Raw genomic sequence first — 57,671 nt, 5'->3', positions numbered from 1 at the left:
CCCGCCAGTAACCGCACCAGCCAGCACAGTGAGGTGAAATCGGTCTAGGCTAATAGCGGTCTAACTAAATCTTACCTTTCCGCGAGCTGAGCCAATGATGTCGCCAAGCTTGTTTGCCCCGGCCCTGCCGCCGATCGAAACCGTCCGTACTGGGCCGTTAATTCGGCGGTTAGACTGTGGTGCACTCGCGATTGTGGAGCAGATGCCCGTTGAGGCGGTCAATCTCAGTTTGTGGGTCAACGCTGGTTCAGCGATCGAACCTGAATCCATTAATGGCATGGCCCACTTTTTGGAGCACATGGTGTTTAAAGGGAGCGATCGGCTCGCCCTCGGGGAATTTGAACAGCGAATTGAAGCTTGCGGAGCAGTTACCAACGCCGCCACCAGCCAAGACTACACCCAGTTTTATTTGACCGCCGCCCCCCAGGATTTTGCGGCCCTGGCTCCTTTGCAATTCGACGTGGCATTGCGGCCCCAGTTGCCGGCGGCGGAATTTGACCGGGAGCGCCACGTGGTGCTCGAAGAAATTCGCCGCAGCCAAGACAATCCTCGCCGTCGCACCTTCCAAGCGGTGATGAATTTGGCCTTTGAGACCTTGCCCTATCACCGGCCGGTGTTGGGTCCCACGGAAGTGATTGCTCACTTGGATGTGCAGCAGATGCGGGACTTCCATGATCGCTACTATCGCCCGCAGTCAGTGACGGCCGTGGCGGTGGGCAATTTGCCGCCGGAGCAGTTATTCGAGATTTTGGAAACCGGCTTCAACGAGGCCTGGCGCGATCGGGACTGGTCGGGTTTGCCGGTGGCCGCGCCATCGTTGATTCCGGAGTTGCCGTTCGATCGCGTTGAACGCCGGGAAATCATTGATCCATCGCTGCAACAGGCCCGCCTGATCATGCTCTGGCGCGTTCCGGGGCTACAGGACTTGCGGGAAACCTATCCGCTGGATGTGTTGGCGGCGGTGTTGGGCCATGGCCGCACCTCGCGCCTGGTACGGGACTTGCGGGAAGAGCGGCGATTGGTGTCCAAGGTTTCGGCCACCAATTTGACCTACCGTGCCCAAGGAACATTTTATTTGGCCGCCCATTGTGAGCCGGAGCATTTGCCGGAGCTGGAAGCCCGCTTGCAAGATCACATGGCGCGTATCGGTTCGGAACCGGTGAGCATGGCGGAGGTCGATCGGGTGCGGGCGCGGGTGGCTAACGGGTTTGTGTTTGGCAATGAAACCCCTGCGAATCGATCGAATCTCTATGGCTACTACCAAACGTTGGTTGGCAATCTGGACGCAGCCCTGCGATATCCCGATGCCGTTCGTTGCCTGACCCCAGAAGACTTGCAGCGGGCAGCCCAGCAATATCTGAATCCCCAGGCCTATGGGTTGGTCATCCTGCGCCCCGCTGCTGCTCAGGACTAGAGCTGAAGATGGGCAAGAATTTGTTCAGGATTGGGCGATTGCTGGGCGATCGCTAACCCGGATGGGCCCCTCGATCGCAGTGGATTCCAGAGCTGCCTCAGCGGCAGAGTTACCCGATCGCCTCCTGACCAAAATTCAGGGGGATGTCTTGAATCCGGCCTGGGCCCACCGCCTGGATGGCCTCTTTGAGATCCACGTTGCCGGTGTAGAGGGCACGACCCACAATCGCCCCCGTGACTCCCACTGGCTCTAGGGCCAGCAGCCCCAATAAATCGGTGACGGAACTGATCCCCCCGGAGGCAATCACGGGAATGGAAACCCCTTCCGCCAGCTCGCGCAGGGCTTCCTTGTTGGGGCCCGCTAAAGTGCCATCCCGGTGAATATCCGTGTAAACAATGGCCGCTGCACCCCAGTCCTGAACGCGCTGAGCCAATTCCACCGCCCGCACTTCGGAGGTTTCCAGCCAACCCCGGGTTGCAACCCAGCCATTGCGGGCATCAATGCCAATTACGATCCGCCCAGGAAATTCCGCGCACCAGGCGGCCACTTCGTCCGGCTGCTCCACGGCCACGGTTCCCACAATCGCTCTGGTGATTCCCAACTCGAACAGACGGGCCGCGCGATCGCGGGTTCGGATGCCGCCTCCCACTTGAATTTGAATCGGGCGATCGCCCAGTTGTTGGGTAATGGCCGCGATCGCCTGGAGATTCACGGGTTCTCCCGTTTTAGCCCCATCCAAATCAACCAGATGCAACCAACTGGCCCCCGCCGTTATCCACCGCTGGGCAACCATCACCGGATCATCACCAAAGGTTTCCGCGCGATCATAGTCACCTTGAAAGAGCCGGACACAACGTCCACCCAACAGATCGATCGCCGGAAAAATATCCATGGCTAATCCTCATCCTTCAGAAAATACAAAATCAGAAACCCCAATCAATCTACCTGAAGGCCGTAATTCACAACATAGGGCATCAGCCAGGTTTTGGGTGGCCCCCTGCACCAAAATGGGTTTCAGGGGGTCTGGATCGCATCCAATTGCACTCAATCGCGCCCGATCGCCCCAAATGACAATTCCGAAAAACCAGCGAAAATCAACGATCGACCGTGAATATCCCCGTTGGGTTTCTCGGTCGATCGTCAGTCACCCTTGAGTTTTAGGACAACGTTTAGGGATTCCGTCCTTGAAGGAGCAATGGCCAGAAGCCGCCTTCCGAACGAACTCGCTCCCTGCACCATGCATCAGTGAGCCTAACTCGCCCAAATCAGCTAGCTTGGCCGGCGCATCCTTGAATCACTGATATTAATCATTGATGAACATGCTGCTAACTGACGTGTCTTCGTGGATGCGCCAGATGGTTTCGCCCAGCACATTAGCCACCGACAAAACCGTTAGTTGGTCAAAATGGTGGCGATCCATCATGGGAATCGTGTTGGTGACAATCACCTCTTCAAATAACCCACTGGACAAGCGCTCGATCGCCGGGGGGGAGAACACCGCATGGGTGGCACAGGCATAAACCTGGCGTGCCCCTTCCCGACGCAGCATCCGGGCCCCTTCCGTGAGCGTGCCGCCTGTGTCGATGATGTCATCCACCAAAACGGCTGTTTTGCCCTTTACATCACCAATGACATTCAGCACTTCCGCCACATTGTGCATCTGGCGGCGTTTGTCAATGATCGCCAGGGGCGCATCGTTCAGGCGCTTAGCAAAGGCCCGGGCCCGAGCCACCCCGCCCACATCGGGTGACACCACGACAATGTCCGACAGATTCTTGCTTTCGAGGTAGTCAATCAGGACTGGCGCACCAAAAACATGATCGAGCGGAATATCGAAATAGCCTTGGATTTGCGCTGAATGCAAGTCCATGGCCAACACCCGATCGGCTCCGGATTTCACAACCAGGTTCGCCACCAGTTTAGCCGTAATTGATTCCCGGCCGGCCGTCTTGCGATCGGCCCTGGCATAGCCGTAGTAGGGAATCACAGCGGTAACTTGGCGCGCCGAAGCTCGGCGGCAAGCATCCACCATGATCAACAATTCCATTAAATGGTCATTCACAGGGCGACAAACCGGTTGGATCAGATAAACATCACAACCCCGGATTGACTCCTGGATTTGAACATAAAGCTCACCGTCGGCGAACCGTTTGCGAACCATTGGTCCCAACGGTAACCCCAGGTATGCAGCAACTTCTTCGGCCAAGGCGACATTTGCCGATCCTGAGAAGATGCGAAGTCGGCTCTTTTCCGTCACTTCGCGATGCGAAGTCGGCAGCGGAGAAGTCGCAGAGCAAATCACGGCAGACCCTCGAAGCGCGTTCATGGCAATCTTAGCATTTCCTTCCAATTTTCTTTGGATTTGCGTCCCCGCATTCAATGACATGGGTGGTGGTTGTGAGCCGATCGCCAATGGTGGTCATCAAGGCTTGACCAGATGGCTGATCAGGCCCCGTGACGAAAGGAATCAGATAACATCCGTGAGCAATTGCTGTTACAGGAATCTGGTCAGGAACAGTCAGAAACCTTTGCACGATCGGGCGGCAATTGTGACAGAAAACGGGGGCAGTTTAACGAGTTCAATGGGGCGATCGACCATCCCCTAGCCCGATCGGCTAGGATGAGTCCCGAGGGTTGCCCAAACGGGCAATTCAACACCCAGCCCAACCCCAGATAGGGGCAAGACCCTAACTGGTGGTGCGAGCCACAGCGAGTTCCGGCAAGTTCCTGAGTCGATCGCAACGGGACAAGCCCAAGCTACACCTGTCGGCAGATGCGGCTCAACTTGCTACCCCCAAGGAGGCGGCTAGGGACTCTACGGAATCGCTAGCCAGTGAAGACCCAATCAAACGGATCTTCAACCAACAACCGCCGCCCAGTTTCTTGGGCGGTTGTGCCGGGCGATTGATCGCAGACCTGGGATAATCAGGGGAAATGGTGGTTGGGTGACGACGATGCCGCTAATCGCCCCAAGTCTGATCGGTTCATTCAGCCCTATGAATTGGTTTTAGCGCCGGTTGCGTCTGAACAATCAAAATCACCCGACTCCTTTAATGGTTCGATCAAACAATTGATCAATCCAATGGGGCGATGCAAGTCACGGAATAAATTGGTTTTTTCTGAATTTCGCCTGAGTTTCGCCTGAGTTTCGCTTGAGTTTTTGCTCGACCATCGCCTGACTATTGCCTGACTGAATTGCCCTCTCAACTGTTCTTCGATCGCCCCGAGTCCCATGCAACCGTCCCTGCCCCCCGGAACTGTTCTCCAAAATCGCTATCGCCTTGTGGAAGTGTTGGGACAGGGTGGCTTTGGGCGCACCTACCTGGCGGAGGATTTGGGGCGATTTGGCGAGCGCTGTGCCCTCAAGGAATTCACGCCGCCCGTGGGCGATGCCTACGCCCTCGAAAAATCCAATGAACTGTTCCGGCGCGAGGCAGCGGTTCTTTACCAAATCAATCACCCGCAAATTCCCAAGTTTCAAGCCACCTTTGAGGCGGAAGGTCGCTTATTTTTGGTGCAGGACTACGTGCAGGGCAATACCTATCGATCGCTCCTGGATAGCCGCTTGCACCATGGTCAGCTCTTTGCGGAAGGGGAAGTGTTCTACCTCTTGCAACAGTTGCTCCCTGTGTTGAGCTACCTGCACAATTTGGGGATCATTCACCGGGATATCTCGCCGGAAAACATTATTCTGCGGGAACACGACCGACTTCCCGTGTTGATTGACTTTGGGGCCATCAAAGAAATGGCCACCCGCTTTCAACAACCGGGAGCCACGGCCGTGCAGGCCACCACCGTCGGTAAAAGCGGCTATGCCCCCAGCGAACAAATTCAAACCGGCCGTGCTTACCCCAGCAGCGATCTCTATGCCTTGGCAGCCACGGTGTTGGTGTTGCTGACGGGGCGAGAACCCCAGGACTTGCTAGACGATCGCACCCTTACCTGGCATTGGGATCAGTATGTGCCCCTCACGCCGGCCTTGGGAGATCTGCTGCGGCGGATGTTGGCCTATCAACCGACGGAGCGCTATCCTTCTGCCTCCTTGGTGCTTCAGGCGTTGCAGGAGGTGACGTTGGATGCGACGGCCCGCCCCGTGACCCATCCGCCCTCCACTTCACCCCCAACCCCGGCAGCGCCGGCCCCAGCCGCTAATCCCACGGGAACTGTCCCTTCAACCATGGCGACGGTGGTGGTGGGTCGGGCTGCGCCGCCCCCGATCGCCCCTCGATCGCCCGCACCGGCCCCGGCTCCCGGCCCCGATTGGAGCGTGGAACCCCGAGGATCCTTGATGGATAACCCTTGGGCGGTGACGGTGTTGGGCGTGCTGTTGGTGTTGGGGACGGGAGTTGGCTCTTGGTCCCTGGTAAATCAGTTCCTGAGCCGATCGCCCAACAACAGCAACCCCACACCAACCGAGACGGCTTCCGAAAGTCCGCCGCTGCCTAGCCCTTCCCCCACGCCATCTCCTACCCCGTCCCCTAGCCCGATCGCCTCACCTGTGGTCTCCACCCAGCGGTTGAACCTTCAGCCCGCTGGAGACTTTGAAGATTCCCGCACCCTGGGCGAAAACGAAACCCTGATCTATCGTTTCCAGGCCGGTGCTGAGCAGCCCCTTAGCATTTCCGTGGCAGGCAATAACGTAATTGCAAGTCTCCTGGCTCCCGATGGCGATCCGGCGGATCGATCGAGCCGGGATCTGCGCCAGTGGGATGGCGTGATTGCCGTGGCTGGTGAATATGCCCTGCAAGTGCGCGTGGCCCCCGGCGCTCCCAGGGGAGACTACCGCCTGCGTTTACGGCTGGCGGCCGCCGCCGCCACGCCCAGCCCGGAGCCAAGCCCCCTGCCAACGCCCACCCCGACTCCGGAGCCAACCCCTAGCCCCAGCCCAGAGCCAACCCGCCAACCCACTTCGCGCAACTTCCAAGGCGTGACCCAACCCCAGGTTCCCCAAACTTTTGGGTTTGAAGCCCAGGCGGGTCAGCGGATTTCAATTAATATCCCTTCCGGTTTGCGAGCCACGGTGTTTGGTCCCAATGGCCCGATTCCGGATATGGAAGGTCTGGAAGGATCCGTCAGCTTTGAAGCGCCTGTGGGCGGGAACTACGGCATTGAAGTGTCTTCGGATTTGGAAATGCCCTTTGAGATTGCCGTGCGGGTTCGGTAGAAACCGTGATTGAACCCTCGAAGCAAGGGGCAGAACGGCGATCGGCCTGAGAGTGCTGAAGCCGATGGAAGCGTGCTAAATCAACAGGAGAATGGGGATGAGCGAAAGACGACCGCAGCAACTGGCGATCGCGGGGAGCGATACGGAAGTGGGCAAAACGGTCTTTGTGCTGGCACTGGCGGCCTATTGGCAGCAGCATTGTCAAAAACAAGGGGCCTTGGGCCTGCTGAAACCGGTGCAGTCCGGGGAGGGCGATCAGGAAATTTATGGGGAATTGTTTGCGGATTTGAATCAAAGCCCCGAGTCCTTTAATCCCATTCGGTTGCAGGCTCCCTTGGCTCCCCCGATCGCGGCGGAACGCGAAGGCAAAATGATCGACCTGGCCTTAGCCTGGCAAGCTCTGCAAACCCTCCAGAGCGATCGCTCCTTCATTTTGATTGAAGGGGCCGGAGGCTTGGGGTCGCCGGTCACTTGGGAGTTGACCTTTGCGGATGTGGTTGCCGCTTGGCGGTTGCCGTTGGTGTTGGTGGTGCCGGTCAAGTTGGGGGCGATCGCCCAAGCGGTGGCGAATGTGGCCCTGGCTCGTCAATTCCCAATTCCGCTGCGGGGCATTGTGCTGAATGAAGTGACGGCCGTGAGCGCGGCCGATCGAGAAGCCTTGGCCCCCATCGGCCTGATTGAAAGCCTGACCCATGTGCCCGTGCTGGGCTATTTACCCCATGTGGGCAATTGGCGCGATCGCGCGGCCCTGGCCGCAGCGGCGGCACACCTGAACCTGGAGCCATTGGGCATCAGCCCCTGTTGAAGTGGCCCATCAATTAGGCAGAAGTGGCGGCGCTGGCGATATCTCTGGTGATCGGCAGCTTAATTTCAAAGGTTGTGCCGTGGTGGGGAATCGATCGACAGTCGATCGAACCGTAGTGACGCTCCACAATAATTTGATAGGCGATCGCCATGCCCAATCCTGTGCCTTTGCCAACGGGCTTGGTGGTATAGAACGGGTCAAATAATTTGGCGCGGGTCACCTCATTCATCCCAATGCCATTGTCGGCAATTTCAATTTTGATCCAAGACAGATTGAGGGTTTGGGTCGTGATGGTAATAGTGGGTAATTCTTGGGCCGGTGGAGCCGTTTGCCAGCGTTCTTCGATTGCATCAATGGCATTAACTAATAGGTTAATTAAAACCTGATCAATTTGCCCGATCGTGCAATCAATGGCAGGTAAAGAGCCACTTTGACGAATGATATTGAGATCGGGTTTTAGCTCCTGAATTCGATGATTCAAGATCATCAAAACCCGATCAATGGACTCATGGAGGCTGGCCGGTTCCTTGGCTTCGGTGGTGACGTGGGAATAGATTCTGAGGGATTTCACAATTTCCCGAATTCGATTGGTTCCCACGCGCATGGAGGTGAGCAGCTTGGGAAAATCATCGGCAATATAATCTAAATCAAGGGTCTCGGGATGGGCGATCGGGACGAAATGAGGGGTTTTGGAATATTGCTGGTTGTAGCGATCGATCATCTTTTGGTAAGCGGTCACGGCTTCTAGGAGTTCCGTGGCATATTCTGAAGCGTGATGCAAATTGCCATGCACAAAGCTCACGGGATTATTAATTTCGTGAGCAATTCCGGCCACCAATTGCCCTAAGCTGGATAGCTTTTCACTTTGGATGAGGTGCGCTTGGGCTTCTTGAAGTTCTTGAAGGGCCGTTTCTAAATCTTCAGTGCGATCTTGCAAGGCCAAGCGAGATTCTTGAAGCTGTTGGTTGGTATAAATCACCTGGTTGAGGAGCGATTCTTGCACCACGACTCGCCGAATATTGTTGAAAAGATAGGCGGCAATGCTGGCGGTGAGGCTTAATCCTACGAGAAAGGCCGCGATGCTGTTGGGAAACAGGAAGGGCGAAAAACTTTGATGGGGCAACACGAGCAGGGACATTTCCCGATCGCCCACGTTAATGGATTGGGTGCAAATATCCCAAGGGCCTTTCCAAGGACAACGCAGGGCCTGCTGGGCCCCAACAGTCCAAGGGGCTGTGCTAGCGGTCGGGAGGATGCGATCGAAGCTACTGGGGTTGGCTAACTGGGATTGCAAATAATCCACCGGGCGATCGAACAGGAAAATATCCAAATTCAACACGCCCGTTTGTCCACGGGTGAGGTGGAGCGATCGGGTAATTTCCGTTTGGGTCACAAACCAGCCCTGGTCGGTTCCCTGCACCGTCAGCAGCCGAGGATCTGGATTGGACACAATCATCGTTAGGGGCCGCTGAAAGGACTGGGCCCGCTTCAGCCAACTGTTGAGGGCTGGGGGGATGATTGCTCGTTGACCGGATTGCTGACCGCCAAGGGACTGGATGCCTTGCCCCAGTTGAAATTGAATATAGGGCCCCGTTTGGGGATCGGCCTGAATCCAGGCCGTATCGGCCGTGTTGGCCACGTCGGACAGAAGGTTTTGGCTAATGGATTGAAATTCGGTGGCCGAGGCGGGGCGACGGCGATCGAACATCAAGCCCCCGGCGCGGGTGGTGCGGGTAATTTGTTCTAAATCATCACGGAGATTGTTGCCCAATTGTTGGGCTTGCTGTTGCAGTTGGGCGCGGGCTTGGGCCAAGTCCCGATCGGCCGCCCAGTTGGCCGCCCAAGCCGATAGCCCCACTCCCACCAACAAGGCAATGGCAACGGGCCCGTAACGACGATAGGGAACAGGCGTTAGCGATGGGGCGGGGGGTGGGGGTGGCGCAGATCCCGGCCCATCGGTTCGACGAGCAGCGGCAGGCATGATTAGGCAAGAGGGAGTCAAGGGAGTGGTGTTGAGGTGGGTGTTTTGAAACGGGGGGTGGACTGGGGTGGTGGTCAACCATTCGGTGGCTTGTGTGGGCCCATCGCTCCAGCGATCGATTGGCTCCAGGGGGTAAGGGCTGGGGGCTTGACGGAGGTGGAACAGCCTCCAAAAACGCTCTGGCCAACGCGTGGCGCTTGACGGTAACTTCTTCACGATCAAAAACTTGCTGATTGGATCCATCCCGGTAGGGGGCGATCGCGGGTGGGGGTTAGTGGGGCCAACGGTCAAGAATCGGTGATGGGGCCATGGTTTGGGGGCAACGAATCAGGTCACCGCCCCGAGAGCCAGTGAGTGACCCGCTGGCGGCTGTAGCGATTGACACCCTGACCTTCATCCTAATTGAGAATAAGTTTTAATAAATAATTGACTTGATTACAATTTTCAAATTTCAGATGCTGAATTCATAAGCACAGCGTAATTCTGTGCTGAGTTTTAATCGCGTTTAATGGCAAGAAGCACGATCCGCTGCCCGATCGCTTGCCAGGGCTGGCTCCTGTGGCTCAAGATGGGCCTAGTTTCGGTTCACGAACTGGTTTTATGGCTAGTTCTATGGCTGGCGTGGATCAGCCTGGTTTTGGTTGATCAGCTTTTTGGATATTGCTCTCGTTATCGGCATTTGCGCCCTGCCCCTATGGCTGCCGGATTGGTTCACGATCGCATCACGATCAACACGGCCGGGATTTGGTTTTTGGTGGGATTGGGGGTGACGGCGGATTTCGGGTTAGCGGCTGCGAGCGCGATCGGCTGTGTGGTGGGGGGCTATTGGCTCAGCCCAGACCTGGATATTCGATCGCACCCATTCCAGCGTTGGGGCCCCCTACGCATCATTTGGATTCCTTACCAAAAACTGATTCGCCACCGCTCCACCTGGTCCCATGGGCCGCTGATTGGCACGACCTTGCGGGTGCTGTATTTGGCAATCGCCCTGGGGTTGGGATGGTTGCTGCTGTTGGGATTGGCGGCGATCGGGTTTTCCCTGTTGGGTGGGGCCGATCGCTATGCCAGCTTTGAGGCGGCCACCTTGGCCCAAACCCGGGCGATCGGTCAATGGCTGTGGGTTGATCAGTTCCCGTTTTTGGTGGCGGGTTTTGTGGGGCTGGAGGTGGGGGCCCTGTCTCATATTGCAACGGATCATCTCAGCTCTTGGCAAAAACGACGCGCCCGCCGGGCCAAGCGATCGACCAGCCAAGCCCGAGGTCGATCGCCTGGTGCTCGCACCTCATCCCGCAAACCGGCTCGTAACCATCGATCGCGCAGCGGCCCAACTCGCAACCCCCAACCTAAACGAACTAAACGGACAACAAATCGGCCAATCTCATAGCCAGCGGCGACGCAAGAAATCCAAAGCGGTGCAGGCGCTCACGTGGCGGATCCATTCCCGATCGCGCTGGATCCCGAGGCGCATTTCATGGGTGGTGACCCCACCGGGCCCGGCAATGCCCGCATAGACCAGGCCCACGGGCTTTGCCTCGCTGCCACCGCCGGGCCCCGCCACCCCGGTGATACTGATGGCCCAGGTGCTGCCGAGGCGCTCTCGTGCCCCGATCGCCATTTCCTTTGCTGTTTCGTGGCTGACGGCTCCGAAGCGATCCAGCGTTTCCGCCGAAACCCCCAACAGGGCTGTTTTGATCCGGTTGTCGTAGGCAATGATGCCACCGAGGAAGTAGGCGGAGCTGCCGGCCACCGCCGTCAACAACTGCCCCAAGCCGCCACCGGTGCAGGACTCCGCCACCGCCAGGGTTTCGCCTCGGTCTTGGAGCGATCGACCCACCACGATCGGCAACGTATCCTCATCCAAGCCATAGCAATCGGGCCCCACTCGATCGCGAATTTGCGCCACCATCGGCTCAATTTTGACCAGGGCTTCGGCCGCCGTTGCTCCACAGGCCGACACCCGCAACTTCACCGATCCTCGGTTGGCATAGGGAGCCACCGTTGGATCCGAACTGGCTAAATAGTCTGCCACCCGTTCCGCCAAGGCCGATTCGGAAATGCCCCAAAACTTCAGGGTTTGGGAGACGATCGTTTGGCGCGACCACCCGTGATCTCGCAGGTAAGGCACGGCCACTTCCGCCCACATGGTGCGCATTTCGCTGGGCACACCGGGAAAGGTCATCAACAATAACTCCGGAACCGGTTGCCAAATCATGCCCGGAGCCGTGCCCACTCGGTTGGTCAAAATGGCCGCACCGGCCGGCAGCAAGGCCTGCTTGCGATTGCTGGGAACCATGGTGCGGCCGCGCTGGGCAAATTTTTGTTCAATGTCGGCAATGACGGCCGGATGTTCCACCAGGGGCACATCGAAAAACTGGGCGATCGTTTCGGTGGTTAAGTCATCGGGCGTGGGGCCCAGGCCACCCGTAAACAGCAAAATGCGCGATCGTTGGCAAGCGGTAGCGATTGCCCGTTGCAGGCGTTGGGGATTGTCGCCAACCACCGTTTGGTAATAGTGGGGAATGCCCAATGCCGCCAGTTGTTGGGCCAAAAACTGAGCATTACCATTGAGAATGTCGCCAAGCAACAGCTCAGTGCCGACACAAATAATTTCAGCGCTGGGGGTCATTGTGCCAAGCTCCGCACAGGATCAAACCAGGATCAAACGAGGATCACCGAACCATTCAACCATCAAGGCGACACTGATCAGTTGGGACTGATCAGACCCAATTGATTAGGCCCATCCGTCAATCATCATCGTCTCGGACTTTGCTCTTAACAGATCGTGGGACAAGGGGCAAAACAAGGGATGGAACAAGTACTGGGACAAGGGGTAAGACAAGCGGTAAGACAAGGGGTTTAAACCCCTTGCCTGATCATGATTGGAGCAAGACGATCAAATGCTCTGGCCCTTGGCTTTGCTCTCAAACTTTCGCCTTAACTTTCGCCTTAATTGATTGCGAACGAATCGCGTGAATGATTAATTCTCAGTCTAAGCTTGATTAGCCCTAGATCAACAGGGGCAAACCGGTTCCATTGTAGCGCTGAAATTTTCAGGTTCCAAGCCATTTCAAGCCGATGTTCTCTCGGTTTTTTCGCGATTTCATCTTAAATGAGAAATTGAAATCAGAAATTGGGAACCACTCGATCGATCTTGGCCAATTTGACTAAAAAATGGAGTGACGATCGACTGGGTTTGCTTGGGACTTGCGATCACCAATCATTGCGATCATTGGGATTTTCTCTAAATAATTACCCCTGCCCAAGGAGGAGAGCCATGGCGACATCGAAAGAATTCACGAGTTTTGATGCCATGATTCAGGAAGCTGAAAAACCCGTTCTTGTGGACTTTTATGCCACTTGGTGTGGCCCTTGCCAACTGTTGTCGCCAGTGCTGGAGGAGGTGAGTGTGCGGCTGCATGATCACCTGCAAGTGGTGAAGATTGATGCCGATCGCTACCCGGATTTGGCAACTCAACACCAGGTGACAGCCCTGCCGACGCTGATTTTGTTTAAGGACGGCCAGGCGATCGATCGAATCGAAGGGTTTATGAAGGCGGATCACCTCATTGCCCACTTAGAGCGCAAACTTTAGAGCGCAAACTTTAGGGCGCAAACTGAGCTAGAGGGGCCCATAACCGAAGGGTTAATAACAGGGCCAATAACGATTTCAGGATGGGCTGCGATCGATGGATCTCGTGTTGTGCCACATGACGGTGGATTTTGATGCCCTAGGGGCGGCGGTGGGCTGGGCCTGCCTGCACCCGGGGACCAAAATTGTGCTGGCGGGTGGCGTGCATCCGGGAGTGCAGGCGTTTTTGGCGCTCCATCGCGATGAGTATCCCTTGATTGAGCGGCGATCGGTGGATCCGAAGCGGATTCGATCGCTCGTGGTGGTGGATACCCAACAGCGCGATCGGCTGGGAAAGTTGGCGGAATGGCTGGACTTGCCCCAGTTGGAATCGATCGCCCTCTATGACCATCACTTGGGTGCGGTGGGAGATATTCCCGCCACCCAACGACAAATCGAAGCGGTGGGGGCCACCACCACCCTGATGGTGGAGCAATTGCAACGAGCTGGCGACTTGCAGCGGCCCCTCACACCGGCTGAGGCAACGGTGATGGCCTTGGGGATCCATGTGGACTCTGGATCTTTGACCTATGAAACCGCAACGGCGCGGGATGCGGCGGCCCTGGCTTGGTTAATGGCCCAAGGAGCCAGCGTCAGCGCCATTGCCACCTATTTGGATCCGAGTTTGTCGCCTCTGTTGCAGCGGCTGTTGGCCGAGGCGATCGACCAGGTGCATGGCCACCCGGAACAAACCCAAGTGGTGGCCGGGGCCCGATTAACCTGGGTGTTGCTGACAGCAGATCACTATGTGCCCGGTCTTTCAACGGTGGCTTCGCGGCTGGTGGACACGATCGGGGCCGATAGTTTGCTGTTGGGTACGCTCTACAGCACCCGAGAGGGGTCTCGTGGCCAGCGGCTATCGTTGGTGGGGCGATCGCGGTTGGTGGGCCCGGACTGGGGAGCATTGTTGGCTCCTTGGGGAGGTGGCCATGCCCAAGCGGCGGCGGGAACGGTGCATTGGGATTCAGAGCCAGCGGAGCCGATCGAACAGGCGGCGACCTTGTTGAAGTCACTGATGGCGGCCTTTGCGGCTCAGTTGCCCCATCCTCCGATCGCGCGGGATTTGATGTCGTCACCTGTGCGGACGATTTTGCCGGAAACGTCGATCGACGAAGCCCAGCGGATTTTGTTGCGCTATGGCCATTCCGGCCTGTCCGTGGTCGATCGGGGTGGGCAGTTGGTGGGGATTGTGTCCCGGCGAGATCTGGACATTGCGCTGCACCACGGGTTTCACCATGCCCCTGTTAAGGGCTACATGACCACCCAGCTCAAAACCATCGCCCCGGAAACGACCCTGGCAGCCATCGAAGCCCTGATGGTGACCTATGACATTGGCCGGCTCCCGGTGCTCGATCGGGGGCAACTGGTGGGGATTGTGACCCGTACCGATGTGTTGCGCCGGTTCCATCGCGATCGACAGCAACAGCCCACCCATGCCTTGTCAGACCCGATCGAGGCGATCGGGAATTTTTGCCCCTTGCTGTCGCGGCTCACTCCGCCCTTGCGACAATTGCTCGATCGGGCAGCGGCTTTGGCCCAGACCAGGGGCTGGCAACTGTACCTGGTGGGGGGCGGGGTGCGCGATTTGCTCCTGAGTGGCGCGGCCCAGGCGCTACACCTGTCGGATTTGGACTTGGTGGTGGATGGTTGCCATCAACCCCGGGCGAATCCTCCAGAGGCCTCAGCAGCCATCGCGCCAGACACCGGAGCCGCTGTGAGTTTGGCCCAAGCTCTGGCCCAGGACTATCCCGGGGTGCGTTTACAAGTCCATGGGCAATTTCAAACGGCCGCCCTGCTGTGGCATCGAGATCCGCTGTTCGATTCCCTGTGGGTGGACATTGCTACGGCGCGCACGGAGTTTTACCCCTATCCAGCGGCGAATCCGGAAGTGGAAGCCAGTTCTATTCAACAGGATTTGTATCGGCGCGATTTTACGGTGAATGCGTTGGCGGTGCGGCTGACGGAACCCAATCCCGGTGAGGTGCTGGACTTTTTTGGGGGCATGGTGGATTTGGGCGATCGGCTGGTGCGGGTGCTCCATGCCAACAGTTTCATTGAGGATCCCACGCGGATCTATCGAGCGGTGCGGTTTGCGGTCAAGTTGGGATTCACGATCGAAACCCAAACAGAGCGCTACATCCGCTATGCCATGGCTCAACTGTCGCCGCTGGGGGGACAGCGCCGTCAACCTGCCCTGGAAACTCGTTTGAAAGCCGAGCTGAAATATATTTTGCAGACGGATTTTTGGTTGCCGGCCCTGGACTTGCTCGATCGCCTGGAGGCCTTACGTTGCATTCACCCTACGTTGAAACTGACCCGATCGCTCCGGCAGGCGGTGCGGTGGGTGGCCTGGGTTTGGGCGGCAGGGGTGTTGGCTTGGGGGGACGATCGGGCGGTGGCGGGTCTCCATCGTTGGGAACTATTGCTGGAAACCTTGTTGGCCAGCTTGGCCCCGGGCGATCGAGCTGAGGTGGCACGCCGCCTACAACTCACCGAAACCAGCATTCAACGGTTGGAGCAACTGGCGATCGCGGAAACCACCTTGCCCGCAAAATTGGCCCGATGCGATCGCCCCAGCGACCAAGTGCGGGTCTTGGAATCCTGGAGCCGACCGCTGCTGTTATTGGTCAGTCTCCACAGCGATCGGGTGACACGGCGGCAAATTTGGCACTATCTCACCCGCCTGAGCCAAGTGACCAGCCCTTTGAATGGCAAAGATCTGCAACAGTTGGGCTATGCACCGGGTAAGCAGTTTCGGGAAATTTTGGGCCAGTTGCGGGGAGCCTGTTTGGATCGGCTGGTGGGCGATCGCACCGAAGCGATCACTTGGGTGAAAACCCACTATCCGCCACAAAGTCCGGTGGGCTGAGGCTTCGGGGGCGATCGCAACCCAGGGCAATGGTCACAATTGTTGTGAATCTTTACGAAAGAAAAACTCTTGACTTATTCTTAAGAGTTGAAGCGGCATCCACCCCTCTCCGATGCCCCGAGGTTTGCTTTGAACCCTTCTTCTCCCCAACCGCAACGAAGCCGCTGGATTGCTCCCCTGTTTTTGGTTACCGCCGCCTGTGCTTCCATGCTTGGTGCGGGGGCGGTGGCCGTTGTGCGATCCGGCGAAATGAACCTCTTCGGCATTCGGTTCGAGTCCCCCCCAATCCTGAACTGGTTGGCGGGAGAAGAGCAGTCCTTTCCGCCGCGTGAAGGTTGGCCGGTATCCAAAACCGCTGAGCAGGAGTTGGATCCAGCCGATCCCAGCATTCCTGACCTAGTGCTGCAGCAAATTCGCAGCCATCCTCACCGGGATAGTTCAGCGGCGATTCGCAGCCAGCGCATTGCCCCGATCGAGCGGCCCGTGCGCAATAGTCCTCAACCAGTGGATCCCACCGCCGGTCGCGTGCCCCTGGCCAGCCCCAGCCCTTTGGATAATCCTGACGGCAACGCGCCACCGACCGACAGCACACCGCTGGTGGATCCCTCCGGCAGCAATTTGGGGACAACCAACCCAGCAACCGATCGTCCCGATCGCCCCGATCGCTCCAATTCGGGCGATCGCGGTTCAACGGTCGATCGCTCACCGTCAGGAACCAGCACCCCCGAGCCGGCCACCAACTCAGTCTCCTCAGAAACCCGCCCCGCGCCCGATCGCCCCGCCAACCCCGAGCCGCGCCCTGCCACAGAACGTCGATCGACCACGGAGCGTCGCCCCGCGCCAGAGCCGGCCGCCGTTGAGCGTCGCCCCAGCGGTGGCAGCTCCAGCGCCCCAGCCAGCAGCGGAGCATCCGGTGCTAGCAACGGGGGCAGCGCTGGCAGTGGTTCCGCCCCAGACAGCAGCAGCACACCCTAAGGGCATGGCATACCCTGGCTTCGAGTTCTGCGCCCTTGATCTTGATCCCTGATCTTGATCCCTGACTAAGCCGCAGGCGCGAATCCCCAGCCAGCCCTAAACTGCTCATGCCAAACCTGCCAGCCCAAAACCACCACGCTATAATTCAGAGCGGTCGCGGTAGCCCGCTCTGGCATTGCCTAAAAGCGATTATGCGCGCACCCTAGCTCTCAACTAGCGTTTGACCTCCTGATCCCCGATCGCCTTCCCAGTACTTTCACCCGCGAGTTTCATGAGTAACCCGCTTGTCCATGCCTTCTTTGTTGGTCGCGCGATCGCTGAAGTGGTAAACGAACAAATCGAGCGAACTGCCACCGATTGGTTGAGCGAGCTTGGGAAGTTCGATGCCGAACAGCGGGAAAACCTGCGCCAACTGGTTGAAGAAGCCCTGGCCAGGGCCCAACAGGCCGAAGCCGCCGCCACCAACGGACGCACCAGCAACAGCAGCGCTTCCGGCGGCGACGATGTGCAAGCTGAACTCGATGATCTGCGAGCCGAAATTGCCCGCCTCAGGTCAGAGATTAAGCAATACCGCAGCGAAGCCAACCCAAGCTAGAGTCGAGACGCACCGCACGGAGTCGAGGGTGAAAACGTACGACAGCAAAGCTTACCGATGGAACCGCGAGCGGTACTCCCGCCCCCGCCGCTTTATAGATATCTGGACTTTTGTCACTCTTTGGCTGTTGTGGCTTTGGATTGATACCAAACCCTGGAGCTATCGCGGAGGCATGACGGAGGCCAAACAAAAGGCCCGCCGCCGCCAACAGGCCGTTTGGGTGCGCGATACGCTGCTCCAGTTAGGGCCCACTTTCATCAAAGTGGGTCAACTGTTTTCGACGCGCGCTGATCTGTTCCCTGCGGAATATGTGGAGGAGTTGTCGAAGCTGCAAGACCGCGTACCGGCCTTTGGCTATGACCAAGTGGAAGCGATCGTTCGCCAAGACTTGGGCAAGCCGGTGCAGGAACTTTTCCAGAGCTTTGACCCCATTCCTTTGGCGGCCGCCAGTTTGGGCCAGGTTCATAAGGCTCAATTGCGATCGGGCGAAGAAGTGGTGGTGAAGGTGCAGCGCCCGGGCCTGAAAAAGCTCTTCCAAATCGACTTGGCCATTCTGAAGGGCATTGCTCGCTATTTCCAAAACCATCCCCGTTGGGGCCCCGGTCGGGATTGGTTGGGCATTTATGAAGAATGCTGCCGGATTTTATACGAGGAAATTGATTATCTAAACGAAGGACGCAATGCCGATCGCTTCCGGCGGAACTTTCGCCACGCGGATTGGGTTCGTGTACCCAAGGTTTTCTGGCGCTATTGCTCACCTCGGACGATTGTTTTGGAATATGTCCCCGGCATCAAAATCAGCCACTACGAGGCCCTGGAAGCGGCAGGACTTGATCGATCGACCCTGGCCGAGTTGGGAGCCAGGGCCTACCTGGAGCAAATCCTCGAAGGGGGCTTTTTCCACGCGGATCCTCACCCGGGCAACCTGGCGGTGAGTCCGGACGGAGCGCTGATTTTCTATGACTTCGGGATGATGGGGCAGATTAATGCCAATGTGCGCACGGGGTTGATGGAAACCTTCTTTGGCATTGCCCAAAAGAATGGCGAGCGGGTGATGAACTCCCTGATTGCGCTGGGGGCGCTGCAACCGACCGGAGACACGGGGCCCGTCCGGCGATCGATCCAGTACATGCTGGACAACTTCATGGACAAACCCTTTGAAGCCCAGTCCGTGACCGCCATCAGCGACGATCTGTATGAAATCGCCTACGGCCAGCCTTTTCGGTTCCCAGCGACATTTACCTTCGTGATGCGGGCATTTTCAACCTTGGAAGGGGTAGGCAAGGGCCTAGATCCTGAGTTTAATTTTATGGAGGTCGCTAAACCCTACGCGATGCAACTGATGAATGGAAATCAACCGGAGGCTGCCGGAGACTTGCTGGGCGAGTTAGGTCGCCAGGCAGCGCAAATGAGTTCAACGGCCTTGGGTTTGCCGCGTCGCATTGATGACACGATCGAAAAGCTCGATCGGGGTGACCTGCGCTTGCGGGTGCGGGCCACGGAAACCGATCGCGTGTTGCGCCGCCTGAGCAATGCCCAAGTGGCCACCAACTATTCGATTCTGACTGGTAGCTTTGCCCTTTGTAGTGCCATCTTGGTGGGTACAGGATACGGATGGTTTGCAGTGATTCCCGGTGGCATCGGCCTCCTACCCGCGATCGCTCTCTTGCGCTTGCTGCGGCGGATGGATCGCTATGAGAAGATGTTCTAAAGTCCTAGGGGTTGAGGGGTGATACCCCTCATTCCTCGACGCGCTCCATAGCAAACCAAGCTCGATAGACCGCGATCGCTGCCACCCGCGCTCAGCGTCCGGTTGGCCGCCAATCCTGATTGCCCCTGTTCTACCCCCGTCCCGTTCGCCCATGAAGTTTCGAGCCTCGGGATTGACTGATCGCGGAATGCTGCGAAGTGTCAATCAAGATAATTTGTTTGTCGATCCTGAAGGTCGGTTATTCATCGTTGCGGATGGAATGGGCGGCCATGCGGGCGGACAGGAAGCTAGCCGCATTGCGATCGAAGTGGTTAGCCAAGTGATCCTGCAATCTTGGGAATCAGAGGCTTCCTCTCCGGCCCTGTTGGAAGTGGCGATCGAGAAAGCCAACGATGCCATTTTGGATGACCAAGTTCGCCATCCGGAACGGGCCGAAATGGGCACGACGATCGTGGCGATTATGCATCGCGATGATCAGTGGTGGCAGGTGCATGTGGGTGACTCGCGCCTCTATCGATCGCGGGAGGAACACCTATTGCAACTGACCAAGGACCACACCTGGGTGGCCCGGGCCGTTGAAAGCGGCGACCTGAGCCAAGAACAGGCGCGATCGCACCCTTGGCGACATGTGTTGATGCAATGCCTGGGACGACGAGAGCTGGAGCTAGTGGAAATTTATCCCCTTGAGTTTCGATTGGGGGATCAACTGCTGCTCTGTAGTGACGGTCTCACGGAGGAATTATCCGACTCCGAAATCTTGCATCATCTTTGCCAAATGCCCTCGGCCCACCAGCTCGATCAGTTGGTGGAGCGTCTGGTGCAGTCCGCCAAAGATCGCGGTGGTCGTGACAACATCACCGTTGTTCTTGTGGCCAGCGAAAGCACTGAAGAAGATGAAGAAGAGGAGTTTATTCCCCTTGGCCCCGTGGACGATGAACCGTCCGAGGGCATGATTGATGAAACCTTGCCTTTCCCAACGGATGATGATTTTCCACCGGAGCTTGCACCCCTGAGTTAATCGCCCTGAGCTGCTTACCCCCGACTCATGAATCTGAGTCAATTGCTCGCAAGTCCATTGCTCTAAATCAATGACCATCAGATTTGATTAACTGGGGTGAATGATCCTGAGTTGATTGCTGCCGCGCGAATCACCCACAATTCGCGGTTTGGCGATCGGGTGTCTTCAAGCAAGGACTGGTGGTGACGAGTCATTGGTCTGACACTGGGGACTTGTAGTTTCCTTTGGCGTACTGAGGACGATCGGGTCACAATCCTTCGACTAATTTAAGCTTGGTTTCTGATCCCTAGGTTTGATAATCTCCTAGAAGCTGCCTGTACAGTGCAAGTCAAGTCTCAGTTGGTATTTCATAGCTCAAATTTCTGATGTGAGATCAATGCTTGAAACCTTTGACTTTAGTAACTGCTAGTGATTCATGAAAGGCAGAATCTTGTGCATGGAAATTGAATTTGGGGGTTTTCAGTGATCTTAAAAATTCCTGTGCAAATGACGCAAGCCAACAGAACTCAGCCTAAAAATTTTGATGCCAATCCTGATCGAGTAAGCGCGATCGCCCCTTCAATTCGTCATTCTTGGCGGCGATGGGTTCTGTTTCCACTGCTGGCATTGAGTTTGAGTCTAACCTTGCTAACTGGTTGGTGTGGATTGACAGAGCCAGCCTGGGCAGAAAATTACAACCGATTCTCTTTGGTGGGCGCAGACTTTTCCAATCAGGATCTGCGAGATGATGACTTCACCAAAGCCAACCTGCGAGAAGCAAACTTTCATAACGCTAATCTTGAAGGGGTTCGCTTCTTTGCCGCAAACTTAGAATCAGCAGATTTGAGCGGTGCAAACTTACGAAATTCCACCCTTGATTCAGCCCGGTTAGTCAATGCAAATTTGACCAACGCGGTGTTAGAAGGAGCCTTCGCCGCCAGCATTAATATTCCCGGTGTCAAAATCACGGGAGCGGACTTTACCGATGTGTTGTTGCGATCGGACACCCTAGACAAGCTTTGTGCGGTAGCGGATGGGGTGAATCCAGAGACAGGCCGGGCCACGCGCGACACGTTGTTTTGTCCTTAAGGTCTTTCCTTGGGTTTTTCTCTCAGGTCTTTCCCTCAGGTGTTTTCCAAAGGTGTTTTCCAGGGGCCTCAAGGGTCATCCATTTTGGTGTCTTTTCGGTGCTGAGTTATGTCTATCGATAATGCCGATCGCTTCTTAATTGCTGCTGCCCAAAGCGAACAAATTCGACAATATTTCAAGTCTGTGAAAACGCCCCAAGAATTTGCCGATGTGGCCTGTCGGTTGGGCTATGAGTTTAGTCCTGAGGATTTGAAAATGGCCGTTGCAGAACATAGCCAAAATGTGACCCAGCGAAGACATACGGGCGTGTGGGAATGGTTGCGCACCGTGCCCTGGATTGAACGCTAGCGATCGACTTTCGCTGTAGCTCAAACCCAGCAAATGACTCAATTCAACATGCTGGTTCAGCAAAACAAAGCCAGTAGACCAGTTCAGTAAACCAGTCCAAGCATCCGTAGTTGAGAAATATCGATGGACTTTCTGAATCCGCGCTTGGCGGGGCGACGGGTAGGGGTTTTGTTGCATGAGGGACTGCGGGGCCCACGGGGCAAAACGGGTCTCGCCTTCTTGCGCTACAGTGCGGCGGAGGTGGTGGCGGTGATCGATCGCGATGCGGCCGGTGCCAGCCTGGTGACTTTAACGGGGATCGATCGCCCGGTTCCCGTGGTAGCCAGCGCGCAGGAGGCGATCGCCCTGGGGGTCGATACCTTACTAATTGGGATTGCGCCTTCGGGGGGAATTTTGCCGACGGAATGGGAAACGGAACTGAAGGAGGCGCTGCGGGCTGGGGTTTCCCTGGTGAATGGTCTGCATCGCCCCCTCAGTCAAGCGCCCGATTGGGTGGCTTGCCAACAGCCGGGGCAATGGATTTGGGATGTGCGGGTGGAACCAACGGGCCTGACGATCGGGTCAGGGTTGGCGCGGTTGCTGCCGGGGAGGCGGGTTTTAGCCGTGGGCACAGATATGGCGATCGGGAAAATGTCCACCACCTTGGAACTGTGCCGAGTAGCCCGCCGCCAGGGCCGACAAGCACATTTTGTGGGCACGGGCCAAGCGGGGTTGATGATTGCTGGGCAGGGGGTGGCCCTGGATGCGGTGCGGGTGGATTTTGCGGCGGGGGCAGTGGAGCGGGCCCTGTTGCAGGCGGCCCAAGACGCGGGGGGCTTGGGCGAAGGGGACTTGTTGGCGATCGAGGGCCAAGGCTCGTTGCTGCATCCGGGATCGACAGCCACCTTGCCGTTGCTACGGGGATCGCAGCCCACCCATTTGATTTTGGTGCATCGGGCTGGTCAAGTTCATTTGCGAGATTTGCCCCATTGCCTGATTCCGCCATTGCCGGACGTGGTGGCCCTTTACGAAGCGGTGGCACGAGCGGCCGGAACCTATGCAGCAGCGCCCGTGGCAGCGATCGCCCTGAACACGGCTCACCTGTCGGATGCGGAAGCAAGGGCCGAGTGCGATCGGGTGGCGGCCCTGACCGATCTCCCCTGTACAGATCCGGTGCGCTACGGAGCAGAGTTACTGCTGGCTTCGATTGGCGTTGATTCGTTCGATCAACAAACTTGATCTGCTCGATGATTGGGTGGCGATTAATCAATTAGTCAATTAATCAATTAATCAATGCTGATCAATCCCAATCAGCGCTAACAATCAGTGTTAATTAGTGCCTAGTTAATTAGTGCCTATTGGTTAATTAGTGCCTATTGGTTAATTAGTGCCTATTGGGATGGAATTGTGGAGGAGGACTGGCACCGATCGAGCGATCGCGCTCGTTGAGGTTTGCAAGGATTTCCCCAAGCGATCGAGCGAGCGGGAATATTCATCAGCACCGTGCTTCTTGCGCCGATGATGCTATTTGCGCCAATACGCACGCCGGGGGCCACAAAACAATCCGTCGCAACCCAAGTGCCGTTGCCAATCACCACCGGTTCCACCAATAACCCAAAGGTTTGATCGTGAATATCATGACTGCCGGTGCAGAGATAACTGCCTTGGGAAATAATGCAGTGGGAACCCACTTCAATGCGATCGAGACTGTAGAACGTGACATGATCTCCAACCCAAGACCAATCACCAATTTGCACTTTCCAAGGATAGGTAAATCGAGCGCTCGATCGAATCACCACGCGCTTACCAATCTTTGCCCCAAAACAGCGCAATAACCAACAGCGAAACCCATTAGCCGGGTGGGGAGATAGGGGAAACAAAGTGCCTTGAATCAGCCACCATAACAAAATAAACCAGCCGGGCCGCCCTCGATCGAACCAAGATTGATCATAGCGACTGAGATCGAACCAGGCCGGTTCATCGGTCACCACAGGATTCACCCGATCGTGATGGGCATAGGATTGGGTTGCCCGCTCAAAATTATGGGGCACAGTCATAGGCGATGCCTCAGGAATGGAGTGACGACGAAGCCGATCGGGGGCTGGATTTGGGTTGTTGCTGTTGGTTCAACTGCCCGCCCGACTTGCGCAATTCGTAGAGCTTAACCCCAATTTGAAACTCATACTGACTCAGCAACCGGCCATAAACATAACCAGGATAACCATCCAAAAATCCCAGCCGAATAATATAAAACAGCACAAATCGAATGAAGGGTTTCATGGGCAACCGCACCCACAACCGCTTCAGGGCCCGCTTCCGTTCCACAGCATTTCCAAACAGATTGCCCTTCAAGGTTCCGTCTTTGCCGCGCCCTTCTAATAGGTTTAAATACACCTGGGCTTCCCAATTGGAATAGCGATTGTGGCGAGCTAGCCATTGGTAAATATCCCGAAAGTCAATATGCAGCATGTCTTCCTTGAGATAGCCCACTTGGCCATGGCTTGGGTTGATCAAAACATGCTCATGAACCTCGTTGTCTCCCGTGTTGCGAATTTCTTCGGTTCCCAGGTTTTCGTAGCGACCCGATTGATGCTTAAACAGTCGCAGATTCCAATCGGGATATTTACCCCCATAGCGAATCCATTTCCCTAGGAAAAAGACGCGACGATTGAGATAATAGCCTGCGAAACCGGGACGGGCGATCGCCTCAGCAATTTCGTCCCATAGCTCCGGGGTAATTCGCTCATCACAATCCACAATCAAAACCCATTCATTTCGAAAGGGCAGATTTTCCAGCGACCAATTTTTCTTTTTGGGCCAGCGACCATTGAACTGAAATTGCACGACGGTTGCGCCGTAGCTTTCGCAAATTTCAACGCTGCGATCGTCGCTGTGGGAATCCACCACAAAAATTTCGTCGGCCCGAGCCACGCTTTCGAGACAGGCGGGCAGGTTGGCCTCTTCATTTTTGGCCGGAATGAGCACGGAAACGGGAACCGTGTTGCTGGTGATCTGTTGCGGATGAATGGTCATGCTGAAGGGGGGTGAGACAGCAGTGGATGGCGACAATGGAGGTGATTTAGCGAAGAACGAATCCGAATCGAGCGAATTTTAGAGTTAATTGAGAATGGGGACATCGACGATGCTCACGGGGCCAAGCCTATAATGCCCGACGACCCATGAGGGTGCGGAGGATAGCCCACAGGTAGCCCAACTGACCATAGGCATAGACCAGGTTGTCGAAACGAATGGCAGGATCCCGCCAGTGGCGGAGGGCTTTCCAGAGGCCGCGCAAGAACCGATCGCCCGCCAAGCCAAACTGACGCAGACCCGCTCGCCCGGCCAGTTGTTCGCGATAGCACTCACTGATGCCTTGCCACCAGGCGCGATTTAAAAACCACCGGGGACTCAATCGCTCTGGGGCAACGTTGTGGGCGGCATGGGCGGCGGGAATGTAGCCCACTTGCCAGTTCAGTTCGATCGCCCGTTCGGTCATCATCAGTTCTTCGTTCGACAGCAATTTTTTCCCCACGCGCCCTAGGCTGGGATCAAAACCGCCCACCCGATCGAGAAAAGACCGGCGAATTGCATAATTCAAGCCGCGCGGTGTTTGTCCCGGATTGTGAATGATGATCGGTTGATCGCCCAAATCATAGGCCCCCAAGGGTTCAGTCATGCCATCGGAAAGCCAGCGCGGGCGCGATCGCCCCGGGGGCCACAGCAGGGTAACGCGCCCCCCGGCAATGGCCAGGCGATCGTTTTGGGCAAATGCTTCGTAGAGCATCCGTAACCATTGGGGGCTGGCTTCTGCGTCGTCGTCCAAATAGGCGAGCAAATGACTGCGGGCGGCTTTGGCTCCGGCATTGCGGGCCACAGATAAACCTGTGATCGATTCGTAAACGTAGCGCAATCGGGGGTGAATCAGGCGTGCTTCCACCACTTCCCGCGTGCGATCGGTGGAAGCATTGTCCACCACCACAATTTCGTAGGGGAGCGTTGCACCGCAATCTTGGCTCAGCAGACTATCGATCGCCCCGCCCAAATATTCCGCTCGATTGTGGGTGCAAATGATGGCAGAAATTAAGGGTTCCCGCGCGTTGGTTTCTGGGCCTTGAAACTCCGAAGTTTGGGTGTTTGGAGTGGATGAGTCTGGTGTTGCTGAGTTTGGAGTTTGGCTGGCTGGAGTTGGGGTTTCTGAAACTGGCGACTCAGTGGGGAGAGGTTCCGGGAATAAAGCGCCCATAGCACAACATTGGGGAATCGAAAGATTGGGGAAATCGAGGGCTTGAAGATCGAAAAATTGGGCGAATCCAGGGTTCGGAGATCGAAAATTGCGAGATTGAAAATTGGGCGATCGAAAATTGCGAGATTGAGGATTCGAGGTTTCCCTGAACCTAGGGTTTGCGAGGGCCGCGTTGTGGGCTGCGGTTCAGGAGCTGGTGCAGGCGATCGCGAAAGGCATCCACCCCAAACAGGCCAAGGGCCTCTTGCCGCAGCCATGCCCCATCACAACGGCGATCGCCCCTGGTCGTCAAGGCAGCAATGGCGGCGCGGGCTACGGCTTCCGAGTCCCGGTGGGGCACCCGCCACCCCAATCGACCATCCTGCAAGGGGTCGGCGGAACCGTCGTCATCGCCGGAAATGACCGGTACGCCCGTGGCCATGGCTTCCAGATAAGCAATGCCAAATCCCTCTTGGGAGGGCATGACGTAGAGGTCGGCGGCTCGGTAAAAGTCGGGCAGGGCCTCCGTGGGCACAAAACCCGCAAACACGACCCGATCGCCCACTCCCATCTCACAGGCCAGGGCCTCCAATCGCGGGCGATCTTCGCCGCGACCAATCACCAGATATTTCACGTTGGGCACGGCTCGGGCAATCAGTGGCAGGGCCCGAATGGTCACATCCACCCCTTTGTAGCGATCGCCCGGCCAGAGCCGCGCCACGGTCATCAGCACTTTGCAATCGGCTAAGCCATACTGCGTCAACAGTTCCGGAGGTTTGGGCCCTGGTCGAAATACTGTGCCATCCACCGGACAGGGCATCAGATCCACCCGATCGGGATTGAGCTGGTTCGCCTGACTGGCGCGATCGCGGGAATAGCGACTAACAATCCAAAGGGCATCGGCCCGCTGCAAGGCCCGGCGAGCTGGAGGCAAGAGGGGATCCCAAACTTCCTTGCCGTGGGTCAGCACCGTGTAGGGAATGCGCCGAATCTGGCAAATCCAGGCGATCGCCTGAACAAGGTTGATATGGCCACAAAACACTTGGCGCGGTGGCGCAGTCCACAGGTTCCAGGCCAGGCTGGCCAGCATTTGCAACCGCCCGATTGCCCGAGACCTGGCCCCACCAAAACAGTTAAACTCCAAGCGCCCTTCCCCGATCGGGGGGTTGGCCATGGGGCGATCGCGCAGAATCCAGACCCGGCCGCGGCGGTTCGGTTCCGCCACACAGGCATAGGCCGTCAACAAATTTTGGTTATAGGTTTGGATGCCGCCCTCGTTGTCGAACACCTCAAGGAAAACGAATGCATCCCACTGACCGCCCCGCGCCGATCGAGACCGTGGCTTAGCCGAAATGGGTTTTGATGGAACGTGCTGCATGACGAATCAACCACCCAGAATCCTACTCACGACTCGATCACTCAATGGCATAGCTAATGCAGAACTCGATGAATGCATGGCCCCACAGCGGACGGCCCCACAGCGGATGGCTCGAAAAGGCATGACCCCGCAATGGGTGGCCACATTAATGTGCGACCCAAATTATGCGTGACCCAGATCATGTGCGATCCAAATCATGCGTGACACAACCTAGTGGCGCGGCTGCCTTAATTTCTTGGGTCAAAGTCGCGAAGTCAGTCGTCGTAACAAGGGGCTTGAGCATCTTGCTGCCTAACGATCTGGTGACGGTAACAGTCATTTGATTTGACCTATCAAAATAAGCTTGGCGCGCTACTAGGGCGTGGCCCAAATGGCGCACGATTGATCATGTGATCATGCATGACCAAGCGACGGAACTGGATGATTAGCCCCGGTCGCTGAACCTGTTAACGGTAGTCTGCATTTCCAATGTCTCCGATTCCGCTCGGGACTGCCACTGCTGGTGGTGTTGTTTGTGGTTTTGTGGGCCTGTGCTAGGGAAATTGAATCGGGATTGCACCTGAACGAATCTGCCGATCTCAACTGTCCCCTATCAATTTACCCAGGGTTTTTCCGTGGCAATCCGGTGAATTTGCATACCTATACGCAGGCCCGTAACCCAAGGCTGGGCGGTTGCCCGATTCTGAGGTGATGCTTGAACGGGCCTGACCAAGACGACTTAAGTGATCAGAATCGAAATGTGGTGCGGATAGTTCCCACCACGATCGCCCCGCGATCGGCCTCATGTTCCGCTTGGGTGACCACGAAAACACCGGGGGTGATGGAAATTCGATCGCCCACCTTAAACCGATAGAAGGTTTCCAGGTGCATTCCCTGGCCCGAATCATCTTCCACATCGCCCGTGCCTTTCACCAAGCGCAGGGGCTGACCCACCAAAAAGGCCCAAAGATCGCCCTCGCGGCCAAAGGGATCTGACCAGGCCAAGGACACCGCATAGGTGTTAGACAAGGCCGTGGCTTCCCGATCGATGTAATTTGTCCAAACCCAGCCTCCCCAGGCCGCCAGGGTGAGAGCTTCCGATAGCCGCCATTGCAATGTGCCGCTGAGGCCGTGGATTTGGGCCGGGGAATCGAGCTTGCCGGACAGGTCGGCGTTGAGGCTGCCGGTGAAGGTGTTGAGATAGCCCCGATCGTCGTAGGCGTTGATGTAGGCGATGCCCGTGAGCAAGGTGGCCGCCGGTTTGGTCAGCAGTTGCACCCCCCAAGCGCTGCGATCGCTCCCAAAGATGCCCTGATCCGGTCGGGCGCTGTTGCCCGTGCCATAGGCAAATTGCAACCGCCCCCGCTCCCACAGCAGCCAATCTGCCCCTACGCCCCCATCCAGGGCCGCCAGCTTAAACAGGGGGCTGCCTTCCGCGAACCGAGAAATGGCCCCGCGGCCGGTGTCAAAAAAGGGCGAGTTGGCCGTGAGGACGCTGCTGAGGTCAAAACCAACGGGCCGCAGGGTCAAAACCACCCGATCGCCCCAGGCCGCAAATCGATAATCCAACAGGTCTAACTGGATGTTGTTGTCCAAATCCGTTTGGAACGAGAGGCGGGCCATATCCGTGCCCAAGGATTGGCGACTGGCATAGCCGTTGTTGCCTAGGTTGCCCGTGGCCAGTTGCAGCCGCAGCCGATCCTTCCCCGTGAAGGAGGTGACAAATTGCAAGCGGGTCAAGTGGGCAAAGGTGGCGGGATTTTCGTTATCACCGGGCGGATTATCACCCGCGGCCGCCGACAGACCAAAAATCGTTTCGCCCCCCATCAACAGGGTGGGGCTAAAGCGCTGACTTTCCAGGCGGGCGGTGGTTGCTTCCAGGCGGTTGACTCGTCCCGTGAGCTGCTCCAGTTCCGATCGAAATTCCGTTTGCAGGCGGCTCAGGGCGGCCAGGTCGTCCTGTTGAGCTGCGGCATCGGTAGTTTGATTGAGCTGGGTTTGAATCGCCTCTGAGCAAGCGGCTAAACCGGCGGCAAACTCAAACCGGCCCAAGGGCCGATCGCCCCGAAACAGTCCATCGGGATAGCCTGCCAAACAGCCATAGCGCTCCACCAGGGATTGCAGGGCCTGGAATGCCCAATCGGTGGGTTGCACATCGCTGAGGGCAGAAACGGAGGTGACCTGGGCTTGGGTGGGGATCTCGGCTTCAGGGGCGCTTAGCTCAGTTCCCGCAGGTTCGATCGCTTCCAGGGTTTGGGCCGCAACTCCGCTGGCTCCCGCCACCAGTCCCACCAGCACTCCCAATACTCCCAACAGGGATGATCCCAAGGCCGATCCCACCATGGCCCTGAATAGAAATCCAGCAACCCACCGGTTCCCATCCGCCCGTCGCGATCGCCCTGAAGGAGTGATGGCCCCGATCAAGTGTTCATGCACTGGGTCTTCATGCCTCGGTTGATGCTTTGTTAGTTGATGCCCTGATTGGTGACTGTTGGGCTGCGGAATGACCGTTGTCGCCTTGGTTTCTACTTCCGAATCTGTTTCTGCTGCTAACGCTGCTGCTGCTGCCGTCATCCTGCCCAGACTCCCTTTACACACCACAGGCAGATCGCCCCTGCTGCAATCCCTAACCAACCGTTGATGAACCCCAGGGGCTTTCACTCGGTTAGGGATTTCGGATCGAAACTATCACAGGCCCATTCCTTCAGGACGATTTCGCGCGGAAGTTGAGCCTAGAAAGGTCGATCGCAAGGATCACCCAACAGCACGCTGCCGCACCCCCCCGAAGGTTGATCGCGCAGGAGCGATCGCACATCAAAGGTAAACGCCGCGTAGATGTCCTCCACCGTGTCTGCCTTGGGCTTTTGGGCCAAGCCGCGTGCGATCAACTGCTCATCCACGGGCGGATCCTCATAGGCCAACACGATGCGGGCCGACTCCGCCGCACTCAGGAAATGTACCGTTTGCATCCCACAGCTTGCATCGGTGTTCCCTTCCAAGGCTTGACCGAGCGATCGCCCCAAATCATTTCCCGAAGCATCAACCCCCAGCAAACCTTGGTTGCAACCATTCGAGTCACCCCGACCGCGGCCGTGAATCCCCACCAACTCCCCATCCCCATTCAGCACCGGGCCGCCACTCATTCCCCGCCGAGTCAGGTTGTCGTAGAGCACGCTATAGCCCCCATCGCTTAAGGGACTGGGGGAAATGGCCACCAAGGCCCCAGAGCTGGAAATCCGTTCACGGCGGGCGCTGTCGTCCTCGGGATTGGGCCAGCCAGACACCACCACCCGATCGCCCCGCCCCATCCGCCGGGAATTGCCCATCACCGCCACGGGATAGTCCAGATTGCTGGTGAAACGCACCAGGGCCAAATCCATCCCCGCGATCGCGGAACCCATTTCATCCTGTTCATTGCCCAGAGGAATGATATTGCTCGGATCACTTTCGTCATCAATGAAATGCACTTCACCATCGCTGGTGCGCACCCCATAGACCGTGCCCCGCGTCCGCACCACATGCAGCGCCGTTAGGGCGTAGTAGGTTTGCCCCTCCCGGGCCACCAGCACCCCCGACCCCGGATTCCATTCCTGGCGCTGTTCAATGTCTCCCTTTTGCAGCCCCTGGGCAATCACCACCGTGACTTGCGAGGCGATCGCATCCACCTGATCCAACGTCAACGCCTGCGCGGCCCAAGCGGGAATCGTGGCCACAATCATCGCCGCCCCTACCCACAGCCACCAGCGAACACAGCGATGGTGCAACCACCGCCGCCCTTGCTGGGTCAGTGTGACAAACAGTGATGCGATAAAGCAGCCCATAATTCGGCTCAATCATCTAGAGCCTCTTTCCCCCCTAGGCTACAGGAGTCAGGAGCCTGGCAAAAAGTTTCAGGTTGCCAGATCTTGCCCTGCATTCGTCTGCTTAATTCCGTTTAATTCCGTGAATCCTGATGCTTAATCCTGTTGACTCTGAGTTGAACTCTGTTAATTCTGAGTGGGTCTCGTCCTGAATTGGTTAGTCCGTGGACTTTTCCTGAACCCCGCGCATAATCCGAGACAGTTCCGTTTTTTCGTCCACGCTGACCCGCGAAGGGGAACCGCTGATGATTTTTTCGTAGTTGCGGAACGAGTCGCGAATTTCTGGGCCGTTGCGACTGATGGTGTATTCGCGAATGCCCTTATCGTGTTCCGAGCCTCGCATTTTGAACACGTTAATGGCCCGGCACATTTCCCCACGAATTTCCACATACTGCAACATCAAAATGGTGTCGGTGATGGTGGAAATATGGGAATCGGTGATGGCGTGGGATCCCATAAATTGGTCAGTGGTGTTCGTGAAGAAACCGGTGATTTCTTCTTGCTTGGCGAAGCCCGTCACCCCAATCACGAATTGGCGGAAAGCGTTGTTGCTGACCCCCCGCGCCAGGGCGGAAAGGGAGTCGATCGCGATGCGGGAGGGTTTAAACTCAGCAATCTCAGACTTGATGATCTGTAAGTGATCTTCCAAGCCCGCTGACTCCGGATAGGCGCAGAGAATTTTGAGCAATCCACGGCTTTCCAGATCCTCAAAATCAATGCCCCAGGAATAGGCATTTCGAGAGAGTTGGGCCCGCGATTCTTCGTAGGCAAAAAGGATGGCGCGTTCGCCATTTTGGCAAGCATCTTCAATGAATTTACTAACCAGCAGGGTTTTGCCCGTACCGGTTGCGCCTGTGGCCAAAATAATCGAATCCTTGAAGAAGCCGCCGCCACACATGGAGTCGAGGGTGAGCACCCCGGACGATACCCGCGCGTTTGACGATCGCTGAGTGAGGCGCATGGCCCCCAGCGGGAAAATGCTAATTCCTTGGTTGGTGATGGTGAAGGGATATTCTCCCTTCATGTGGGTTGTGCCCCGCAGCTTCAGAATTTCGATCGTGCGGCGACGGCGTTCCCCCTCCAGCACGTTGCGGACGATCGCCACGTTATCCGACACAAATTCCTCAACCCCAAACCGCGCCACGGGGCCATATTCCCGCTCCCGCTCCGTGGTCATGATGGTGGTCACGCCCACTTGCTTCAGGCGGGCCACCAATCGAAAAATTTCCCGACGCACCACCGAAGCCGCGTCATATTGCTGAAAAACGGCAGTGATTGAGTCGATCGAAACCCGCTTGGCCTTATATTTCCGAATGGCGTATTGAATGCGCTCAATCAGGGCCGACAGGTCAAAATTGCCAACAATATCTTGCCCTTCTGGATCCGGGGAAGCATCCAAAATAAACAGCTTTCCCGAATCTACCAACTGTTGCAAATTCCAACCAAAACTGCCCGCGTTCTTAATAATGTCGGCGGGCGATTCCTCAAAGGTGACAAAGATACCCGGCTCGTCAAAATAAACAATTCCGTTATAAAGAAACTGGATCGCAATTAGCGTTTTCCCAGTACCAGATGTTCCGCTTACGAGTGTTGCTCGACCGACAGGTAGCCCGCCGTGGCTAATGTCGTCAAAGCCCTCAATCATCGTCCGAATTTTTTGAACACCGGTCATAGTGATATCTGTTTATATCTGTTTCCTAAGGAATCAACGCTATCGGAGTGGCCAGTTATCCCGCCATCAGTGCCAGGGAAATGCCAGGGAAATGCCAGGGAAATGCCAGGGAATGGAAAGCCAGGGAATGGAAATGGTGCCTAGACGTTGGGGCCCCTTAACCCGATCGAGCATGGCCCCTAGGGGTTAACCATCGCCAAGGAGCAAATCCAGGTTGCCAAATAGAGAGGCTAAATTGCCGAGCATGATACCGAGCACAATGCTAAACGCAACAGGGATCGAACCTGATTGGGGCTAGATGGGACAGTCGATCGGGGCATGGCCCGCGATCGCCGCGCACCGACGCAACCGATGCACCGGAGCGAACCCCCCCGCCGGGCATTTGGGGGTTGGTTTTGCCGTTCCCGATCGCCTCGGAGTCTAAACAGCATCCCACGATCCATCGCAAAACCCTACTGATTCTAGTATTCAGCCTCATCATCCGCCAATTCTTCATAGAGCAGGTCGAGGCCAATCAACACCCGCTCGCGATCGGACAAATCGCCAATAATTTTCCGCACTGGCGGGGGCAAAATTTTCGCGAGGGTTGGGGTGGCCAAAATCTTATCCTCCTCGGCAAGTTGGGGATTTTTTAGCACATCGATGACCTTCAGCGCATAAACCCCTTGAAACTCGTCTTCCAAAATATTCTTCAGGGTTTTCAGGGCACGGACTGAATGGGGAGTATTCCCTGCTACGTATAACTTGAGAACGTAGGTTTTTTTGAGGGGACTCATAAGCAATACAACGAGTTGAGTTTAGGAAGTTCTGTCCACGGGAATTTGGGTAAATACAAGACCCGTTGAGAATGCAAGGTCACCGGAGTCCCTAAAACCGGAATCAGATCCATGCCAATCACAGGACTCTCCCCAAGGATTGGGGAAAACTTACTCCCAATTTGTTATCGAGCAGACCACGCTCCAGTCATCATCCTCAAAATTCAGTTCATCAATGGCAGTTTGGTCGAAATGTGTCGAAATATTCTGTTGCCAGCTTGTACTTACCTGTCAAATTGACTCTTGAACCAGATGGTGTCACCTGCGCTCAGGACGTGAGCAGGAACGTGAAAATGGCTTGATGCCAACTGCGACGACAACGATTGACAGGGAGAAACAAGAAAAATCAAAGCGTTAATCCTAGAGCTTCTGGCGCGGCCCTCAGCCAACTTGTAAACGAACAATACGCCAAAAATCATGGAACTTGATTTTATTTAATATAATAACCCGATTGTCAGATGGTAATCAGAAAAGATTCTTAAGTTTCCTGGCTTGAATCAATAAATCTATGAAACATTGATTCTTGTCAAGAATCAATGATAATTGGACTAAAAATTGATGTAAAAGCAATTTTTGAGCGAAATCCAAAAGAAGCTATTTAAAAATGAATTACAAGAATGATTGCAAGCGGCCAATCGCATTTTTGTACTTTGAACAAAATTGCTTGGGGTGCAGGTCTATTAATTCGCAAACACTGTATTGTTAGACAATGAATTAGAGTGCATCACTCACGGGGGATGGAGCGTCGATACATCTCGCACAGGTGGGCAATGATGTCAATGAGCGTGAGTCGATAGTCTAGAAGAATTTCTTCACTGCGCCCTTCCAGCTTGAGTTGAGTGGCAAGGGCATCCATCAACTCCATGTGGATTTCTACAATTTGAGAAACAGACATATCTGCAAAAAAAGCTTGCTCCACAAAGCGATCGACCCGCATATTGACGGTGCCATCCTCTGCAAAATAGGCCAAGACAATTTCGCGATATTCGCTTCTCAATTCCTGTAGGAGCGCTTGCCTGTCTTCGGCGGGCAGGTTTCTGAGAAAAAGTTTGGGTTCGCGCTTGTAATACACACCTAAATATCCTAAGCGCTCTTTGAGTTTGTCTGTCAGTCGTTTCTGTTGCTCAAGCAGGTTTACTGCATTACTAGGGACGGCAGAGGCAGGGGCAACGTTTGCCTGACCGAGGTTGGAGCTGATTGGTGTTAGGTATAGGAAATTGTTGATGGCGCGATCGATTGACCGGCGGAAACTTTCGAGGTCGTGCTCTGAGGCGATCACTTCAGCCGCATGATAAATCCAGGGTTTTTTGGGTAAATTCTGCGATCGGGAACACCAAATAACTGCCGGAAGAATGATGTTAGCGGTAGAGAGCTGCTCAATGACGTGCTCAAGCAGTGGATCCTCTTGAATAATGAGACAATCAATTTCTTGCTGGTTTTGCTGAATGGCAGCCAGGAATGATTCTAAAGTTTCGTAGTATTGGGTTTGATAGCGAGCAGTATCAAGAATTTTGCATAGGACTTCAGTGCTCTCTGATGAGTTCGTGAGCGCAGTAATTGCTAAGTAATATCGCACGATTTTCGCAGAATGGGGTTAAACAAAAAGGGGCTTTGCTATCGTGAGCCTGAAGTGGCTCTATCGTAGTGGGTTTTGTCGATCAATGGCGATCTTGAGGGTTGCTGGGAGCTGGGTTAGGAATGATTTTTAATAATTTTTTACTGTCACCAATATAAGGAATTAAAATAGAAAAATCGAATGATTGGGATCAGTAGGACAATGGGGTGACCATGCTGAGCATTGCCAGTTACGCTGCAGAACGAGACGAGTGGTTGATGGCGAAAGATTGCTAGGGGTCGCCCGGGAGCATTTCCTCCGGTTCATTTTCAGGATGATACTCAGGGTAAGTAATACAGGGATAATTTAACTCAATTGTTTGGTGATGGCGGGTGGCCCTGTGGGCAAGGGGGCTGGCCGTTTGGGGAGGTCACTGGGGCGATCGCCAGGCAAAACCCACCTTGCCAACTCGGGGGATTGGGCGATCGGGCAAGGGCGACCCAAGACCCAAGAAAGCCAACACCTGAGGCCCGAGAACCCCTCAAAAAAATTTAAACCATCGGTTTAGTCCATAGAAAAATTAGGGCGATCGGCAGTCGGGCCGCCAAAAGCACCAGCAGTTTCTATGGAGACAGAATGGAGGAGAATCCAGCGTTGCAAACCCTGGATAGCAGTGAATTGGGAAACATAATCGGGATGACTGGATTCGAACCAGCGGCCCCCTCGACCCGAACGAGGTGCGCTACCAAGCTGCGCTACATCCCGAGGCAGATTCCGCGATCGAGCCAGTGATTTGACCGGCGCGAAATTTGACCTTCAGAATTATAGGGGATGGTGAGCCATTTGCACGCAACTGGACGAGGAATTTTTTTATTTTTCTCGCGCCATTTTCTTGCGCGCCATTTTCTTGCGCGCCTGGTTTGACCGGCCCCCTCTTGCCAGACCTGTTTTGATCACTCGTCTTGCTCAGCCCAGCCTCCGAGCTACAAAACCGATTCGGCCAGTGCTCCATCCACTGCCGTTTCCCGAAACTGGATGGAATCTTGGCGTGGATCCGCGTGGCTCACCTCCAACCAGAGGCGATCGCCCGGCGACAGATCGCGATGGAACCGCGTTGCCAGCTCCACCCCCAAATCCTCCAGCAGCACCGCCGCTAGCCCATCATCCTCGCGTAACCATCGCAACATCAGCGTTTGCCAGGGGCCGCGGTTTCGCCGTAAATATTCCAAAATCCAGTAGCGCGTGGTCTGGCGCTCCACCAAAGTCGCTTCATAGGCCGTGGAACTCACCCCTTGCACCAACTCCTGCATTTCGTTAATCGAAAAGGGCAGGGTTTCGCCTCGCAGGTGTGCCTTAATTTGAAAGTGACCCAATAGATCGGTATAGCGGCGAATGGGTGATGTGATTTGGGTGTAAGTATCCAGGGCGAGGCTGGAGTGGCGGGCGGGCGTGGTGCTCATTTCGCTGCGGGGCATACAGCGGCGGATGGCGCAGGCGCGCACGGGGCCCGCAGGCAACAGCATCAATTCTTCTGCGGGGGGAAGTTCCGGTTGGGGTTGGCTGCGGAAGGGCATTGGCAGGCTATGTTCTTGGCCGTAGCGGGCGGCCACTTCTCCCGCCAGAATCATCATTTCCGCCACCAGTCCCCGTGCGGCGGAATCACCCAGGACTCGGATTTCAATTTCGTCATCCTTGACGGCGATCGAGGTTTCGGGCATTTCAATGCGGATTGCCCCTTGGCTGGCCCGCCAGCTTTCGCGGCGCTTGGCCCACTTGGCCAGGGCTGTGAGTTGTGGCTCGTCGGTGATGCCCAAATCGAGCATTTCGTCCACGTCGTCGTAAGTGAGGCGATAGGTGGGTTTGACGTGACTGGCGCGAATTTGGTAGTCCGCGACGGAGCCATCTTCGTTGAGGATGATGCCGAAGCTGAGGGCACAGCATTGCCGACCTTGCACTAGGCTCATGGGGCCGGTGGCCAGCTCGTGCGGAAACATGGGCACGGGGCCCGTGGGTAAATAGACGGTGGTGGCGCGGCGGCGGGCTTCGAGGTCTAGCTCGTTTCCGGGTTCTAGCCAGCGGGTGGGATCGGCAATGTGTACCCAAATGCGCTCGGTGCCATCGCTGAGGAATTCCAGGCTGAGGCCGTCGTCAATTTCGCGGGTGCTTTCGTCGTCGATCGTGTAGGTTTTGAGGTGAACGAGGTCGAGCCGATCGCGATCCAGATCGGGGGGTGGAGATTCGAGGTACGCACGGGCCACATCAAGCACCTTGGCAGAAAAACGGGTGGGCAGTTGCGATCGCCGCAAGTGCAAATTTTCGTGGGGACTCCACAGGCCCAGGGCCACAAGCAGATCAAATGCACCGCGTTCGGTGGTCGGGCGATCGAGCTTTGCGAGTAAGTCTAACGCAGCCGATCGATTGGTCATTTCATCGCCTTGGACGGCATACCGTTCCAGTAATTCAAGGCGCTGACGAAATGGGGAATCGTCGGGAATGGTGGGGCGATTACCCGGGTTGCTGATGGCCGATTGAACCCACTCGCAAAAGGCCTGCTGTTCCTGTTCTCGCTGCCGGGCCAGCTCCTGTTGACGGCGCATTTCTGAGACTTGGCTAGCGGGTCGAGGTTCGTAGCGATCGCCCTTCTGCTTAAAAAATAGCTTATCCTCGCTCAGCATCCGGTGAGCAGCGTAACAAGTGACCGGCGAAGCTTCTGAAAAAAGAATTAGGCTCAGTTCCTTGGCATCTACGGCGCGGTTGTCTTCCTCGCACAGCAGTTCCCAAGCCACTTCCAAACTGTCGGGGTCAAAGTAAGGCGCTGTGGCGGCTCGAAAGGCAGCAATGTCGGCGGGCTGAAACCCACCCCCAACGGTGTAGGTCACATCCTGGGGACGGATTTTGTAGTTTTTGCCCTGCTCGCCGATCGCGATGAAGAGTTTTTTGCCTTCTGGGCGATCGATTGTGGCCAACACTCGCTCGTCATCGAGTCGCAATTCAACCAGCGTTCCTTTGTCCATAGACTCGACACCAAGCCTGCACAGTTCGGCTCTTAGTGTAGGGGATTGACTGGGCCCGCGAACCGATCGCCCGGGAGAGGTTGTCGGCCAGGATTCAAAGGGTTAATCAACCGGTGGGTTAGGTTGAATGGACACATACAATTGCTTTCAATTGCCTTCAATCGCTGGTGGCTCCAACGTTGAGTTTCAATGTTGAGCTGCACCATTGCTGTCAACCTCGCTGTAATCACCTCGCTGTAATCACCTCGCTGTAATCACCTCGCTGTAATCACTTCGCTGTCAATTGCTGCAAATCTATGGCTACCTCAACGGTTAATCTGCCCTACTTCGATGCTTTGTTGGGCTTGCTGGATCGATCGCCCGCTGTGCAAACGGCCTTCCGCCGCCACGTCCATTGGGGCTATTGGGCTGATCCCGATCGGGCCCAAATCAGTCCCGCTGCCTTTGATGAAGCGGCCGAGCAGCTCACCCGTGAGGTGTATGGCACAACGCGGATTCAAGATGGGGCCAAGGTGCTGGATGTGGGCTGCGGGTTTGGCGGCACGATCGCCAGCCTGAACCAACAATTTTCAAACCTGCAACTGACGGGGGTGAACATTGACCCGCGCCAGCTCGATCGGGCGAAGCAGTGGGTGACTCCGCAAAATAACAACACCATTGAATGGGTGGAGGCTAACGCGATCGAGCTGCCTTTTCCGGATGCGTCTTTTGATGTGGTGTTGGCGGTGGAATGTATTTTTCACTTTCCCGATCGACAGCGATTTTTCCAAGAGGTGCGCCGTGTTCTGAAACCAGGTGGTCAACTGGCGATTTCAGACTTTTTGCCCAGTGACTTGTTAGCACTGCTGCCCAATCTCAAATCCCCCTTGGATAGTGCTGGATTTTATGGCGGATTTGATGTGACCTACACTCTCAATTCCTATCGAAATCTAGCCCAGGAAACGGGGTTTCGCCTTACCCAGGCTCGGGATATCACGGTGGAAACTTTGCCAACCTATAGTTGCTTTCGATCGATGGCGGTTGATAATCAATGGTTCGATCCGTCGGCGGTAGTACAAACCCTGTCGATTGAGCTGGTTAGCCGTCTGCGAGCACTCAACTATTGGATTTTGCAGTTCGATCGTTGGTAAATCTTGGGTGCGCAGCTCTGAAGCCTGCAAGTGTTCAAACCTGCAAGTGTTCAAACCTGTAAGCCAGTTTTTCAGTCCATCAGTTCATCAATCCATCAGTTCATCAACCCATCAGTTCATCAATCCATCAGTCCCTAAGACAGGAGATCTTGAAAACGTGTCTTCAGATATGCATCGATCGCCCATTACCGGTAAAACGCGATTGCTCGGCGTAATTGGGGATCCCATTGGCCATTCCCTCTCGCCAGTGATGCATAACCAGGCGATCGCCAGTTTGGGGGTCGATGCGGTTTACGTGGCCTTTCCGGTCAAGCCCGCAGACTTGACTAAGGCGATGGATGGCTTTGCGGCCGTGGAGGTGTTGGGCCTGAGCGTCACCATTCCCCATAAGCAGGCGGTGATGCCCCTGTTGGCGGACATTTCCGATGTGGCTCGATCGGTCGGGGCCGTCAACACCCTGTGGCGAACCGATCGGGGCTGGGCCGGAACCAACACCGACGTGGATGGCTTTGTGGCCCCGCTCAAGGCGTTGCGTGCCCATTGGCAGGGGGCCACGGCCCTGGTATTGGGCACGGGGGGCGCGGCCCGGGCCGTGATTGCCGGAGCCAAGCTGTTGGGGTGCGATCGGGTGGTGGTGGCCGGGCGCGACCCCCAAAAACTGGCAGCCCTGCAACAGCACTTTGGGCCGCCAAACCCCTTGGCAATCGCCCTAGAAACGCTGGTGTGGTCAGACCTCGATCGGGTGCTTCCGTCCGCTGATTTGCTGGTGAACTCGACTCCCGTGGGAATGCATCCCTTGGCGGCCGACTCGCCCCTTTCGATCGCCCAATTGGCCCTGTTGCCCCCTAGCAGCATTGTCTACGATTTGATTTACACGCCTCGTCCCACGCGCTTTTTGCAAATGGCGGGCGATCGGGGCTTGCAGACAATTGATGGGTTGGAAATGTTGGTGCAACAAGGGGCGGTGGCCCTGTCCCGCTGGTTGGGTCAACCGGCCCCGGTGGCCGTGATGAGATCGGCAGTGGAGGCGTTTTTGGCCCCCAGATCTTGACTAGTTGTTGAGTAGCCCTTTTGAGACCCCCCCAAGAGTCTGCAATTCTGATTGACATACTCCCCACCCTAAAGGAACGGGGATTCTCTAAGCCTCGCGACTTAGATTCCTGCTTCTTAGCAACTGCCTCCACCCCAAAGGTTTCTCGGTCTTATGTTTGCTCCACAGGCTTAAATTCCCGGATGTCCCTCGGTATGTGTTCAACTGTAGTACAAAGCCGCCCTAAAAGGGCGGGGTTTCAGACCCAGAAGTTTTGTTGATGAATCGATCGACGATCGTGCCCGCATTGGCCGCTGCTGCCTTTACCCTGTTGTCCTCCGTTGCGGCTTGGGTGGTGGATGATATCGCCCGCGATCGATTCGTTGGAGAAGCCCGCTCCAACCTCTTGTCTCGCTTGAGTGCCAAGCGGGCCCGGCTGGAATCGGCCCTGAACGCTCGCATTCAAACGGCCCAAGGCATTATTCCCTACGAGCTGAACGCGGGGCCCCTATCCCAAGGGCAATTCAGCGCCTTTGTTCGATCGCTCATGCAGCAGCAACAGGGCGTGATTGCGGTCTTGTTGGTGCGATCGGCCCAGCCCGGTCAGCCGCCACCCCTGAACGATCCCCAAAAACTGCAAATTCTGACCTATCCACCAAACACGGAAACCCAAGCCGTTTTGGATGACTACCGCCAACAACAACAGCGGTTTAAACGCCTCATTCCCAGTGGTCTCATTTCCCGATTGCCCCAGCCCTACACCAACCGGGCACGCTATTTGGGCTACATCCCCGTTTGCGATGGGCGCTGCTCCAGTCGATCGCCCCTGTTGGGCATGGTGGTTGTGATTTTTGATGAGCTGGCCCTGCTGGCGGATGCGGACTTGCTCAACAACGACAACAGCACGGAATACGCCATCTATGAGCATGGGGCCAATGGGGTGGGGCGGTTGTTGTTTGGGTCGGCCACCGTGTTCGATCGCGACCCGGTGATTCTGGAAATTCCGTTGCTCACAGGGCGCTGGCAACTGGCCGCCGTGCCCACCCAAGGTTGGACAGTGGTGTCCACTTCCATGCTCTGGCTGCGGGTGGGCGAAGTGGTGGCGATCGCCCTGGGCACGGTGTTGACCTTCCTTCTGGTGCGCCAACCCATGCGGCTGCGGGTGGCGATCGCCCAAACTCGCGAAACCAACCGCCTGCTGCGAGAAGAAATTCTCGATCGACAATTGGCCGAAGCCAAACTGCAAAGCCTGGCGGAACAACTGGAGCAACGGGTGCTGGAGCGCACCGCCGAACTGTCCAAAGCTTTGGAACAGGTGCAAAAGGCGCAGGTGCAGGTTGTCCAGTCCGAAAAAATGTCCAGCCTGGGGCAGTTGGTGGCCGGCGTGGCCCACGAAATCAACAACCCGATCAACTTCATCTACGGCAATTTGGGCCATGCAAAAGACTACATCCACGGCCTGTTGGGTTTTTTAGAGCTATTGCATCAGGAGCAGCCGGAACTGTCCCCCACCTTAACGGCCTATGCCGAGGCGATCGACCTGGAATTTCTGGAGGCCGACTTGCCGCAACTCCTGAAATCCATGGAAATTGGTTCGGAGCGCATTTGCGGCATCGTGCAATCGTTGCGAATTTTTTCCCGGTTGGATGAATCGGATCTGAAACGGGTGGACATCCACGAAGGCATTGACAGCACCCTGACGATTTTGAACCATCGCTTGAAGGGCAGCGACACCCAGCCGGCCATCATCATCCACCGCGAATACGATCCGGCCATGCCTTCGGTGGAGTGCTATGCGGGTCAGCTCAATCAGGTGTTTATGAACCTGTTGGTGAATGCGATCGATGCGTTGGAAGAGTCTGGCACGTTGGATCCACAAATTACGATCGCCACGGCCCTGCTTGACCCCAATCAGCTCCAAATCCGAATTACCGACAATGGCCCGGGAATTGCCACGGCGGCCCAATCCAAGATTTTTGATGCATTTTTCACAACGAAGCCCGTGGGCAAAGGAACGGGGATGGGGCTGTCCATTTCCTATCAGGTGGTGGCCGATCGCCACAAGGGATCGTTGGAATGCGTGACGGAGCCAGGCCAGGGAGCCACATTTGTGATCACCATCCCGATCGAGCAACGGCCGGCCCCGGCCGTGTCTGTGGCCATCGATCCAGCACCCTTAACAACCTAAGGGCGATCGCAAAACTCATCAAAACTCAAGAAAAGACTCCCCAGTCCAGAACCCTGAAAGCTAGGATCAAATCGCCAGGAATCTTTTCTTGGGCCGAAGCAAGTCTGTTGGGCTGATTGCTGATTTGATGATCAGCATCGGGCTTGCGCAATCAGGGTTGGTGCATCACATGGGTTAAATCACGGTTCATGGATGAGTTGGCGATCGGCAATTGGTGATTGAGATGGGCGACTCATGATTAGCCACCCGCGATCGGCGATTGGTGATTGAGATGGGCGACTCATGATTAGCCATCCGCGATCGGCGATTCATCATCCGGCATCCGTCAATCCGGCGACTGAGGCAACGTTCTTGGCCAATGGGCGAGCGCGGGCCTGATTTCCACAGCAGCGCCCCTTGCCCCAGCATGTTGATCAGTCCTGTTGGTTCCATTGATTCAGTTGATTCGGTCTTGGCCGTCCTTAACCCAGTCTTTCAAAACCGTTTACTTGTCGGGGATGTTTCGGAGAGTTAGGGAAAATGTCAGAATCCAGTACCCCTTCAGCAACCACCCTCAGAATCCTTGAGGCGGGCCAATCTATTCTGCCGATCGAAGTGCAACCCCCTGCGGACTTAGACAGCACCACGGCCGATGCTGCTGCCGCCATTGATCAAAATTCCCCCATTGAGCGCCTGTTATCGACTGCCAGCGAAACGATGGTGGATGTTGTGACCCATAGCCAAGTGTTGCTTGCGGTGGTGCAGCCAGACAGCTTTGAAGTGGACATGGCCAATGCGGCGTTTTGTCAGGCGGTGAAGCTGGCCGGTCGTCAAGAGTCGGTGCGGGGTTTGGTGGCCGTTGGCCGATCGCTCGCGGATTTGTTGCCAGGATTAGAGGCCGAAGTCTTGCGCGATTGGCTGCGGCGACAGGTGGCCTACCGTCTGTTGCTCGATCGCCACCCCAAGGACAGCCGAATTCGGCGGTTGCTGAATGCGCCGAAGTTGGTGCAAGTGGCCGATCGCTGGTTGGAATTGTGGATGCGGCCGGGGGCCTTGGTGTTCGAGTCGATCGCCCCCGATGTGCAAACCCTCATGGAAGCCTCCACTTCCCTGCCCTCCTTTGAAAGCGCGTTTCAGTTGGAATGGTGCCAGTTCAAGGGGCAACTGTTGTTGGAAGGGTGGGACGTGACCGCGCGGGAGCAATTACGCCGGTTGGGTCGCCTGTTGCTGAATGGCCATTCCATCTTGCAGCCGGAGAAATTCCGGGAGGTGGGGCAATCCATGCGATCGCTCTTTTCCGGTGATGCCACCTTTGTGTTGCGTACCGATGGCGATCGGCTGCAATTAACCCTGGGGAATGAGGCGCGGCTGCGCACCGTCCGGGGCTATGACCTGGGGGATTTGCGCGAATCACCCTGTTTGGCGGCCATGCAGTTGGAGCGGGTGACGATCGTTCGGGATTTGGCCACCCAGGCCGTCACCCCCCTAGAACAGGATTTGCGTGATCGTGGGGCCCGATCTCTGCTGTTGATTCCCCTGTTGCTGCGGGATAAGGCGGGCGATCGTCCCCCCTTGTTGATGGGGTTAGTGGGGGTGGCCAGTCGTCTGCCCGATAACTTTGACCTATTGGACATCAATCGAGCGGAACTGCTGCAACCTTCCTTAGCCGTGGCCTTGCGCCAGGCCGGCCAGTCCCACTTCAGCAACATCCACCCGGCCGTGGAATGGAAATTTTTGCAGGAGGCAGAGCGACGCAGCTGGGGCCTGCCACCCCAGCCGATCGCCTTTGAAAATGTTTATCCGCTCTATGGCATCTCCGACATTCGCGGTTCATCCCTTGCGCGCGATCGAGCCATTCAAACGGATTTGCTGTCCCAGTTTCGCCAAGCCCTGGCCATTCTTGATTGTGCCTGTGCGGCCAAAGACCTGCCCCTGTTACGGCAACTGCGCTTGGACTTGCAGGAATATATCCACAACCTTGAAGGCGGCGTGACCGTGGAAGCGGAAGTGCGCGGGGCCCAATACCTGCGGGAAAACATTGAAGACGACCTGGACTATCTGGCCGGATTGGATCCAGCCACCGCCGCCGCCGTCACCGCCTATCGCCAAGCTTGCGACAATCCCCACGGGGCCGTCTACGAAGCCCGCGCTGAATATGACCACTTGGTGAGTGAAATTAATCGGCGGATGCGGGAAACCTGGGATCGCTGCCAAAGCAAAATGCAGTCGATCGCCCCCCACTACTGCGACATTGAATCCACCGACGGCATTGATCACATGATCTATGCCGGTAGCTCCATCTATCCCGACTTCACCAGCTTCCACCTTCGCAGCCTGCGCTACGAGCAACTGCGGGCCGTCTGTGCCTGTGCGCAGATGGGCTTTGAAATTGAGCGCACCCTTAGTGACCAATTACGCTTGACGCATCTTGTGCTGGTGCAGGGTTCCACGGTGGATATTCTGCATGATGAAAACACTGAGAAGCTGTTTGACGTGCGAGGAACCCGCGACACGCGCTATGAAATTGTCAAAAAGCGGATCGACAAGGCCCGCGATGCCATCACAGGAGAACGAATTACCCAGCCCGGCTGCCTCACGGTGGTCTATGCCACGGAGGACGAGGGCCACGAATATCAGGAATATTTGCGCTACTTGGAACGCGAGGGCATGATTGGCTCCAAGCGCGAGAGCGGCGAGGTGGAATCGCTCCAGGGGGCCAATGGGTTGCGGTTTATGCGGGTGGCCGTGTTGCCGCCAGAACCCGATCGCTAACTTCAGGTCGATCGCCCTGGTGATGACGTGGTGATTAATGACGCGGTGATTAATGACGCGGTGATGAATTCAGGACGGTCGAAGATTTGCCCGGTGGATTATTAGTTGGGATCACTGGTTGAGATCGCTGGTTGGGATTACTAGTCGAAATCACTAGTCGAAATCACTAGTTGAGATCACTGGGCGATCGAACCGTTCGTAACCGGTGTAATTGTCCGGAATTGCGGGCTGCTTTGAGGATGGCCAGGGATAGGAAGTGGGCCCCGCAACCCAACTGTTGGGAAGCCGTCCCCCGATCGCTGTTGATTACTGTGCGGATGAAGTAGGCGACTATGCAAAGTTGGACAGAGGGCTATGTGGCCGAAGTGGATTACACCCATGGGTTTTATCGGGAACTAGCCCCCACACACCTCAATTATGTGTTGTTGTGTAAGGGGCTTCAGGCTCCCCCGCTCGATCGCGCCTTCACCTACTGCGAATTGGGCTGTGGACAGGGCAACACCACCAATTTGCTGGCGGCTGCCAATCCGCAAGGGGATTTTTATGCCACAGATTTCAACCCCAGCCACATTGTTCATGCCCAAACCTTAGCCCGCGAAATTGGCCTCAAAAACATCCATTTTTTTGATGACTCTTTCCAGGATTTTGCCGATCGGGCAGAGTTGCCGGACTTTGATTTCATCACGCTCCATGGCGTTTTTTCTTGGATTTCGCCCGAAAACCGACAGCAAATCGTTAACTTTATTCGCAAAAAACTAAAAGTTGGTGGCGTTGTTTATCTCAGCTACAACGCCATGCCCGGTTGGTCTGCATTTTTGGGAATGCGAGAGCTAATTCAAGCGCAGGTGCTCTCCCAATCGGGCCCCATTACCAAACGATTTGATCTGGCTCTGAATTTTGCCAAAGCTATTGCTGAACAGGAGGCCATTTATTTCAAATCTCAGCCAGCCGCGCTCGATCGGCTCCAGCAAATTTCCACCATGTCTCGTAACTACTTGGTGCATGAATATTGCAATCGCCACTTCATGCCATTGTTCCATCGAGAAGTGGTGGAACTGCTGGATGAGGCCAAGGCGAGCTTTTTGGTTTCGGCCCACTTGGGTGACCAAATGGAGCACTTTCGATTGCAGCCTAACCAGTTGCAAACCCTACAAACCATTGAGGATCCCGTGCTGCGGGAAACCTTGCGGGACGTTTATACCAACCAATCATTTCGACGGGATATTTTTGGGCGCGGAACCGTGCCCCTTGCCTCTTTGGCCCAGCGCGATCGCTTGGATCAGCAAACCTTCGCCCTCACGCTGCGATCGTCCCAAATCCCCAAGGAATATCCCTGCCCGGTGGCAACGGTGCATCTGGATGCGGAACCCTTCAAAACCATCATTGCTGGCTTGAGCGATCGCCCCCACACCATGGCCGAGCTGGCTCAACAATTACCCCAACTGGCTTGGCGCGACTTGCACCTTTCCTTGGCGATCGCGGTGGATGGGGGGTGGGCGATGCCCGTGGTTCCCCAAGCTGCCGTTAAAGCGACCCGCGAAACCTGTCATCGGTTCAACCGGGCGATTGCTCGGCGCGCCCTCACGGAAAACAAAATTCAACTATTGGCCGCGCCGCTGGTTGGCAGTGGCATTGCGGTTGATCAAACAATTCTGTTGTTTTTAGAGTCCATGTGGCGCAAAACACCGGGCCCCGAATTAGCCTTTGAAACCTACAAACGAATGGGGCTAAAGCTGCAGAAAAACGGTGAAACCGTTGAGAATGATGCAGAAAATTTGCAGCTTCTGAAAACCTCTTGGGAGCAATTTCAATCCCAAACTGGTCCCTGGCTAAAATCCCTCCAAATTTTGTAGATCGCTTGTTCTTCCAATCAGACTTCCCCTAGTAGTGCGACAGGCTTAATTCGGTGGGTCAAAGTTGCGGAGTCAGTTACAGAAACAAGGGGATTAGGGCCTGTCGTCATTTCCATCGCCGTAGGGGTTGGGTCTCCCAACCCTAACCCGGGCGATCGCCACAACCCTGTCCACCCCTGGGAATACCCAAGGATCACGGGAACTGGGCGGGGAAACCCCGCCCCTACGACTGATTGGTTTAAAGAACGAGGTCATCAGGGTTTCAGGAAATTTGACGACACGCCCTAAGCCCCTTGCTGCCTAACGATCAGGTAACAGGAACAGTCGAATTGATTGCCTAGAACAAGCTTGTCGCGCTACTAGGATTGGGCCGGAGCGGCGGGCTGGTCGGCGGCCCCGTTGGGGTCGGTGGCCGGGGGATTGGTCGCCGGTGGGTTGATCGCCGGTGGGTTAATGGGTTTGGCGATCGGGCAGGCGGCGGGATCCGGCTCCTGGGGAATGATCGTCACTGGCTTGGCTCCCTTGGGCAAGCCCGCTTGGGTCGGGGCCAACATTTGGCTAACCACCATCACGGCGCGTTTGTTGGCTTCATTGAGCAAGCCCCGTTGGCAGGCGGATTCCGTGACCCGATCGAGCGCTGCCTCTTGGGCCCGGGCCATCAGTTCGGGGCCCGAGTCGGGGCCGAGACCCAAAAAGCCCCGATCGTAGTCATAAACCCGCGATCGACCCACATCGATTTTGCGATTCAGGATTTCTGGGGCCGGCAACCGAATTTCCAGCTTACCGTCAGTTCCTTGGCGCACGTCCTCGGCCTTGAGCTTGCTGAAGTCAATCCCGGCGCTGATTTCCCCGTAGGCGATGTAGAGCAGCTTGGTGGAGCCGACGACGAATTGCCCCAACACCCGATCGCGCTGGGCTGGGACGATCGCCTCCATCGAAAACACCGTGGTCGTCAGTTCGCTGGCCCCGCGAATTTGGTCGATCGTCAGCGATCGCACATCGGCCTTGGCCGGTGGCTGCGGTGTGTTGAAGGGAGCCGCCACAAAGTCGCTAATCCCCTTGCCCCAGTTGCCAATCCCCGCCGCCGACGTGGCCACGATCGCCACCAGTCCCCCGGTCGCCATCAGGGCGAAATTATTGCTGAGTTGCCGCCATAACCCCGGTTGCCGCGACGGGGCGATCGGCTGGGGAGCTTGGGTGGGCTGAGCGCTGGGGGGACGTTGATCGACCTTCATAAACAAAGCCTGGAGAGAGAATCGGACGAAGACGTTTGGGGAGCCAGGGGCCACAGCAATCGCCGGGGGCAAGGGGCTTAAGCCCCTTGTCTGGCGCGTCTGGTGCGGTGGTCTGGGGTAGTTAAAGCTTGAAATGTTGGACTAAGCCGTTGCCAGCAATTCTAGCAACTCAGCTTCTGAAATACAGACCAATCCGAGCGATCTCGCTTTGTCTAGTTTGGAGCCGGCCTCCTCGCCCACCACCACGTAATCGGTTTTTTTGCTGACGGAGCCGGTGACCTTGCCGCCCGATCGCTCGATTAGCGCCTTAGTTTCTGGACGAGTCAGGGTGGGGAGAGTTCCGGTCAGCACAAAAGTCTTGCCGCTGATGGTTGCGTTGGTTGGCTGGGCGATCGCCTGATCCGGATCCGGGTCGGATGCTACCAAGGACAACCCCGCCGATCGCAGCCGATCGACCAGCGATCGATTGGCCGCCGAGCCAAACCATTCCCGAATCGACTTGGCAATTTCTAGTCCAATCCCGTTCACTACCGTTAACTCCTCTTCGGTGGCCGCGGCCAGGGCCTCAACCGATCGAAACTGGGCCGCCAGCAGCTTGGCATTGCTCGATCCGATATGCCGAATCCCCAGTCCATACAGCACCCGCGCCCAGGGCTGGCCGGTTGATCGGGCGATCGCGCTCACCAACTTCTCCGCCGACTTTTGCCCCATCCGCTCCAGGGTCAACAACGGCGCGATCGTCAGCCCGTACAAATCCGCCACGGACTTGACCAAGCCCGCCTCGCTCAATTGCTCCACCAACTTTTCCCCCAGCCCATCAATATCCAACGCATCACGGCTAGCCCAATGGCGCAGGCTGCCCCGAACGATCGCCGGACAAGAGGTATTAATGCAGCGCGTCACGGCCTCATCGGCTGGCTGCACCACCGCCTCACCACAGGCCGGGCAATGGCTGGGCATTTGCACCCGCGTCGCGCCGTCGGGCCGCAGCTCCGGCAACACCCGCAACACCTCGGGAATAATTTCCCCCGCCTTGCGAATCACCACCGTGTCGCCCAGGTGCAAATCCAACTCCAGCAGTCGATCGCGGTTGTGCAGCGTCGCCCGCGCCACGGTGGTTCCCGCCAACTGCACCGGCTCCAGTTCCGCCACCGGGGTAATCGCCCCCGTGCGCCCCACCTGGAACGTCACCGACAGCAACCGCGAAGGCGCTTCCTCCGCCGGGTATTTGTAGGCGATCGCCCAGCGCGGAAACTTGTTGGTGAAACCCACCGCCGTTTGCAGGGCCAAATCATCGAGCTTAATCACCGCCCCATCGGTCATGTAGGGCAAGTCGTGCCGCGCTTGATCCCACCGTTGGCAATAGTCCCAAACGGCCGCCAGGTCAGCACAGCGATCGCGGTTCGGATTCACCCGAAAGCCCCAAGCTGCCAACTGTTCCAGCGACTCCCAATGGCTGCGGGGGCGATCGGGCCAGTCCAGCTCCTCCGGCCATTGGAGCGTGTAGGCAAAAAAGTCCAGCTTCCGTTCCGCCACAATTCGCGAATCCAGTTGGCGCAAGGTTCCCGCTGCCGCATTCCGAGGATTCGCAAACAGGGCCTCGCCCGCCGCCGCCCGATCGCGATTGATCTGCTCAAAACTGCTGAGGGGCAAAAATGCTTCCCCGCGAATCTCCAACCGGGCCGGCGGATTGGCCGTATTCAACCGCAACGGGATCGATCGAATCGTCTTGATATTTTGGGTAATCTCCTCGCCCGCAATCCCATCGCCCCGCGTCGCCCCGCGCACCAGCAGCCCCTCTTCATAGGTGAGGGCGATCGCCGAGCCATCGATTTTTAGTTCACACACATAGCGAGCCGGGTTCGCCGCCTGAAACAGGGGCAATTCCTCCAGAACGGGCGATCGCTCCCCGGTTCCGGCCACCTTTTGCCAGCGATCTTCCCAAGCTCGCAACTCCGCCAAATCAAAGGCATTTTCCAAGCTGTAGAGGGCGATCGCGTGTTGCACCGTTTGGAACCGCTCCGCCGGGCGATCGCCCACGCGCTGGGTGGGGCTGTCGGGCGAAACCAGCTCGGGATATGCGGTTTCCAGTTGCTCCAGTTCTCGGTAGAGGCGATCGTACACCGCGTCTTCCATCACGGGATTGTCCAGCACGTAGTAGGCGTAGCTGGCTTCCTGGAGTTTTTGGCGCAGTTGGTCAGCGCGGCGGGCCAAGTCAGCGGGGGCGGGCATGGGGCAGCAATGGGGCGATCGATCTCGATGCCATTGTCGCTATTCCGGCCGGGAATGCAAGAACCTTCCGGATGGCGCACGGGGCGATCGCTAGTAATGGTCAGGTAGATGCACCCTGACGATGTTCCCCCGGCCCCGGCTGGGGGATTTTTGTTGGTCTAGAGCTGTTCGTAGAAACTAGTCGTCACTTTCTGCTGCTTGGCGAAGTGCCAAGAATGCTTCCTTGAGAGCTTGGCTAACTGATGAATTTGGTTCATTCAAAACCAGATCTTGATAGGCATTTAGATAATTCTGGCGAATTCGATGAAACAAGCTTAGAAAATGTCGTAGAAAACTCAGGCAGTCCAAAATAGAAACTTCTACGCCGTCTGTTTTCTCATACCAAGTTGCTGCATAATCCATGGTCTGTTGGTCAATCGGCTCAGTTGTAATAAAAATATAGTTCTGAACGGTCTGACCTTCCTTCAAAATTTTGGAAATTGCAGAGTCAATATCAGTCTTGGTAACTGCACGCATTTTCATTTCATAAGCTGTGATAACGGCAGAATCATCCTGTAGGGTGATTTCGATATCGCCAAGCGATCCTGTCTGTAGGTCGGCAGCATTGTGAGCTTGTAGCGACAGGATTTTTTCTCCCAGATGGTGTTTTGCTGCTTGATAAGCGGCTGCCACAATGAGCACTGGTAAGCGGCTAGAGTTTTTGCAAGCTAAATGCTGAGTGATGAGTTTAATAATAGCCTCTGTCGATAAAGGTAAAGATCCCCGCGATCGCTCTAGGCTAGATAATAATGAGTTGATCCGGTGTAATTGCTCATCACGAATCTCTAGAAGCACTCTCACAATTTCAGTTAGTAAGTCTTCAGCAGAAATACGACTTTCTGCCACATCTTCCAGAAGAATAAGGACTGAGCGATATAGCTCAACCGGCCTGCCTACTAATTCGCGATCTGTAGTCAAGGGCTGATCATGATTTCGGAAAGTAGGAGTAAGAAATGCAGTTGTTGAATTAACAGGCAGTTGATGTTGATTGATAAATAGTGTCAAATAGTCTTCGTCATACCTGCGACCAGAAAAGCTATCGGAGTCGCCAATTTTAGTATATGGCTTTCGGGGATCGACCTCGGGGCGATCAAGTTTACCCAACAGACAAGCCATCAGGAACCTTACGCCTGAACGGTTGCTCGTACATTGGCAAACTCGGTTGATATGCTCTATCAGCCTAGAGTCCTGAATTAAGGAACGATTCCCCGCGATGAGCGCTGATTGGTAAATTTGTCCAAGAATTTGATCCGGTGTCATCAGAATAGCTCTCGCTGAACAGAATCAGAATCTGATTGGGACTGAGGTAATGAATAATTAATCCACAAAATTTCTTGGCGCGTATCTTTAGTGGAATGAATTGTTTTTTGCGGGCCAAGAATTTTTTGCCATTTTGATTTGGGAAATAGATCTTCCATGACTGGATGATCGTATCCCGAAACAGCAACCATTCCCTGACATTGATTTAGAGCGAGAGCTAACTCTTGATGTTCTTGCTCAGTCATTTCAAAACCATAGGATTTGGTATCACCTCGGGTTTCGTGCAGATAGGGCGGATCGCAGTAAAAGAATGTGTTGGGGCCATCGTAAAGGCGAATGACATCCAGAGCTGGCCGGTTTTCAATCTGTACCCGCAAGAGACGGAGGGCGATCGCATCCAATGCTTCGACACCGCCCAGCCATCGAGACACAACCCCGGACATCCCCGATCGACTGGTGTCTTTACAATTTGCCCATCGTCCTAAGGAGGCTGTTTGTGCTAAACCGGTTCTGGTTTGCCGAGCGCGAATATAAAACCGGCGGGCACGCTCAATATCATCTAGACTATCTAAATCGTCATAGATTGCCTGATAATATTCTTCCCGGGAAAAGGGCGTAAGGGCGATCGCTCGAATCAACTCATCTGAATGATCTCGTAAAACTCGAAAGAAATTAACAACTTCACCATCAATATCGTTGTACGTTTCAACGGGAGATGGTTCCCGATTCAGCAAAACAGCCCCCGATCCGGAAAAGGGTTCGCAGTAATGATGACATGAGGGTAAAAGAGGTAAGAGCCAATCTAAGTGGGAAAACTTACCGCCATACCAGCCAAAGGCAATTTTACGACGACTGCGAGGATGCACAGAAACATGATTTTGCTCAAGGGAGCTGTTAGATTCCACATTCAAAAAAATGGGAGAAGTTCGCTTAGATTTTAGACCCATAGTAATAACTAACCGTGAATTCTTTGATGATGTTGCTATCAATATATCAAATTCGTACTGTAGTTGCTTCTTCGTTGCTCTTGAGCAATCAGCTCTCAAATCTCAGCTTCCGGAGGCAATCCGAGCAGCCTATGCGGATGCTCGCGATGAGGCCTACAGTGAGACTGGGTTGGCGCTAGAGACCTTCCCGATCGCCCCGCCGTTTACCTGGGAAGAGGCGATGGAACAACCCATCTACCTTGATCCCTAGCCAATAAAGAGGCTAAAGTTTTTGGACATGGAAGAGCCTGTTTCCCCCCAAATTCCCAGTTGGCTTGCTTGGGCGATCATGAATGGCCAAAAGCGCCAGCCCACATTCCTCGGCCATATTGTTTTGGTTCTGGTGCTTTTGAGCTTGGTTGGGATTGCTTATTATGTTTTGTTACTCGTGAGTAGCCAATGGGAGCAAAAATGGATTACTGCACCCCAAAAGCTCACTAAGGAACAAATTGCTTTACAAACGGCATGGCTAAAGCCGAAGCCCTCTGTGAAATCAAGATTAATTTTTCAACTGCAGGATGTTGAGGTCTTGATTGATCGCAATGCTTCAATTATGGGCTTTTTCTATAAACAGTATTATATTTCGCTGGCAATGATGTGTACGCTGGGAGCGATCGCTGTTATTTGTTTATTTTTTATTAGTAAAGAAGGTTGGGGTGAAGTGAATAATGCTGTGATTAATGTTTTTTTGGTTTCTTCAGGAGTGGTTCTTTTTTACGGTAATTTGTCTTTGACTTTCAAGCAAGAAGAAAACATCAAAAATAGCCACGCCATCTATTTATCTTGCTTGAGCCTCAGAAATGAGCTACTGAGTTATTTGGCAACCCGGCAAAACACGCGCGGTGTTGAGGAAAAACCAGAATTATTCATTCATTATGTTGACAAAAAACTGATGTCAATTAGTTTGATTCAATTGGGCTTTAATCCTGGTCAACTGTCGGACGTTCCTAAGCCTATTAACACCTTGTCAACTCCGGCCATTACGCCGAAGAGTCCCTAGTGATTGATGCTGAAATTCTGAAAAATGAGTGCTTGGTTGTTATGACTTTGCGGTGATTTTTAAATGATAATCATGCCTGTTTCTAGTGGTGATCGAGGTTTCATGTTTTTGGGACAAGTTACCCGATCGCCCGTTTGCTGCTTTTCCACGAACTGACGGGCGATCGGGTGAGGGAAACTAGTCAATTTTTTGCAAATAGATGCAGTGGCGATCGCCCTCAGTCATTGGAGTTTTAAAGGCATCTACACCCAAAATTTCTGCGCCCCAATGGCTGAGGGGATCTTGCAGGCTGGCTTCCTCCTCTGCGCTCCAGCGACCTCGGTACAAAATCGCAACGCCTCGCGGGGCCAACATCGGCAGGGCGTAGCTGGCGCAAAGATCCGCTGCACCCACGGCCCGCAAGGTCACCAGGTGAAAATTCGGTTTGGGGCCCGGTCGCCGCACGAACTGCTCTGCTCGATCGCACGCGGTTTGTACATTGCCCAACTCCAATTCCGCGATCGCCTCCGCCACAAACTGAATCTTTTTGCGCGTGCTATCCATCAGCAACCATTGCCATTCTGGAAAGGCGATCGCGCCCGGTAGCCCTGGAAAGCCGCCCCCGGTTCCCAAATCGGCCACGGTGATGGCCTGCGAGGCCCGCTGGGCCAGTACCGGTTGCAAAATCGGTGAAAATAGACCCCGCAGCGAATCCCAAAGATGCTTTTCCCAAAAGTCCAATGGTTCCGTAATGCGGGTTAAGTTCATCCGTTGGTTACCCGCCAAGATCACCTCATAGAGCCGCTGAAATTGGGCTTGGGTGGCTGCGTCGGGCTGCCATTGCAGGGTTAACTGCCAAAGGTCGATCGGGTTCGGCAAGGCGGGCGCTGTGGGAAGGGTCATGGCCATGGGGAGCAAGCTGCTAGGCAATTTAAGCGCAATCTGGCCCCGTTAACGTATTCCTTGAGTGCAATCGCAGCATGATTCCAACGGTAGTGGTGGCGGGAACCCACAGTGGAGTGGGCAAAACTTCAGTGGCGATCGCCCTGATGCGAGCTTGGACGCGGCGCGGATGGGTGGTGCAGCCGTTCAAAGTGGGGCCCGATTTCATTGACCCGGGCCATCACCGTCGGGCCACGGGTCGCCCGTCTCATAATTTGGATGGTTGGATGCTTCCTAAGGCAACAAACCAAGCGCTGTTCGATCGCGCCGTGGCCGGAGCCGATGTGGCGGTGATTGAAGGAGCCATGGGGTTGTTTGATGGTTATGGCGACCAAGAGGCGGGCAGCACGGCCGAGCTGGCCAAGTGGTTGAACGCGCCTGTGGTGTTGGTGTTGGATGGTCGGGGCCTGTCGCGTAGCGGGGCGGCCCTGATCTGGGGCTATGAAACCTTTGACCCGGATTTGCGGTTTTTGGGTGCAATTTGCAACCGGGTGGGCAGCGGAGCACATTTGGATCGGATTGCGGGGGCTGCTCGCGATCGCGTGCGAATGCCCATTTTGGGCGGTGTGCCCCGGGATGAGGCCGCATTGATTGATCGCCGCCACTTGGGACTCAAAATGGCCGATGAGGATCAGTTGGGGGAGGGATATATCGATCGACTGGCGGATTTGCTGGAAACCCATCTGGACTTGGATCAGCTCTGGCAACGGTTGCAACGGGAGCAACCAACCCCGAAGCCTGAACCACGCGTGCCGATCGCCCCAATTGCCGTCAGTTGTCGATCGCCCCGCAAAATCGGGATCGCACGCGATCGGGCCTTTTGTTTTTATTACGAAGCCAATTTAGATTTTCTGCGCGATCGAGGGGCGGAGTTGGTGGAATTTTCGCCCTTGGTCGATCGGCCGCCCACCGATTGTGACGTGCTCTATCTTGGGGGTGGCTACCCGGAGCTATACCTGGATCAGCTTGCCAGCAACACCGATTGTTTAATGGCCATTCGCCAAATGGCCGCGGCCGGCAAACCAATCTATGGGGAATGTGGCGGCTTTATCTATCTGTGCGATCGCCTGACCCTGGCCGATGGCACGGGGCGATCGCTCTTGGGTTTATTACCGCTGCAAATCCAAATGACCCGCCGCCCCAAGCTGGGTTACGTGGAAGCGACGATCGCTCCTGGCGGCCCTTTGCCCTCAGGAGAAACCATTCGTGGCCATCGGTTTCACTACTCGGAAGTGGCAAACCCCGAAGCGGCCGGGGCGATCGCCCAATGCTATGACCTATTAACCTCTCGGGGCGATCGACTCACGGAAGGCTATTGCGTCGGTTCCGTCCTGGGCAGCTATGTACATTTGCATTTCGCCAGCAATCCCCAAGTGATGACCGCCTGGCTCGACTACCTCTCAACAACAACTAATCACTAGAGTCCTTCGTCAAAGTAATCGCTGTTAATTTTCTTGACTGGATAAAGCGAAATAGTTGAAACTCCAACATCGTTATCAATCATCAAGCTAGTTAGTAGTTCTCCATCGATCAGAACAATCTTGCTCCCAATTTGAGAAACGTAGTTCTTTGCTTCATCAGTAAATCGGGAAGTCGTGATAAAAATGCCCTTATTAGCTCTTTGTGCTTGTAACGCCCCAGCAAATTGCATCACATCCGGCCGCCCCACAGGCGTGCTGTCCCAGCGCTTAGCTTGGATATAGACAACATCTAAACCAAGCTTATCTTCCTTGATAATTCCATCAATCCCGCCATCACCACTTTTGCCAATTGCTCGCCCAGCATCGGAACGAGAGCCGCCGTAGCCCATTTTGACTAATAATTCAACAACCACATACTCAAAGAAGCTAGGTGAAGTCTTCTTCAGTTTTGCCAATAATTCACTAGCCAACTCATCCCTAAGATTTTCATAAGCAGCCTCCAATGCTTCAGATGGAGTTGCCGTCGAAAAATCAGGCATTGGCTTAGTAACCAGTTCCTTTTCTCCATCCCTTGAACGAGTACCTTTTAGTTTTTTGAATTCTAGAAATTCAGGATATTTTTCCAGAGTCTTAACGTTAATAGTTTTAGGCTGCTTGGCCAGAAGCTCATAGCCCCGATCTGTAATTTTGTAATATCCTCTCCTTGTGGACTCCAAAAGCCCTGCTTTTTTTAGATAAGTTGCGGCCCAACCAACACGGTTCCCAAAAGTAGACTGACTACCACTGGGCAGCATTTCATGTAAGTCATCTTCGGTTAGTTCAAGTTCCTGTGCCAAAAATTCAACAGCTTCATTCGTGGTTAATTCATTCTGACAGCTTCCTGCATACTTCAATAGTGGTAACATCAAGCTCTGATAATCAGGGACAGTCATAGATATCCGTCTGAACTATTTTCAATATTTAATATCATCCACTGCAAAGTAGCAATTGTTAAAAAATTATGATTTCAAGTTTATTCATGCATCTTGGTTGTCGAGTGCTAAAGATTTTTCAGAGTGCAGAGCGCTTGAGCCTTGAGCCAGTTGAGCTGGTCAATCTCTATGAGAATTTGATCAAATTGTGACTGCTCCTCAGAGCTTAAACTGCTAGGCTGCTGACTGTTACGCGCCAAAAGATTTTTTAGCTCCGCTTGTCGATCGCTCGTGAGCTGACTGTGGGCTAAGGTGGTTAATTCTGTGGGACTCAGCCCAGCTAAGCAGTCTGGATCTTGCAATAAATGTAATAAGACATAGCGCTGAAAAAGATTTTTCGCCTTTCCAGAATCTTGAATTAGAGCGCCCATGAGCCGATCGAGCAGGTCTAACCGATCGCCCTCAGGCAGTTGCAGAATAGCTTCGAGAAGCTGGGATTCAGTCATGGTCTGGGGTGTCAATTTTGCATGAAGCCCAATCAATAGACCTCTTGCACGAATCAAATTGGATGTGTTGCCTGGTAGTTGAGCAACCCGGCCAGCAGATGAAGCCTCAAGCCAAAACGGCGACGACGATTGCGATAGCGTCCTGAGAAGATCCGAAA

The 57,671-nt window shown here is 55.5% G+C and carries 46 protein-coding genes, 1 tRNA gene and 1 pseudogene (1 of these 48 running past the window's edge); 24 read left to right on the top strand and 24 right to left on the bottom strand.

The features are described 5' to 3' along the window. Together cphA and VPK24_RS02210 are read left to right on the top strand one after the other, a co-directional pair. A protein-coding gene (gene cphA / locus VPK24_RS02215) for a cyanophycin synthetase (RefSeq protein WP_393010324.1) crosses the window boundary here: on the top strand, positions 1 to 48 show its 3' portion. 2,676 nt of this gene lie to the left of the window's left edge; only the last 48 of its 2,724 coding nucleotides appear in the window; its start codon lies off the left edge, out of view; it ends in the stop codon at positions 46 to 48. A gap of 46 nt (positions 49 to 94) precedes the next feature. Then, positions 95 to 1,414: a M16 family metallopeptidase gene (locus VPK24_RS02210; RefSeq protein ID WP_393010322.1), complete on the top strand. Its 1,320-nt coding sequence runs from the start codon at positions 95 to 97 to the stop codon at positions 1,412 to 1,414. 109 nt (positions 1,415 to 1,523) lie between these two features. Here the strand turns inward: VPK24_RS02210 and hisA are convergent, their stop codons facing one another. Then, positions 1,524 to 2,306: a 1-(5-phosphoribosyl)-5-[(5-phosphoribosylamino)methylideneamino]imidazole-4-carboxamide isomerase gene (gene hisA, locus VPK24_RS02205; RefSeq protein ID WP_393010320.1), complete on the bottom strand. Its 783-nt coding sequence runs from the start codon at positions 2,304 to 2,306 to the stop codon at positions 1,524 to 1,526. Positions 2,307 to 2,717: 411 nt separating this feature from the next. Continuing rightward, a complete protein-coding gene (locus VPK24_RS02200; RefSeq protein ID WP_393010318.1) occupies positions 2,718 to 3,740 on the bottom strand; it encodes a ribose-phosphate pyrophosphokinase in 1,023 nt (340 codons plus the stop codon). A gap of 371 nt (positions 3,741 to 4,111) precedes the next feature. On the opposite strand from VPK24_RS02200, the gene VPK24_RS02195 reads away from it, so the two are divergent. The 3 genes from VPK24_RS02195 (at position 4,112) to bioD (ending at position 7,383) form a co-directional block, all read left to right on the top strand. Further along, complete coding sequence (locus VPK24_RS02195) at positions 4,112 to 4,339, top strand: hypothetical protein (protein ID WP_393010316.1); 228 nt, start codon at positions 4,112 to 4,114, stop codon at positions 4,337 to 4,339. A 307-nt stretch (positions 4,340 to 4,646) separates the two neighbouring features. Beyond that, positions 4,647 to 6,578, top strand: a complete 1,932-nt coding sequence (locus tag VPK24_RS02190; protein ID WP_393010314.1) for a protein kinase domain-containing protein — start codon at positions 4,647 to 4,649, stop codon at positions 6,576 to 6,578. 97 nt (positions 6,579 to 6,675) lie between these two features. Continuing rightward, positions 6,676 to 7,383, top strand: a complete 708-nt coding sequence (gene bioD / locus VPK24_RS02185; RefSeq protein ID WP_393010312.1) for a dethiobiotin synthase — start codon at positions 6,676 to 6,678, stop codon at positions 7,381 to 7,383. A gap of 13 nt (positions 7,384 to 7,396) precedes the next feature. On the opposite strand, the gene VPK24_RS02180 is transcribed toward bioD, so the two are convergent. Next, entirely contained in the window at positions 7,397 to 9,364 is a 1,968-nt protein-coding gene (locus VPK24_RS02180) for a sensor histidine kinase (protein ID WP_393010310.1), read from the bottom strand. A gap of 694 nt (positions 9,365 to 10,058) precedes the next feature. Between VPK24_RS02180 and VPK24_RS02175 the strand changes: the two genes are divergently transcribed. Next, positions 10,059 to 10,748, top strand: a complete 690-nt coding sequence (locus VPK24_RS02175) for a metal-binding protein (RefSeq protein WP_393010308.1) — start codon at positions 10,059 to 10,061, stop codon at positions 10,746 to 10,748. On the opposite strand, the gene VPK24_RS02170 is transcribed toward VPK24_RS02175, so the two are convergent. Further along, positions 10,743 to 11,990 carry a competence/damage-inducible protein A gene (locus VPK24_RS02170; protein ID WP_393010306.1) on the bottom strand — a complete coding sequence of 416 codons (1,248 nt, stop codon included), beginning with the start codon at positions 11,988 to 11,990 and terminating at the stop codon, positions 10,743 to 10,745. The genes VPK24_RS02175 and VPK24_RS02170 overlap by 6 nt on opposite strands. A 648-nt stretch (positions 11,991 to 12,638) precedes the next feature. Here VPK24_RS02170 and trxA point away from each other — a divergent pair. From trxA to VPK24_RS02125, 9 genes are all read left to right on the top strand, one after another. Beyond that, entirely contained in the window at positions 12,639 to 12,956 is a 318-nt protein-coding gene (trxA, locus tag VPK24_RS02165) for a thioredoxin (protein ID WP_393010304.1), read from the top strand. A gap of 94 nt (positions 12,957 to 13,050) precedes the next feature. Beyond that, a complete protein-coding gene (locus VPK24_RS02160; protein WP_393010302.1) occupies positions 13,051 to 15,861 on the top strand; it encodes a CBS domain-containing protein in 2,811 nt (936 codons plus the stop codon). A 129-nt stretch (positions 15,862 to 15,990) separates the two neighbouring features. Next, positions 15,991 to 16,836, top strand: coding sequence for a hypothetical protein (locus VPK24_RS02155; protein WP_393010300.1), 846 nt, complete (start codon positions 15,991 to 15,993; stop codon positions 16,834 to 16,836). Between the two features lie 271 nt (positions 16,837 to 17,107). After that, positions 17,108 to 17,431, top strand: a complete 324-nt coding sequence (locus tag VPK24_RS02150) for a DUF6825 family protein (RefSeq protein ID WP_393010298.1) — start codon at positions 17,108 to 17,110, stop codon at positions 17,429 to 17,431. A 28-nt stretch (positions 17,432 to 17,459) separates the two neighbouring features. Then, complete coding sequence (locus VPK24_RS02145) at positions 17,460 to 19,142, top strand: ABC1 kinase family protein (protein ID WP_393010296.1); 1,683 nt, start codon at positions 17,460 to 17,462, stop codon at positions 19,140 to 19,142. A 151-nt stretch (positions 19,143 to 19,293) separates the two neighbouring features. Beyond that, positions 19,294 to 20,160, top strand: coding sequence for a PP2C family protein-serine/threonine phosphatase (locus VPK24_RS02140; RefSeq protein WP_190527067.1), 867 nt, complete (start codon positions 19,294 to 19,296; stop codon positions 20,158 to 20,160). 606 nt (positions 20,161 to 20,766) lie between these two features. Next, on the top strand, positions 20,767 to 21,228 hold the full coding sequence (locus VPK24_RS02135; RefSeq protein WP_393010293.1) for a pentapeptide repeat-containing protein: 462 nt from the start codon (positions 20,767 to 20,769) through the stop codon (positions 21,226 to 21,228). A 108-nt stretch (positions 21,229 to 21,336) separates the two neighbouring features. After that, on the top strand, positions 21,337 to 21,576 hold the full coding sequence (locus tag VPK24_RS02130; RefSeq protein WP_099532175.1) for a Nif11-like leader peptide family natural product precursor: 240 nt from the start codon (positions 21,337 to 21,339) through the stop codon (positions 21,574 to 21,576). A gap of 123 nt (positions 21,577 to 21,699) precedes the next feature. Continuing rightward, positions 21,700 to 22,794, top strand: a complete 1,095-nt coding sequence (locus VPK24_RS02125; protein ID WP_393010291.1) for a DUF1611 domain-containing protein — start codon at positions 21,700 to 21,702, stop codon at positions 22,792 to 22,794. Between the two features lie 152 nt (positions 22,795 to 22,946). Here VPK24_RS02125 and hpsU read toward each other — a convergent pair whose 3' ends face one another. The 9 genes from hpsU to VPK24_RS02080 form a co-directional block, all read right to left on the bottom strand. Then, positions 22,947 to 23,612 (bottom strand): hormogonium polysaccharide biosynthesis acetyltransferase HpsU, encoded by a 666-nt coding sequence (gene hpsU / locus VPK24_RS02120; RefSeq protein WP_190527071.1) that lies wholly within the window; start codon positions 23,610 to 23,612, stop codon positions 22,947 to 22,949. A 10-nt stretch (positions 23,613 to 23,622) separates the two neighbouring features. Beyond that, positions 23,623 to 24,588 (bottom strand): glycosyltransferase family 2 protein, encoded by a 966-nt coding sequence (locus tag VPK24_RS02115; RefSeq protein WP_393010289.1) that lies wholly within the window; start codon positions 24,586 to 24,588, stop codon positions 23,623 to 23,625. A gap of 127 nt (positions 24,589 to 24,715) precedes the next feature. Further along, entirely contained in the window at positions 24,716 to 25,798 is a 1,083-nt protein-coding gene (locus VPK24_RS02110) for a glycosyltransferase (protein ID WP_393010287.1), read from the bottom strand. 151 nt (positions 25,799 to 25,949) lie between these two features. Next, a complete protein-coding gene (locus VPK24_RS02105; RefSeq protein ID WP_393010285.1) occupies positions 25,950 to 27,155 on the bottom strand; it encodes a glycosyltransferase in 1,206 nt (401 codons plus the stop codon). Between the two features lie 726 nt (positions 27,156 to 27,881). Beyond that, positions 27,882 to 29,570: an iron uptake porin gene (locus tag VPK24_RS02100; protein WP_393010283.1), complete on the bottom strand. Its 1,689-nt coding sequence runs from the start codon at positions 29,568 to 29,570 to the stop codon at positions 27,882 to 27,884. A gap of 296 nt (positions 29,571 to 29,866) precedes the next feature. After that, the gene (locus tag VPK24_RS02095) at positions 29,867 to 30,955 is read right to left on the bottom strand and encodes a S1 family peptidase (protein WP_393010281.1); all 1,089 of its coding nucleotides are present in this window, start codon (positions 30,953 to 30,955) and stop codon (positions 29,867 to 29,869) included. Positions 30,956 to 31,151: 196 nt separating this feature from the next. Continuing rightward, positions 31,152 to 32,666, bottom strand: coding sequence for a circadian clock protein KaiC (gene kaiC / locus VPK24_RS02090; RefSeq protein ID WP_099532182.1), 1,515 nt, complete (start codon positions 32,664 to 32,666; stop codon positions 31,152 to 31,154). A 461-nt stretch (positions 32,667 to 33,127) separates the two neighbouring features. After that, positions 33,128 to 33,442 carry a circadian clock protein KaiB gene (gene kaiB, locus VPK24_RS02085; RefSeq protein ID WP_099532183.1) on the bottom strand — a complete coding sequence of 105 codons (315 nt, stop codon included), beginning with the start codon at positions 33,440 to 33,442 and terminating at the stop codon, positions 33,128 to 33,130. A 763-nt stretch (positions 33,443 to 34,205) separates the two neighbouring features. Then, positions 34,206 to 35,057 (bottom strand): circadian clock protein KaiA, encoded by an 852-nt coding sequence (locus tag VPK24_RS02080; RefSeq protein ID WP_393010278.1) that lies wholly within the window; start codon positions 35,055 to 35,057, stop codon positions 34,206 to 34,208. A gap of 371 nt (positions 35,058 to 35,428) precedes the next feature. Between VPK24_RS02080 and VPK24_RS02075 the strand changes: the two genes are divergently transcribed. Continuing rightward, positions 35,429 to 35,563 carry a hypothetical protein gene (locus tag VPK24_RS02075; protein WP_393010276.1) on the top strand — a complete coding sequence of 45 codons (135 nt, stop codon included), beginning with the start codon at positions 35,429 to 35,431 and terminating at the stop codon, positions 35,561 to 35,563. Positions 35,564 to 35,727: 164 nt separating this feature from the next. Here VPK24_RS02075 and VPK24_RS02070 read toward each other — a convergent pair. Both VPK24_RS02070 and VPK24_RS02065 read right to left on the bottom strand, forming a co-directional pair. Beyond that, positions 35,728 to 35,801, bottom strand: a tRNA-Pro gene (locus VPK24_RS02070). 218 nt (positions 35,802 to 36,019) lie between these two features. Then, the gene (locus VPK24_RS02065; RefSeq protein WP_393010274.1) at positions 36,020 to 38,050 is read right to left on the bottom strand and encodes a ribonuclease catalytic domain-containing protein; all 2,031 of its coding nucleotides are present in this window, start codon (positions 38,048 to 38,050) and stop codon (positions 36,020 to 36,022) included. Between the two features lie 296 nt (positions 38,051 to 38,346). Between VPK24_RS02065 and VPK24_RS02060 the strand changes: the two genes are divergently transcribed. The 3 genes from VPK24_RS02060 (at position 38,347) to VPK24_RS02050 (ending at position 42,398) form a co-directional block, all read left to right on the top strand. After that, a complete protein-coding gene (locus VPK24_RS02060) occupies positions 38,347 to 39,180 on the top strand; it encodes a class I SAM-dependent methyltransferase (protein WP_393010272.1) in 834 nt (277 codons plus the stop codon). A 169-nt stretch (positions 39,181 to 39,349) separates the two neighbouring features. Continuing rightward, complete coding sequence (locus tag VPK24_RS02055) at positions 39,350 to 40,231, top strand: shikimate dehydrogenase (protein ID WP_393010492.1); 882 nt, start codon at positions 39,350 to 39,352, stop codon at positions 40,229 to 40,231. 259 nt (positions 40,232 to 40,490) lie between these two features. After that, positions 40,491 to 42,398, top strand: a complete 1,908-nt coding sequence (locus VPK24_RS02050; RefSeq protein ID WP_393010270.1) for an ATP-binding protein — start codon at positions 40,491 to 40,493, stop codon at positions 42,396 to 42,398. A gap of 186 nt (positions 42,399 to 42,584) precedes the next feature. Here VPK24_RS02050 and VPK24_RS02045 read toward each other — a convergent pair whose 3' ends face one another. Further along, positions 42,585 to 42,830 (bottom strand): hypothetical protein, encoded by a 246-nt coding sequence (locus tag VPK24_RS02045; RefSeq protein ID WP_393010268.1) that lies wholly within the window; start codon positions 42,828 to 42,830, stop codon positions 42,585 to 42,587. Between the two features lie 87 nt (positions 42,831 to 42,917). On the opposite strand from VPK24_RS02045, the gene VPK24_RS02040 reads away from it, so the two are divergent. Continuing rightward, on the top strand, positions 42,918 to 45,149 hold the full coding sequence (locus VPK24_RS02040) for a GAF domain-containing protein (protein ID WP_393010266.1): 2,232 nt from the start codon (positions 42,918 to 42,920) through the stop codon (positions 45,147 to 45,149). A 332-nt stretch (positions 45,150 to 45,481) separates the two neighbouring features. Further along, the gene (locus VPK24_RS02035) at positions 45,482 to 47,002 is read left to right on the top strand and encodes a class I SAM-dependent methyltransferase (protein WP_393010265.1); all 1,521 of its coding nucleotides are present in this window, start codon (positions 45,482 to 45,484) and stop codon (positions 47,000 to 47,002) included. Between the two features lie 359 nt (positions 47,003 to 47,361). On the opposite strand, the gene VPK24_RS02030 is transcribed toward VPK24_RS02035, so the two are convergent. The 4 genes from VPK24_RS02030 to VPK24_RS02015 form a co-directional block, all read right to left on the bottom strand. Further along, complete coding sequence (locus tag VPK24_RS02030) at positions 47,362 to 48,237, bottom strand: DUF4230 domain-containing protein (protein WP_393010263.1); 876 nt, start codon at positions 48,235 to 48,237, stop codon at positions 47,362 to 47,364. 141 nt (positions 48,238 to 48,378) lie between these two features. Continuing rightward, complete coding sequence (gene ligA / locus VPK24_RS02025) at positions 48,379 to 50,469, bottom strand: NAD-dependent DNA ligase LigA (protein ID WP_393010261.1); 2,091 nt, start codon at positions 50,467 to 50,469, stop codon at positions 48,379 to 48,381. A 177-nt stretch (positions 50,470 to 50,646) separates the two neighbouring features. Then, positions 50,647 to 51,768, bottom strand: a complete 1,122-nt coding sequence (locus VPK24_RS02020; RefSeq protein ID WP_393010259.1) for a restriction endonuclease, SacI family — start codon at positions 51,766 to 51,768, stop codon at positions 50,647 to 50,649. Then, entirely contained in the window at positions 51,768 to 52,715 is a 948-nt protein-coding gene (locus VPK24_RS02015) for a DNA adenine methylase (RefSeq protein WP_393010257.1), read from the bottom strand. The genes VPK24_RS02020 and VPK24_RS02015 overlap by 1 nt, the downstream gene beginning before the upstream one ends. On the opposite strand from VPK24_RS02015, the gene VPK24_RS02010 reads away from it, so the two are divergent. Then, on the top strand, positions 52,684 to 52,965 hold the full coding sequence (locus tag VPK24_RS02010) for a DUF29 family protein (RefSeq protein WP_393010255.1): 282 nt from the start codon (positions 52,684 to 52,686) through the stop codon (positions 52,963 to 52,965). The two genes, VPK24_RS02015 and VPK24_RS02010, sit on opposite strands and share 32 nt — an antisense overlap. A gap of 27 nt (positions 52,966 to 52,992) precedes the next feature. After that, positions 52,993 to 53,754 (top strand): hypothetical protein, encoded by a 762-nt coding sequence (locus VPK24_RS02005; RefSeq protein ID WP_393010253.1) that lies wholly within the window; start codon positions 52,993 to 52,995, stop codon positions 53,752 to 53,754. 177 nt (positions 53,755 to 53,931) lie between these two features. Here the strand turns inward: VPK24_RS02005 and rsmG are convergent, their stop codons facing one another. Continuing rightward, entirely contained in the window at positions 53,932 to 54,636 is a 705-nt protein-coding gene (gene rsmG, locus VPK24_RS02000) for a 16S rRNA (guanine(527)-N(7))-methyltransferase RsmG (RefSeq protein ID WP_393010251.1), read from the bottom strand. A gap of 77 nt (positions 54,637 to 54,713) precedes the next feature. Here rsmG and VPK24_RS01995 point away from each other — a divergent pair, with 77 nt between their 5' ends. Beyond that, on the top strand, positions 54,714 to 56,096 hold the full coding sequence (locus VPK24_RS01995) for a cobyrinate a,c-diamide synthase (RefSeq protein WP_393010249.1): 1,383 nt from the start codon (positions 54,714 to 54,716) through the stop codon (positions 56,094 to 56,096). Here the strand turns inward: VPK24_RS01995 and VPK24_RS01990 are convergent. The 3 genes and pseudogenes from VPK24_RS01990 to VPK24_RS01980 all read right to left on the bottom strand — a co-directional run. Then, entirely contained in the window at positions 56,093 to 57,028 is a 936-nt protein-coding gene (locus tag VPK24_RS01990; protein ID WP_393010247.1) for a restriction endonuclease, read from the bottom strand. The two genes, VPK24_RS01995 and VPK24_RS01990, sit on opposite strands and share 4 nt — an antisense overlap. A 107-nt stretch (positions 57,029 to 57,135) precedes the next feature. Then, the gene (locus VPK24_RS01985) at positions 57,136 to 57,513 is read right to left on the bottom strand and encodes a hypothetical protein (protein ID WP_393010245.1); all 378 of its coding nucleotides are present in this window, start codon (positions 57,511 to 57,513) and stop codon (positions 57,136 to 57,138) included. 53 nt (positions 57,514 to 57,566) lie between these two features. Further along, positions 57,567 to 57,671, bottom strand: a pseudogene (locus VPK24_RS01980) (IS5/IS1182 family transposase); the annotation flags it as partial.

This window comes from Limnothrix redekei LRLZ20PSL1 (assembly GCF_043235035.1).
Classification (GTDB): Bacteria; Cyanobacteriota; Cyanobacteriia; order CACIAM-69d; family CACIAM-69d; genus CACIAM-69d.
Note: the sequence above shows the minus strand (reverse complement) of the source record. Positions and strands in the feature narration are given on the sequence as shown.

Excerpts from the sequence above, each read along its gene's own strand:
- VPK24_RS02210 (WP_393010322.1), top strand. The coding sequence starts at position 95 with ATGATGTCGCCAAGCTTGTTTGCCCCGGCCCTGCCGCCGATCGAAACC.
- hisA (WP_393010320.1), bottom strand. The coding sequence starts at position 2,306 with ATGGATATTTTTCCGGCGATCGATCTGTTGGGTGGACGTTGTGTCCGG.
- VPK24_RS02200 (WP_393010318.1), bottom strand. The coding sequence starts at position 3,740 with ATGAACGCGCTTCGAGGGTCTGCCGTGATTTGCTCTGCGACTTCTCCG.
- VPK24_RS02190 (WP_393010314.1), top strand. The coding sequence starts at position 4,647 with ATGCAACCGTCCCTGCCCCCCGGAACTGTTCTCCAAAATCGCTATCGC.
- bioD (WP_393010312.1), top strand. The coding sequence starts at position 6,676 with ATGAGCGAAAGACGACCGCAGCAACTGGCGATCGCGGGGAGCGATACG.
- VPK24_RS02180 (WP_393010310.1), bottom strand. The coding sequence starts at position 9,364 with ATGCCTGCCGCTGCTCGTCGAACCGATGGGCCGGGATCTGCGCCACCC.
- VPK24_RS02175 (WP_393010308.1), top strand. The coding sequence starts at position 10,059 with ATGGCTGCCGGATTGGTTCACGATCGCATCACGATCAACACGGCCGGG.
- VPK24_RS02170 (WP_393010306.1), bottom strand. The coding sequence starts at position 11,990 with ATGACCCCCAGCGCTGAAATTATTTGTGTCGGCACTGAGCTGTTGCTT.
- trxA (WP_393010304.1), top strand. The coding sequence starts at position 12,639 with ATGGCGACATCGAAAGAATTCACGAGTTTTGATGCCATGATTCAGGAA.
- VPK24_RS02160 (WP_393010302.1), top strand. The coding sequence starts at position 13,051 with ATGGATCTCGTGTTGTGCCACATGACGGTGGATTTTGATGCCCTAGGG.
- VPK24_RS02150 (WP_393010298.1), top strand. The coding sequence starts at position 17,108 with ATGAGTAACCCGCTTGTCCATGCCTTCTTTGTTGGTCGCGCGATCGCT.
- VPK24_RS02140 (WP_190527067.1), top strand. The coding sequence starts at position 19,294 with ATGAAGTTTCGAGCCTCGGGATTGACTGATCGCGGAATGCTGCGAAGT.
- VPK24_RS02130 (WP_099532175.1), top strand. The coding sequence starts at position 21,337 with ATGTCTATCGATAATGCCGATCGCTTCTTAATTGCTGCTGCCCAAAGC.
- VPK24_RS02125 (WP_393010291.1), top strand. The coding sequence starts at position 21,700 with ATGGACTTTCTGAATCCGCGCTTGGCGGGGCGACGGGTAGGGGTTTTG.
- hpsU (WP_190527071.1), bottom strand. The coding sequence starts at position 23,612 with ATGACTGTGCCCCATAATTTTGAGCGGGCAACCCAATCCTATGCCCAT.
- VPK24_RS02115 (WP_393010289.1), bottom strand. The coding sequence starts at position 24,588 with ATGACCATTCATCCGCAACAGATCACCAGCAACACGGTTCCCGTTTCC.
- VPK24_RS02110 (WP_393010287.1), bottom strand. The coding sequence starts at position 25,798 with ATGGGCGCTTTATTCCCGGAACCTCTCCCCACTGAGTCGCCAGTTTCA.
- VPK24_RS02105 (WP_393010285.1), bottom strand. The coding sequence starts at position 27,155 with ATGCAGCACGTTCCATCAAAACCCATTTCGGCTAAGCCACGGTCTCGA.
- VPK24_RS02095 (WP_393010281.1), bottom strand. The coding sequence starts at position 30,955 with ATGGGCTGCTTTATCGCATCACTGTTTGTCACACTGACCCAGCAAGGG.
- kaiC (WP_099532182.1), bottom strand. The coding sequence starts at position 32,666 with ATGACCGGTGTTCAAAAAATTCGGACGATGATTGAGGGCTTTGACGAC.
- kaiB (WP_099532183.1), bottom strand. The coding sequence starts at position 33,442 with ATGAGTCCCCTCAAAAAAACCTACGTTCTCAAGTTATACGTAGCAGGG.
- VPK24_RS02065 (WP_393010274.1), bottom strand. The coding sequence starts at position 38,050 with ATGGACAAAGGAACGCTGGTTGAATTGCGACTCGATGACGAGCGAGTG.
- VPK24_RS02060 (WP_393010272.1), top strand. The coding sequence starts at position 38,347 with ATGGCTACCTCAACGGTTAATCTGCCCTACTTCGATGCTTTGTTGGGC.
- VPK24_RS02055 (WP_393010492.1), top strand. The coding sequence starts at position 39,350 with ATGCATCGATCGCCCATTACCGGTAAAACGCGATTGCTCGGCGTAATT.
- VPK24_RS02050 (WP_393010270.1), top strand. The coding sequence starts at position 40,491 with ATGAATCGATCGACGATCGTGCCCGCATTGGCCGCTGCTGCCTTTACC.
- VPK24_RS02045 (WP_393010268.1), bottom strand. The coding sequence starts at position 42,830 with ATGGAACCAACAGGACTGATCAACATGCTGGGGCAAGGGGCGCTGCTG.
- VPK24_RS02040 (WP_393010266.1), top strand. The coding sequence starts at position 42,918 with ATGTCAGAATCCAGTACCCCTTCAGCAACCACCCTCAGAATCCTTGAG.
- VPK24_RS02035 (WP_393010265.1), top strand. The coding sequence starts at position 45,482 with ATGCAAAGTTGGACAGAGGGCTATGTGGCCGAAGTGGATTACACCCAT.
- VPK24_RS02030 (WP_393010263.1), bottom strand. The coding sequence starts at position 48,237 with ATGAAGGTCGATCAACGTCCCCCCAGCGCTCAGCCCACCCAAGCTCCC.
- ligA (WP_393010261.1), bottom strand. The coding sequence starts at position 50,469 with ATGCCCGCCCCCGCTGACTTGGCCCGCCGCGCTGACCAACTGCGCCAA.
- VPK24_RS02020 (WP_393010259.1), bottom strand. The coding sequence starts at position 51,768 with ATGACACCGGATCAAATTCTTGGACAAATTTACCAATCAGCGCTCATC.
- VPK24_RS02010 (WP_393010255.1), top strand. The coding sequence starts at position 52,684 with ATGGGAGAAGTTCGCTTAGATTTTAGACCCATAGTAATAACTAACCGT.
- VPK24_RS02015 (WP_393010257.1), bottom strand. The coding sequence starts at position 52,715 with ATGGGTCTAAAATCTAAGCGAACTTCTCCCATTTTTTTGAATGTGGAA.
- VPK24_RS02005 (WP_393010253.1), top strand. The coding sequence starts at position 52,993 with ATGGAAGAGCCTGTTTCCCCCCAAATTCCCAGTTGGCTTGCTTGGGCG.
- rsmG (WP_393010251.1), bottom strand. The coding sequence starts at position 54,636 with ATGACCCTTCCCACAGCGCCCGCCTTGCCGAACCCGATCGACCTTTGG.
- VPK24_RS01995 (WP_393010249.1), top strand. The coding sequence starts at position 54,714 with ATGATTCCAACGGTAGTGGTGGCGGGAACCCACAGTGGAGTGGGCAAA.
- VPK24_RS01990 (WP_393010247.1), bottom strand. The coding sequence starts at position 57,028 with ATGACTGTCCCTGATTATCAGAGCTTGATGTTACCACTATTGAAGTAT.
- VPK24_RS01985 (WP_393010245.1), bottom strand. The coding sequence starts at position 57,513 with ATGACTGAATCCCAGCTTCTCGAAGCTATTCTGCAACTGCCTGAGGGC.